Origin of the sequence: Yersinia alsatica (assembly GCF_025133195.1) — a bacterium.
In the GTDB taxonomy this organism is placed as follows: Bacteria; Pseudomonadota; Gammaproteobacteria; order Enterobacterales; family Enterobacteriaceae; genus Yersinia; species Yersinia alsatica.
Genome location: NZ_CP104006.1, coordinates 2479871 through 2537541, shown reverse-complemented (window position 1 = coordinate 2537541; position 57671 = coordinate 2479871). Strand labels below are relative to the sequence as shown.

Sequence of the window (57671 nt, the reverse complement as noted above, 5' to 3'; positions counted from 1 at the left end):
ATTATTTATAAGCTAGTGAATTATCCGGAATATCCATACCAAAACTGTGACATTTGCTGTGCTTTAGGAATACGTGGAGCTATTAGCTAAAACCCCGTATGATTGCGCGTTTTTAGTACCGCCAAAAAGTGAAGACAATGACTCAAACCTTTATTCCCGGCAAAGACGCCGCGCTGGAAGACTCCATCTCCCGCTTTCAGCAAAAACTGAGCGACCTCGGTTTTAATATTGAAGAAGCCTCCTGGCTGAACCCAGTTCCTCACGTTTGGTCGGTACATATCCGCGATCGTGACTGCCCGCTGTGCTTTACCAATGGCAAAGGTGCCAGCAAGAAAGCAGCACTGGCTTCGGCCTTGGGTGAATATTTCGAGCGCTTATCCACCAACTATTTCTTTGCTGATTTCTATCTGGGTAAAGGCATTGCCGAGGGCGATTTCGTTCATTATCCGAACGAGAAATGGTTCCCAATTCCTGAGGATAACCTGTTGCCAGAGGGGATTTTGGATCAACGTCTGCTGGCGTTTTACGATCCAGAGCAAGAGTTACTGGCCAGTGATCTGGTGGATTTACAGTCAGGTAATGCCAAGCGGGGTATCTGCTCATTGCCTTTCACCCGCCAGTCAGATTTAGAAACTGTCTATATTCCAATGAATATTATTGGCAATTTGTATGTTTCTAATGGCATGTCTGCGGGGAACACCGCTAACGAAGCCCGCGTGCAAGCATTGTCAGAAGTGTTTGAACGTTCGGTGAAAAATCGCATTATTGCCGAGTCCATCAGCTTGCCAGAAATCCCGGCTGAAGTGCTCAATCGCTATCCGGGTGTGGTAGAGGCTATTGCCAAGCTGGAAGAAGAAGGTTTCCCAATTCTCTCTTACGATGCTTCTTTAGGCGGCGCTTATCCGGTTATTTGTGTGGTGCTGTTTAACCCATCAAATGGCACCTGTTTTGCTTCGTTCGGCGCGCATCCAGACTTTGGTGTGGCCCTTGAACGTACGGTGACTGAGTTATTGCAAGGCCGCAGCCTGAAAGATCTGGATGTGTTTACTGCACCGACTTTTGATGACGAAGAAGTGGCTGAGCATACCAATCTGGAAACGCACTTTATCGATTCAAGCGGTCTGATCAGTTGGGACATGTTTAAAGAAGATGCCGACTATCCATTTGTCGACTGGAGCTTTAAAGGCACCACAGAAGAAGAGTTCGCAACCTTGATGGCTATCTTCAAGCAAGAAGATGCCGAAGTGTATATTGCTGATTATGAACACTTAGGGGTTTATGCTTGCCGTATTCTGGTGCCAGGAATGTCAGATATCTATCCTGCCGAAGACCTGCTGATGGCCAACAACACCATGGGTGTGCATCTGCGTGACACCATTCTGGCGCTACCAGACACTGAGTGGCAACCAGAGCAATATCTGGAACTCATTCAGAAGTTGGATGACGACGGTCTGGATGATTTTGCCCGTGTGCGCGAGCTGCTCGGTATCGCCTCCGGTAAAGATAACGGCTGGTATACCCTGCGTGTCGGTGAACTGAAATCCATGCTGGCATTAGCCGGTGGTGATCTGGAGCAAGCGCTGATCTGGGTGGAATGGACACAAGATTTCAACTCTTCGGTCTTCACCGCAAAACAGGCAAATTATTACCGTTGCCTGCAAACCTTGCTGCTGCTGACCCAAGAGCCAGATCGCGAACCAATGCAATATCACAGTGCCTTTGTGAAAATGTATGGTCAGGAAGCGGTAGATGCGGCATCTGCAGCATTAGCTGGTGAAGAGCGCTTTAATGGCCTGTTCAGTGTGGATGAAGATTTGAAAGCTCTGCCAGCGCATCAGGCGCTGCTCGGTGCCTACGCCAAGTTACAAGCGGCTAAACGCCGTTATTGGACTAAAGGCGCATAAGCTCCATCAGGTAAAGCGGCAAATGTCGCTTTACCTCTTTTTATGTTTTAGTTTTTACGCCTTGATTCTGCCCTTCTATTTATTACTGCAATTATTCCTGACGAAAATAAATACAAATCACCAGAGACAATAATTGTTTTTGTCATAAAAAAACGTTATTTTCTGACGCCACTTCGGGTAAAAAACAGCACCTTTAAACAAACATTATTTGTTCACCAGATAAAATAGACAAAGAGGTGAATAAATAGTTAATTTTTAATGACGGTAAATAATAAAAATAGCTACAAACACTCTTTTTACTTAACGTTCTCAACGGCTTTAAAACAGGTCGCTCAAAATTTTTTGTAAATCTTAAAATATTTTTTCATATTAAAAATCAAATAGTTAACCTCATTAAGCACACATTTTGTGGTGTTTTAGAGCCAACTAAACTCGCGCAATATGATCCACATCAATTTTCACGCTATACTGCTTTGCTAGTATCTCGTTGTGCTTTATTAACCCTTAAGAGAGAGTTAGTGTGAAAGCTGACAACCCCTTCGATGCATTATTACCTGCGGCAATGGCTAAAGTAGCCGAAGATGCCGGTGTCTATAAAGCCACCAAGCATCCGCTAAAAACCTTTTATTTAGCGATTACTGCTGGTGTGTTTATTTCAATTGCGTTTGTTTTTTATATTACAGCGACTACCGGAACTGCAGGCGTGCCTTTCGGCTTTGCCAAGTTAGTAGGTGGTATTTGTTTCTCCCTGGGGCTAATGTTAGTGGTGGTATGTGGCGGTGACCTTTTCACTTCTACCGTGCTCACAACTGTCGCCAAAGCCAGTGGCCGTATTACTTGGCGTCAACTGGGTTGTAACTGGGTTAATGTCTATGTTGGGAACCTGGTCGGTGCGCTATTCTTTGTGTGCCTTATTTGGTTCGCAGGCCAATATACTGTGGCAAATGGTCAATGGGGTTTGAATGTTTTACAAACCGCCGACCACAAATTGCACCATACTTTTATTGAAGCAGTATGTTTGGGTATTTTGGCTAACTTAATGGTCTGCCTGGCGGTTTGGATGAGTTACTCCGGCCGTACCATAATGGACAAGATGTTCGCGATGATTTTACCGGTGGGAATGTTTGTTGCCAGCGGCTTTGAGCATAGCATCGCAAATATGTTTATGATCCCTATGGGTATTGTGATTAAAAACTTCGCTTCGCCTGAGTTTTGGCAATCCATAGGAGCAGCACCTGAGCAATTTGCTCACTTAACCGTAAGTAACTTTATTATTGATAACCTGATCCCAGTCACTATCGGTAACATCATTGGTGGCGGATTATTGGTAGGTTTGACTTACTGGGTAATTTATCTGCGCGGTGACCAGCAGCACTAAGTGTGGCCGCACACGGTTTTCGAAGAAATTCACATTAAAAGGTAGATGCATTATGACCGAACTTAATGAAAAATTGGCCAAAGCATGGCAAGGTTTTACCAAAGGTGATTGGCAGAACGAAGTAAACGTTCGTGACTTCATCCAGAAAAACTACACTCCTTATGAAGGCGATGAGTCCTTCCTTGCCAGCTCTACCGAAGCGACCGACAAGCTGTGGGCGCAAGTTATGGAAGGTATCAAACTGGAAAACCGCACCCATGCGCCAGTTGATTTCGATACCGACGTAGCAGCGACCATCACCTCCCATGATGCTGGCTACATCAACAAAGATCTGGAAACCATCGTTGGTTTGCAGACTGAAAAACCATTGAAACGTGCCCTGATCCCATTCGGCGGCATCAAAATGGTAGAAGGCTCTTGCAAAGTTTACGGCCGTGAACTTGACCCGCAACTGAAAAAAGTCTTCACCGACTACCGTAAAACACACAACCAAGGTGTGTTCGACGTTTATACCAAAGATATCCTGAACTGCCGTAAATCTGGGGTACTGACTGGTTTGCCAGATGCTTATGGCCGTGGCCGTATCATCGGTGACTATCGTCGCGTAGCCGTTTACGGTATCGACTACCTGATGAAAGACAAACTGGCTCAGTTCAACTCTCTGCAGGATGATCTGGAAAACGGTAAAGACCTGGAAATGACTATCCAGCTGCGCGAAGAAATTGCTGAACAGCATCGTGCTCTGGGTCAGATCAAAGAAATGGCAGCCAAATATGGTTGTGATATCTCCGGTCCTGCGACTAATGCCCGTGAAGCTGTACAGTGGACTTACTTCGGCTATCTGGCTGCGGTTAAATCCCAGAACGGCGCTGCAATGTCCTTCGGTCGTGTTTCTACCTTCCTTGACGTTTACATCGAACGTGACATGAAAGAAGGTAAACTGACTGAAATCGAAGCTCAGGAACTGATTGACCATTTGGTTATGAAACTGCGTATGGTTCGCTTCCTGCGTACTCCTGAATACGATGAGCTGTTCTCTGGTGACCCAATCTGGGCAACTGAGTCCCTGGCTGGTATGGGCGTTGATGGTCGTACTCTGGTCACTAAAACCAGCTTCCGCTTCCTGAACACCCTGTACACCATGGGGCCGTCTCCAGAGCCGAACATGACTATTCTGTGGTCAGAAAAACTGCCACTGAACTTCAAAAAATATGCAGCTAAAGTGTCTATCGATACTTCATCTGTACAGTACGAAAACGATGATCTGATGCGCCCTGACTTCAACAACGATGACTATGCCATCGCTTGTTGTGTTAGCCCGATGATTGTTGGTAAACAAATGCAGTTCTTCGGTGCCCGTGCCAACTTGGCGAAAACCATGTTGTATGCAATCAACGGCGGCGTTGACGAAAAACTGAAAATTCAGGTTGGCCCGAAAGAAGCGCCAATGATGGATGACGTGCTGGACTATGACAAAGTCATGGAACGCATGGACCACTTTATGGATTGGCTGGCTAAACAATACGTTACTGCGCTGAACATCATTCACTACATGCATGACAAGTACAGCTATGAAGCTGCGCTGATGGCACTGCATGACCGTGATGTTTATCGCACTATGGCGTGTGGTATCGCTGGTCTGTCTGTTGCAGCTGACTCACTGTCTGCTATCAAATATGCCAAAGTAAGCACCATTCGTGATGCTGATGGCCTGGCTGTTGACTTCAACATCGAAGGCGAATATCCACAATTTGGTAACAACGACTCACGCGTCGATGATATCGCTTGTGACCTGGTTGAGCGCTTCATGAAGAAAATTCAGAAGCTGCGTACTTACCGTGGTGCAGTAGCAACTCAGTCTGTACTGACCATTACCTCTAACGTGGTTTATGGTAAGAAAACCGGTAACACTCCAGATGGTCGCCGTGCTGGTGCTCCATTCGGTCCAGGTGCTAACCCAATGCACGGCCGTGACCAGAAAGGTGCTGTTGCCTCTCTGACCTCCGTTGCTAAACTGCCGTTTGCTTATGCGAAAGATGGTATTTCTTATACCTTCTCTATCGTGCCAAACGCGCTGGGTAAAGACGATGAAGTTCGTAAAGCTAACCTGGCAGGTCTGATGGATGGTTACTTCCATCACGAGTCGTCCATCGAAGGTGGTCAACACCTGAACGTGAACGTAATGAACCGTGAAATGCTGTTAGACGCGATGGAAAACCCGGAAAAATATCCGCAGTTGACTATCCGTGTGTCAGGTTACGCTGTTCGTTTCAACTCACTGACTAAAGAACAACAGCAGGATGTGATTACTCGTACCTTTACACAGTCGATATAATTCCCTGCCGCAGTAAAATGGCATAAACTTAAAGGCTCCACTTTAGTGGGGCCTTTATTCATCCAGCATTGGAGAAATCCTGCTATGTCAGTACTTGGTCGTATTCACTCATTCGAATCCTGTGGCACCGTTGACGGCCCAGGCATCCGATTTATCGTATTCTTCCAGGGCTGCTTGATGCGTTGCCTGTATTGCCATAACCGTGATACCTGGGATACCCACGGCGGTAAAGAAGTTACCGTTGAAGAATTAGTCAAAGAAGCCATCACCTATCGCCACTTTATGAATGCATCTGGCGGCGGCGTGACTGCCTCTGGTGGCGAAGCTATCTTGCAGGCCGAGTTTGTACGCGATTGGTTCCGCGCCTGTCATGAAGAAGGCATTCATACTTGCCTGGATACCAATGGCTTTGTGCGTCGTTATGATCCAGTGATTGATGAATTATTGGATGCCACAGATTTAGTGATGCTGGATTTAAAACAGATGGATGACAGCGTGCATCAGAATTTGGTCGGCGTATCCAATCACCGGACGCTGGAATTTGCTCGCTATCTGGCAAAACGTAACCAGAAAACCTGGGTTCGCTATGTGGTGGTACCGGGCTGGTCAGATGATGACAAATCAGCTCATATGTTGGGTGAGTTTACCCAGAACATGACCAATATAGAAAAAATCGAGTTGCTGCCTTACCACGAATTAGGTAAGCACAAATGGATTGCCATGGGCGAAGAATACAAGCTGGATGGCGTTAAACCACCATCCAAGGAAATTATGGATCGTGTAAAAGGCATTTTAGAAAGCTACGGTCACAAAGTTATCTACTAACTCAGTGACCGAGTAATTAATAGCGCCCCACTGATGCTCAAACTGTGCCGCCCTGCCGGATTACTCCGCTGGCGGCATTTTTTTGTCCACTACACTGCAGCGTAAGGCGTGTGCTGCTGGTCAGGTTTGCGCAATAACATCATTAAATAGACTAAAGCCACGCCAGCAATCATCACGAACAATAAATTATCCGAATAATGCTGCATTAACAGTGAAGTCATCGTCGGCCCAGCCAAGCTGCCGATGGTGTAACTCATCAATAATGCCTGATTCATCGCCACCAACTCATCAGCACTGGCTTTCTCACACGCCCACGCCATGGCTACCGGATAGAGGGTAAAACCAGCACACCCCAGAATAAACAGAGCCGGAGCCAAGGCATAGTTACCCAGAATAGCCACGCTACCAAGGATAACGACGAATACCTGAATGCGCAGCACCAGTAGCCGGCCATAGCGGTCTGCCATTTTACCTATCGGCCACTGCCCCACAATTCCCGAACTGACCAGCAGTGCCATCCACCACCCGACGCTCGCATCACTCATTCCTTGATGGGACAAATACAGCGGTAACAACCCATAGAGCGAACCTAATAACACACCTGAGATAATGCAGCCATTAATCCCCAGACGCGCGCTACGACGCTTCAGCATCGGCCAAACGGCAACATGTGATGATTCACTATCACCTTGATGCGAGAAATGGGCAAATAGCAGTGGCAACATCGCCGTAATCACCAACGCACTGACCCAAGGGATAACGTTAAGTAATTGTGTGGAGACGATGCCCAAGAGGAGTTGCCCGGTGACGGTCCCGAGATAGTAAACCATCATGTAAGCCGCCAGCAGTTGTCCGCGATTGATTAATGTGCCACTGCGCAGTAATGCGCTCTCGACAATAACCCAAATCAGCGCGCAGGCCACCCCGGCAAAAAAACGCCACCCCAGCCAGCTCCAAAAGTCGACCGACAGCATCAGCCCACAAGTCGCTAGCGCAAATAAAATACAGGAGTAATGGTAGCTACGATTAAAGCCAAGGCGCTGAATAAATCGCCCGGCAATTAATGTCCCGACAAGATTCCCGGTAAAATATGATGAGCTCACCATCCCCACTTGCCAGGTTGGCAGCTGTTGATGGGATAACCATAAGGGAACTAATGTATTTAAAACCGCGATAGAAATCGTAAACAGCAAAAGCCCACAGAGCAGAAGCAGCACTGGGCGAGAATATGCGGACATAATAAGACTGAAGCCATCGGGACAATGAAAGTGAGCGCATCATGCCACTGGCGATAAAAAAGTCAATTACCTCGCGGGAGGGGATAGCACAATATGTTGCTTAGCAGCATCTACAGCACTAAATCAAAACGCTGGCGGTCATTATAAAAAGAAAAAGCGCCCGCAGGCGCTTTTAGATTAATAACAAGTTTCAGGCAACTAATTCACCTGGTTTATTAACCGATAAATTCTAATCCACCCATATATGGGCGTAAGACTTCTGGCACTTGGATTCGGCCATCAGCCTGCTGGTAGTTTTCCAGCACTGCAACCAAGGTACGCCCAACAGCCAAACCAGAACCATTCAGGGTATGAACCAAACGGGTTTTTCTGTCAGTCTTGTTGCGGCAACGAGCTTGCATACGGCGCGCCTGGAAATCCCACATGTTAGAACATGAAGAAATTTCGCGGTAAGTGTTCTGCGCTGGCAGCCATACTTCCAAATCGTAAGTCTTGCTGGAACCAAAGCCCATATCACCAGTACACAGCAGCACTTTACGGTAAGGCAATTCCAGTAATTGCAGAACTTTCTCTGCATGACCGGTTAGCTCTTCCAGCGCCGCCATTGAATCTTCCGGGCGAGTTATCTGCACCATTTCAACTTTGTCGAACTGATGCATACGGATCAAGCCACGAGTATCACGACCATAAGAACCCGCTTCAGAACGGAAGCAAGGTGTATGAGCGGTCATTTTCAATGGCAAGGATTCTTCTTCCAGAATCTCGTCACGCACCAAGTTAGTCACCGGGACTTCGGCAGTTGGAATCAGCGCATAGTTGCTGCTGTCTGACTCTTCTTCCAGTGGCTTGGTGTGGAACAAATCACCACCAAACTTAGGCAATTGGCCGGTTCCGTACAATGTTGCATGGTTTACCAGATAAGGGACGTAAGTTTCCAGATAGCCGTGTTTCTCAGTGTGCAGATCCAGCATGAATTGCGCTAACGCGCGGTGCATACGGGCAATTTGCCCTTTCATCACCACAAAGCGCGCGCCAGTCAGTTTCACTGCTGCTGCGAAATCAAGGCCACCGGCCATTTCGCCCAGAGAAACATGGTCTCTTACTTCAAAGTCATACTTGCGAGGCTCGCCCCAACGACTGACTTCAACGTTATCGTTTTCATCTCTGCCCACGGGAACAGAATCATCAGGCAAGTTAGGAATAGACAATGCCAGATCACGGATTTCGTTTTGCAACTTGTCCAGCTCGGCCTTAGCGGCATCCAGCTTTTCACCCAGCACATTCACTTCCAGACGTAATGGTTCGATATCTTCGCCACGCGCCTTGGCCGCGCCAATCATTTTCGATCGGGAGTTACGTTCTGCCTGCAGACTTTCTGTTTCAACCTGTAAAACTTTGCGGCGCTCTTCTTGTTGGCGCAACATTTCAACATCAAGTTTAAAACCTCTGCGAGCCAGTTTTTCGGCAACTGCGTCTAGCTCATTGCGCAGCATATTGGGATCGAGCATGCTAGTCCTGTGCTTGTAGTTATTGATAAATAGTTGTGAAAGGAGAAATTAACGACGTAAGTGGTGTAAACAGCCACTTACAAAGTATTTATAGCGCTAACCTTACCGCAACAGCAAGGCTAGCGGTAGCGTTTTATCGGGCTATTTTGATCCTGCTCAGCCAACCATGCCAGCTTTTCACCGATTTTCCCCTCCAGACCTCGAGATGACGGAGAATAGTAGCGAGTAGCAGCCATTTCTGGTGGAAAATAGTTCTCACCAGCGGCATAAGCATGCTGTTCATCATGAGCATAGCGGTACTCAGCACCCAGCCCCATCTCTTTCATGAGTTTGGTCGGGGCATTACGCAGATGTTCCGGTACATCAAAATCTGGCTTCTCACGCGCGTCCTGCATTGCCGCTTTAAACGCGGTATAAACAGCATTACTTTTCGGTGCACAGGCCAAATAAACAATCGCCTGAGCAATCGCTCGCTCACCTTCCGCCGGGCCAACACGGGTAAAACAGTCCCAAGCAGATATCGCCACTTGCATGGCTCGCGGATCGGCATTGCCGATATCTTCGGAGGCAATAGCCAATAAGCGCCGGGCGACATAGAGTGGATCGCCACCCGCAGTGATAATGCGCGCATACCAATATAAAGCCGCATCAGGCGCAGAACCGCGGATAGACTTATGCACAGCCGAAATAAGATCGTAATAACGATCGCCTTTGTTATCGAAGCGGGCGCTGCGCTCACCTGAAACTTCTTTTAGCAAATCCGGGGTCAGTACTCGTACCCCATTGGCATCTATTTCCGCCATATCTGCCATCATTTCAAGGCTATTCAACGCGCGGCGGGCATCTCCACCCACTAATTCAGACATCATACGGCGAGTTTCATCGGGCAGCTTTATATTCTGCCCGCCATAACCACGGCTGCTGTCGGACATCGCCTGATCGATAACTTTTTCGATATCTGCAGCAGTTAATGCCTTCAGTAAATAAACTCGCGCTCTGGAGAGCAAAGCCGAATTCAGTTCAAACGATGGGTTTTCCGTGGTGGCACCAATAAAAGTGATAGTGCCATCTTCAATATGCGGTAAAAATGCATCTTGCTGACTTTTATTGAAGCGATGAACTTCATCGACAAACAAAATAGTTCGCCGGCCAGCATCGCGGTTTTGCCTTGCTCGCTCAATCGCTTCACGAATTTCTTTAATACCGGAGGTCACCGCGGAAATGCGCTCAACATCGGCCTGGCCATAGCGACCAATAATTTCTGCCAATGTCGTTTTGCCCGTTCCTGGCGGCCCCCAGAGGATCATCGAGTGTAATTGCCCGGCAACGATTGCCCGCGGTAACGGTTTACCCGGGGCCAGCAAATGTTGCTGACCAATATATTGTTCTAGCGTCAAAGGCCGCATACGCGCGGCCAATGGCTGAAACTCATTCTGGGAGAAATCGAGGGACATATTACTCACGCAAACCTCACTGCCGCTGGTCGTCCAGCGTCACACCTTTTGGTAGGGTAAATTTAAATTTGCTTGCATCGGCTGAGCTGTTTTGCTGACCTTTCAGCACATACGCGCTGCGCTGCCCATCTTGCTCAACTGCTGTAAAGCTTTTGATGGTGCCGGTTGGCGTCACCGTAATCGCAAATTGCTTCAGATTGCCGCTAGCACTTTTCGGCGTCAGCTCAAAATCGTCACCCTTCTGCTTCACATTGTACTGTTTCCAGTCATCTGGGTTATTGCGGGTGATCAGCATGAAAGGCGTATTGCCGGTAGCATTTTTCAGCCAAGTCGCCGTTGCCTGCTCAACAAATGGGTTATAGAACCATAAGGTTTCGCCATCAGAAATCAACACACTTTCATCCGGGGTCGTCATATGCCAGTTAAACAGATTTGGCCGTTTCACCCATAACTCACCTTCACCTTCTTGTACGGCTGCGCCATCTGAACTGGTAACTTTTTGCGAGAAGTTAGCATGGAAACTGTTCACTTTGCTCAGGCGACCTTGCAAGTCTGTACTGGCATCGGCCAGAACTGAACCCGAAATTAAACCTGACAACAGACAGCAAGCAATAAGCAGTTTTTTCATTACTCTAAATACCTTATAAGATTCATTGCACCCTAACCGGGCTGCCACAAAGGCGGATTCAGTAAGCGAATATATTGTCACTCTAAGCGCGATTTAAGTCCATGACCGGCAAACTGAATGCAGACTACAAACCTATTTTCGACCAACCCATGCACTTTAGCTGAAGCATTGCCTTTGCGTTAGCATATTAATCTGATAAATACCGGTTTTACGCTTCTTTGCATAAGGGCCGCAAAGCGGCCCCATTTATGTTAACGACGTCAAAGCAAGAAATTACTCGTGTGGCGGCGGAGCCAAAACTTCACGATTACCATTATGGCCCGGCGTACTCACAATCTGTTGAGCTTCCATCTGCTCAATGATACGCGCAGCGCGGTTATAACCGATACGGAATTGGCGCTGAACCCCGGAGATTGACGCACGACGTTTCTCCAGGACAAAGTTCACCGCTTGATCAAATAGCGGGTCCAGCTCTTCGTCGCTATCCAATCCAAGACTGCCGCCCTCACCGTCGTCACTCCCACTGAGAATGCTCTCAATATATTGTGGACGACCACGAGCTTTCCAATCATTAACCACGGCGTGTACTTCTTGGTCACGGACAAAAGCACCATGCACACGTACTGGAATTGAAGAGTTAGGTGCCATATACAGCATGTCACCCATTCCCAGTAGTGATTCGGCACCTCCCTGATCAAGGATAGTTCGCGAGTCAATTTTACTGGAGACGGTAAACGCGATGCGGGTTGGAATATTTGCCTTAATCAAACCGGTAATCACATCTACTGACGGACGCTGAGTTGCAAGAACCAAATGAATACCGGCGGCACGCGCCTTCTGTGCCAAACGGGCAATCAGCTCTTCAACCTTCTTGCCTACCGTCATCATCAGATCAGCAAATTCATCCACCATGACCACGATATAAGGCAATTTCACCAACATTGGCGGTGAAATGTCCATGCTATCGGATGGTTTCCAGAATGGATCTGGAATTGGCCGCCCCATAGCTTCGGCTTGAGCAACTCGTTCGTTGTACCCGGCAAGGTTACGGACACCCAAAGCCGACATCAGTTTATAGCGCCGTTCCATTTCACCGACACACCAGCGCAATGCATTCGCCGCATCCTTCATATCTGTCACGACTTCAGTTAACAGATGAGGAATGCCTTCATACACGGACAATTCCAGCATTTTCGGGTCAATCATGATAAAGCGCACATCGTCTGGCGTGGCTTTATATAAGATGCTGAGGATCATCGCGTTCACCCCAACCGATTTACCCGAGCCAGTGGTACCCGCTACCAACAAGTGCGGCATTTTGGCCAGATCGGCCACCACCGGTTGCCCGGCAATATCTTTACCCAGCACGATAGCCAGTGGTGAAGGATTATCACGGAATTTGGCGCAATCCAGCACTTCGCGCAAATATACAGTCTGGCGGTGTTTGTTTGGCAGCTCCAGACCGACATAAGGTTTACCTGGAATCACTTCAACCACACGCACCGCAATGGCAGACAGAGAACGTGCCAAATCGCGCGAAAGATTGGAAATGCGTGAAGCTTTAACACCCGGAGCTAAATCTAGCTCAAAGCGCGTAATCACTGGCCCCGGAGAAATACCCACCACTTCAGCTTTTACCCGGTAATCCCCTAACCGCGCCTCGACCAAACGAGCAGTTTGCTCCAACGCGAACATATCGACCGGCTCTTCTTCCGCTGGCGGAGAAGAGAGCAGATCAAGAGTCGGTAATGGCGTTGTCGGTTTAATAAGCGGCTGGTCATTACGCATCAGGAACGGATGAATCAAACTGTCCATTGCTGGCGTTGGTTGTACCGGTGCAACCGGTTGAACTGGCGCTGCGGGCTGAACAGGTGTTGCTTGCCCTGAATAAGCTTGCTGTGGCGCAGATGGCTGATAGGCCGAGGCCTGTTCAGGATAATCTGGTGCCAGCGTGCGGTGATCAACTACTGGCTGAGCAACCTCTTCAGTATACGGAGAAAGCGTAAACAACGGCTCACGCGGGCTCTCGTCGACGAGGTCTGCAACTGGCGAGAAGGTAAAAGCACTGCGCGTATTTACCGGCTGCATCTCTTCAGCACTCGTATTTTCAACAACATTAGTTGCGTGATTTTCAGTATGAACCTCACCATAACGATGCTGCTGTTGTGCTGCAAAGGCCTTCCGTAAAGCCGCCTCTTGCAAAGCCTGCTCGTCTTCAGGTTCAGGTGCCGAGAAAGCATTAATCCCTGTTTCTGATGCTTGCCCATACCGCTCTGATTGCTGTTCAGCAAAGGCTTTGCGCAAAATGGCCTGCTGCAATGCATCATCATCTTCCGATGCAGCCCCTGCATCAAACGGAGTCTCTGTTACTGACGGATTTTGGACACCCTCTTCATGCTGCTCGCGTTGCTCTTGTTCTGCCATACGCTGAGACGGCAATTTAATGCCATAGGATGCCAACTCACGCCGTGTTGGAATACGCACCGGGTTAGGCCGTGGCAACTCAGGGCCGATACCTTGTTTAATCTGAGAACTGCTATCGCTGGTCGCCGTAAATGCTGGCATAAACGTAGCAGCAGCTGCACTTGCCGCCACTATTCCAGAGGTAGATACCGGGCGATTTGTTGCTCCCATTGCGGCCAAACTATCACTATCAGTGCTCAGCCCAGGATTCATATAAGGAGTACTTTCCACCTGATCGCTATGACGTTGTGCCGCCGAGAAATCAAATGGCGAATGGCTTGCAGACGCTGCTGGCTTATCCCATGCCCCCAATTGAGGCTCTGGCCGCTCTGCGGGCGGCGCAACGTAGGTCGGCGCAGGAGATATCGCTTCTGGTGGAATTTCAAAAGAATAGAGTGGCGGTGTTACCATCACACTATCAGTTACAGGGATAGTACCGTGACTATGACCAATAACCGGTTCAATCGAATCCTCTGAGGAGATAGCAGATAATGGAGACAAGCCGCTATCATCGGTCGCACGTAATGTACTTAATAATGGGTCGTCGCTATTATTGATTCCTGCCGATAGCCCATCAGTTCGCGAAGCATTATCATGATTCTGTAGAGGATTAACTGGCGCGTCAGTCACTGACGGCGCAGAGAACAACACATCATCATCATCGGCATGAGCAGAGTTTGCCGCTAAGGCGGTTGCGGCAACCACACTCGCTGTAACAGCTTTATTCGGCTCTTGCTCGGCGGCGTTCACATCATCAATCTGATAATCGTCATCTTCGTCGTCATAACGCTCTTCACGACGTGAGCGATTCGTCATGAATGTCAATGATCCTAAGACTACTCCACCAATTTTCTCCGCGATGACTAACCATGACCAGCCAGTAAAGAGCGTCAGACCAACAGCCCAGATGCAAAGCAACGTCAGGGTCGCACCCACACCATTAAACCATGGCAACATTGCATTACTGAATAGACTGCCAATCACCCCGCCAGAGGCAAAGTAATAGAGGTCGTCAATATTTAATGCCGCTAGCCCACATGACGTTAAAATCAGGGCTAATGTGCCAATCAGGCGTAACGAAAGCGCAAAGTAATCAACATGTTCACTGGCATCACGCTGGCGGAATGCCGCCCAGCACAACATCACCATAATGGCGGGAATGGCATAAGCCAGCACACCGAAAGTGAAGAACAGCGTATCGGCCATCCAGGCACCAACACTTCCACCAAGATTATGGATAGGCTCGTGCCATGAGGTTTGGGACCAACTCGGGTCCGAAGGATTGAAACTAAGCAGCGCTGCCATCAGGTAGGCTGCCAATATCGTTACTATAATCAAAACAGCCTCAAGCAAACGACGCCCACTGCTGAGTTTTTTCAGAGTAACTTCTTTATCTTCTGTATATTCCTGGCTCAAGAAAGGCTCTCCAGGTTCCTGTTAATTGGTATGAGTAACAACGCCGAGAACCCTCCCGGCGTTGAAACTGTATGAATAAACAGGAGTGTAACCAAATTACTCAGGTTTTGCACCTGCCTGTTTACCGCGTTTTAATCACTAGGCGGTTACTCTGCTTCACTTCTTCCATGACCACATAGGTACGGGTGTCGTTCACGCCCGGCAGGCGAAGCAAGGTCTCACCGAGTAAAGTACGGTAAGCTGACATATCAGGTACACGGGTTTTCAACAAATAGTCGAAATCGCCGGAAACCAGGTGACACTCTTGAATTTCCTCAAGATTTTTTACAGCGGCATTAAATTGCTCAAATACATCCGGAGCGCCACGATTCAGAGTAATCTCAACGATAACCAGCAATGATGCATCCAAATACTGTGGATTAAGCAGTGCGGTATAACCATGAATGAAGCCCTGACGCTCTAAGCGGCGAACCCGTTCCAGACATGGTGTTGGTGACAACCCTACTCGTTTTGAAAGCTCGACGTTAGAGATGCGCCCATCCTTTTGCAATTCATTCAGGATGTTACGATCTATACGATCAAGCTCTTTCCCCGGGCGTTTTTTATTATCTATCATCTTATAGTCTCTCTTAATTTCCTTGAGTCTGCGACAGGCTCCAATCGTTAATCGATTTAGAACCTGCTGCAAACAACGACCCGCAGCCTGTTTTATGCAAATATATCAATACGTTGTTATCTCACACCCTGTCTGTCCAACTGTATGCGAGGTACTCGATGATTATTAGCGTTAAGGAAGAGATAGCGCATCACAAACAACCGCAAAAATTCCCCCCTGCAGTTGTTCGAGAACATACTCCACATGCCATCCAGTATTAATCGAAAACATTCCAGGGTTTTCGCTTGGTATCACTGACACCAAATCTGAAATTATGGCGCGCAGATAATTTCTTCTTCCTATGATGTTTTCGCAAATGCACAGCCGATTGTCAAAGTAAAAGAAGTTAAATCAGTGGAACGTGCCAGAATTAAAATCTCAACCCCCTGCGCTTACCTATTTTTTCACCGTTTATTTGCTATAAAATGGTGCAAATAGGCATATGAAAGATACGGGTGTTTTTTGATACAATCGGCTTGCAAGCCACATTTTTTATGGGGTTAAAGATTTTTAGCGCCATTTTGTTCATAACGTAAAAATCAATTTTGGTCTAATTTGCAATCCGCTTAAATTCTTTTACTGCCTAACTGTCGATTCTTAATACATTTAGTTTATTAAATAGGCATTACCTATCAAACAAATCGCTAACAACATTTTTGCCTGCTTTTTTTAATGATCGATTTTCCCTACAATCGCTAACATTGTCCGCCATTGTGGGAAAGAGGTATTCATGAGCACGGCTAAACATAGCAAATTGATTATTTTAGGTTCTGGCCCTGCGGGTTACACCGCGGCAGTTTATGCAGCACGCGCCAACCTGAAACCTGTATTGATTACCGGCATGGAAAAAGGCGGTCAGTTGACCACCACCACCGACGTAGAAAACTGGCCTGGCGACCCAGAGGGTCTGACTGGTCCTGCACTAATGGAGCGGATGCATGCCCATGCAGAAAAATTCGATACAGAAATCGTGTTCGACCATATCAACAAAGTTGATTTACAAAATCGCCCATTCCGCCTGTTTGGTGATGGCGCGGAATACACCTGTGATGCGCTGATTATCGCAACTGGCGCGTCTGCCCGCTATTTAGGGATGGAATCCGAAGAAGCCTTCAAAGGCAAAGGGGTTTCAGCCTGCGCAACTTGTGATGGCTTTTTCTATCGCAACCAGAAAGTCGCTGTAGTTGGTGGGGGTAATACCGCCGTTGAAGAAGCGCTGTATCTGGCAAATATCGCCGCCGAAGTTCATCTAATTCACCGCCGTGATAGTTTCCGTTCAGAGAAAATCCTCATCAGCCGCCTGATGGAAAAAGTGAAAAACAGCAACATCGTTTTGCACACTGACCGCACATTGGATGAAGTACTCGGTGATGACATGGGTGTAACCGGCGTGCGTCTGAAATCAACCAAAGGCAACGAGACCGAAGAGTTAGCGGTAGCGGGTATTTTCATTGCTATCGGCCATAGCCCTAACACCGCCATATTTGGCGACCAGTTAGCATTGGAAAATGGTTATATCAAAGTGCAGTCTGGTATTCAGGGTAATGCAACACAGACCTCGATTCCGGGTGTCTTCGCTGCGGGCGATGTGATGGACCATATCTATCGCCAAGCCATTACCTCAGCCGGTACTGGTTGTATGGCAGCACTGGATGCAGAGCGCTATTTGGATGGCTTAGTTAACGACAAATAACGCCATTGATAGTGGCATTGGACCTCGTACCAACGGGCAGCTGACACATAGGTGAGCTGCCCGTTTTTAATTTCTATTTTGCCCTTTATTTTTGTACCTCGTCATGTCAATGAAAAACAGCAAATTATTGATATCCACTAATGCGGCAACTATCACAAGCATTATGGTTTCACCTCATGGCATGACGAGGTAATATTGCCCCTCGCTGGTGTGCCACCTCTCATGGTGACAAACACTTTTTGATATTTTCCAGTACTCTGCGCAGACAAATTGCCCGATGAATAAAACACGACAGTATGAGTTGATTCGTTGGCTGAAAAAACAAAGCGCCCCCGCGCAACGTTGGCTCCGCCTGTCCATGTTACTTGGCCTCCTCAGTGGGTTATTAATTATCGCTCAGGCATGGTTATTGGCCACCTTGCTGCAATCGCTGATCATTGACAAAGTGCCCCGTGCGGCATTGCTCACTGACTTTTGGTTGCTGGCAGGAACCTTTGCCTTACGTGCAGTGATCAGTTGGTTACGCGAGCGAGTGGGGTTTATTTGTGGCATGAAGGTGCGGCAGCAAATCCGCAAAATGGTGCTGGACCGACTAGAACAACTGGGCCCTGCCTGGGTGAAAGGCAAACCTGCCGGAAGTTGGGCGACTATCATTCTGGAACAGATTGAAGATATGCAAGATTACTATTCTCGCTATCTGCCACAGATGTATTTAGCGGTCTTTATTCCAGTCCTGATTCTCATTGCTGTTTTCCCCATCAACTGGGTAGCAGGTTTAATTTTATTTGTTACAGCCCCGCTGATCCCTCTGTTTATGGCTTTGGTCGGCATGGGTGCTGCTGATGCCAATCGGCGCAATTTTGTGGCACTGGCTCGCTTAAGTGGTAACTTCCTCGACCGCTTACGTGGCTTGGACACTTTGCGGTTATTTAACCGCGCCAAAGCAGAAACTGATCAAATTCGTGACTCTTCAGAAGATTTCCGCCGTCGCACCATGGAAGTGCTGCGGATGGCCTTCCTTTCTTCGGCGGTATTAGAGTTTTTCGCGGCGATATCCATTGCAGTGGTTGCCGTTTATTTTGGTTTTTCCTACCTGGGAGAGCTGAATTTTGGTAGTTACGGTTTAGGTGTAACACTGTTTGCAGGTTTTCTGGTGCTAATTTTGGCACCTGAATTCTTCCAACCTTTGCGGGATTTGGGCACTTTCTATCATGCCAAAGCGCAAGCCGTCGGTGCCGCAGAGTCGTTAGTAACGTTTTTGAGTAGTGAAAGTGAGGCTATCGGCCAAGGTGATAAAGCTCTTAGTGGCATTGATGCCATTACTTTGGAGGCTAACGAGCTAGAAATTCTGGCTCCCAGCGGTACCCGCTTGGCTGGGCCACTCACCTTCTCCCTACCTGCCGGAAAACGAGTTGCCATTGTAGGCCTGAGTGGTGCGGGTAAAAGCTCATTACTTAACTTGCTACTAGGCTTTTTGCCCTATCGCGGCTCGTTAAAAGTCAACGGCGTAGAATTGCGTGAACTGGACCCACAAGCCTGGCGTGCTCAGTTAAGTTGGGTTGGCCAAAACCCACACTTGCCGGAACAAACGCTTGTCGCCAATATTTTGTTGGGGCAGCCTGACGCTGATGATAACCAACTGCAACTGGCTGTTGAACGCGCCTATATCAACGAGTTCCTTAACGACTTGCCACAAGGGCTAAATACCGAAGTCGGTGACCATTCAGCGCGGCTTTCTGTTGGGCAGGCTCAGCGAGTTGCTGTTGCCAGAGCACTACTGAATCCATGCCGTCTATTGCTACTGGATGAGCCTACCGCCAGCCTGGATGCCCATAGTGAGCAGTTGGTGATGAAGGCGCTAGAAGAAGCCTCCCGCCAGCAGACAACCCTGTTGGTCACCCATCAACTGGAAGATACCTTGGGATATGATCAAATTTGGGTAATGGATAACGGCCTTTTGATTCAACAAGGTGATTATTCAAGCTTAAGTCAATCCGCTGGCTCATTTGCCAATCTGCTGTCCCACCGCAGTGAGGAACTTTAATTATGCGCGTACTTCTCCCTTTTCTGGCGCTGTATCGCCGTCATTGGTTCCTGATTTGTCTGGGTATTGTACTGGCAATTATTACGCTGCTGGCCAGTATTGGCTTGCTCACGTTATCCGGTTGGTTCTTGGCAGGCACGGCCATTGCTGGTCCCGCAGGGTTATATACGTTTAACTATCTGTTACCGGCGGCGGGTGTGCGAGGGGCTGCAATTACCCGGACCGCAGGCCGCTATGCTGAGCGAGTGGTCAGTCATGACGCAACATTCCGTGTACTGGCGCATCTGCGGGTATTTGCATTCCAAAAGATCCTGCCGCTGTCCCCTGCGGGTATTGCTCGTTTTCGTCAAAGTGAGCTGTTAAACCGCCTAGTTGCCGATGTCGACACACTGGATCATCTCTATCTTCGGGTCATATCGCCGTTGGTGGCGGCCATTGTCATTATTGCTGCGGTGACTTTTGGCCTGAGCTATCTGGATGTCAATTTAGCCCTAACGTTGGGGGCCATTCTGCTTGGGTTGTTATTACTCGTACCCTTGATTTTCTACCGTGCTGGTCAGCCTATTGGCCGTGATTTGACCGACTTACGCGGCCTTTACCGGTCACAATTGACTTCTTGGCTACAAGGCCAGGCTGAATTGCTGGTGTTCGGTGCATTACATCGCTTCCGCGTCTCTTTGGAGAGTATTGAACAGCACTGGATGAGCCGCCAAAAACAGCAAGCCTCTTTGGCTGGGTTAGCGCAGGCCCTAATGATTCTGGCTTCCGGTCTGACTGTAACATTGATTTTATGGCTCGCCGCCGCAGGGATTGGTGGGGATAGTCAGCCTGGCGCATTACTGGCGCTGTTTGTTTTCACCTCTTTAGCGGCATTTGAAGCCCTATTGCCAGTAGCCGGTGCTTTCCAACACTTGGGGCAAGTGATTGCCTCTGCAACCCGTGTTGGTCAGCTAATGGAACAAAAGCCTGAAGTGACATTCCCGACCAGTGGTCCAGCACCAACCTCACAGGTGGCGCTAGAAGTGACAGGGTTGAGTTTTACCTACCCACAGCAACCCTTACCTGTTTTGCAGAATATATCGCTGTCACTGACCGCAGGAGAGCATATTGCGCTATTGGGTCGCACCGGTTGTGGTAAATCCACACTGTTGCAGTTATTAACCCGAGCCTGGGATGCCAATCAGGGCGTTATCACCCTCAATGGGAAATCATTAGCCAGCTATGATGAAGCCACATTGCGCCAAATGATGACAGTCGTCAGCCAGCGGGTGCATATTTTCAGCAGCACCTTGCGCGAGAACCTGCTACTAGCCTGCCCTGATGCATCAGATGCGCAGCTAAAAAATGTGCTGCAACAAGTGGGGTTAGCCAACTTGCTGGATAACAACGAAGGGCTAAATGCCTGGATGGGAGATGGCGGGCGGCCATTATCCGGTGGTGAGCAACGGCGTTTAGGTATTGCTCGTGCCCTACTGCATCCGGCCCCGCTTTTGCTGCTTGATGAACCTACCGAAGGTTTGGATGCTGAAACCGAACAACAAATTCTGACGCTATTGCGCCAACATTGTCAGCAGAAAAGCCTGATTATTGTCACTCATCGCTTGTATGGGCTGGAATATATGGATCGAATCTGTGTAATGGATGGCGGGCAGATAGTCGAGCAAGGTGATCATCAAAGTTTGCTACAGAACAAAGGCCGTTATTACCAATTCCATCAACGGCATTAAGACAAATTCATCAGCGGTATTAATGCAAAGGTGACCAGTGTGAGCGCCAATTGAATACAGGCAGATAATCGGCAAATTTGCAGCTAATATTAAGTAAAGCTGCTGAAACCAAAGCAGTATTATTTGTTATTGATGATTATACCCAGAGTGATAGTAGTTGCAGGTAGGTTGCTAGTGAACACTCCTGCAACATCGAACATGAAGGATATGGGCCTGTAAACGTCACCAAGGGGATTTATGCGCATCACACAGCTCTCATCTCAATCATTCGCGTTCCCCTCACCTGAGCTGGCTCTGCGCGAACCAAACGGGTTGCTGGCTCTCGGGGGGGATCTATCCGCACCTCGTTTACTGGCAGCTTACCAGCGAGGGATTTTTCCCTGGTTCAGTCCCGGAGAGATGATTTTATGGTGGTCTCCTGATCCTCGAGCCGTATTATTTCCAGAAGATTTGCATATCAGCCGGAGTATGCGGCGTTTTCTGCGTCGTTGCCCTTACCATTTTACCCTTAATCATGCTTTTGAAGATGTCGTCCGCGCCTGTGCCTCGCAACGTGATGAGGGAACCTGGATTGGTGACGATGTGCAACAAGCTTATTGCCAGCTACATGCTTTGGGTCATGCTCACTCGGTAGAAGTTTGGTTGGAAAATGAACTGGTTGGTGGTTTATATGGAATTGCAGTGGGCTCACTGTTTTGTGGTGAATCCATGTTTAGCCGGGCTGACAATGCTTCAAAAAGCGCATTAATGGTTTTTTGTCATCATTTTACCCATCATGGTGGAGAACTGATTGACTGTCAGGTCCTCAACGCTCACACTGCGTCGCTGGGTGCAATTGAGATCCCACGCAACTTTTTTTTGCAGCAGTTGAGTCAACTCCAGTTTAGTCCACTACCGGCTGAATGCTGGTTACCGCAATCGTTGAATTTTTCATCCGCGATGCAGTAAAGCTCAACCGTTGAAAAGAACCCCACATTAGGCTTTATCCCCTCTTACCGGCAGACTAATTTTGCTGAAATGGTGCGATGACCGCCAACACTTCTTTACATAATGTGGGTTTTTCGGCATTATCTTGCCGGTTAAAAACTAAGGTAGTTACACCTAGAGGATTCGATGGCCAAAGAAGACAATATTGAAATGCAGGGCACCGTTCTTGATACGCTGCCGAACACCATGTTCCGCGTTGAATTGGAAAACGGGCACGTGGTAACCGCTCATATCTCCGGTAAAATGCGTAAAAACTATATCCGCATCCTGACGGGTGACAAAGTCACTGTAGAGCTGACCCCGTACGACCTGAGCAAAGGCCGCATTGTCTTCCGTAGCCGTTAATCGGCTAAACTGTCGCAAGTCAACGACCTGCGAGCTCTGAGGATGTAGTCCCCCTCCGGCGCCCTTCCTATTATGGTAAGGGCGTTTTGCGTTTTCTTTTATTTGTCGGCTTAGTATTTGTCGATTGAGTGCAGTTGGCTCATCGCATAAATTATTTATCGAACAAACAAAAGTAAAATGTGCAAAAAAATAAAAAGGGCGATAGCTAAATTAGCTTATCGCCCTTTATTTTTCTTAACATCAAACTATCGCAGTATTAGCTGCTCACTGACTTAATGAACCGCACCTTCAGTTTTGCGTTTTTGCGCACTCTGAAACTCATAAGCCAGTTGTTGTTTTTCTTTATCCAGCCCAACAGTGACTGAGCCACCATCAACCAGAGAACCGAACAGCAGCTCGTTAGCTAGTGGTTTCTTCAGATTTTCCTGAATCACTCGCGCCATTGGTCGTGCGCCCATCGCCTTGTCATAGCCTTTATCAGACAGCCAATTACGTGCTTCTTCACTGACTTCCAGTGACACACCTTTAGCATCTAATTGCGCCTGCAATTCAACGATAAACTTATCGACCACTTGCTGGATAACGGCAGGTGACAAGTGGTTGAACCAAATGATGTTATCCAGCCGGTTACGGAACTCCGGTGTAAACACTTTTTTGATCTCTTCCAGCGCGTCAGTGCTGTTGTCCTGCTGTTTAAAGCCAATAGAAGTACGCTGAGTTTCCCGCACACCGGCATTGGTGGTCATCACCAGAATGACGTTACGGAAATCAGCTTTACGCCCATTGTTATCCGTCAGAGTCCCATTATCCATGACCTGCAATAACAGGTTAAACACATCCGGGTGGGCTTTCTCAATTTCATCCAGCAGCAGAACGGCATGCGGATGCTTGATAACCGCGTCGGTCAGCAGACCGCCTTGGTCGTAGCCAACATAGCCCGGAGGTGCACCAATCAGCCGGCTAACGGTGTGGCGCTCCATATATTCGGACATATCAAAGCGCAGCAGTTCGATATCCAGCGCTTTAGCCAATTGCACGGTCACTTCTGTCTTACCCACCCCTGTAGGGCCAGCAAACAGGAAGGAGCCAACCGGCTTATGCTCATGGCCCAAGCCCGCACGACTCATCTTGATGGCCTCAGACAGCGCCTCGATGGCCTTATCCTGGCCGAACACCAACATATTCAGGCGGTCGCTCAAGTTTTTCAGCACATCACGGTCACTGGCCGATACTGTTTTTTCCGGAATACGGGCAATACGCGCCACCACGGATTCAATATCCGACACATTGACGGTTTTTTTACGTTTGTTAACTGGCATCAAACGACTACGTGCGCCAGCTTCATCAATCACATCAATGGCTTTATCTGGCAGGTGACGGTCATTAATATACTTAACCGACAACTCCACTGCCGCACGTATCGCTTTCGCGGTATAACGTACGTCATGATGCGCTTCATATTTCGGCTTCAAGCCGTTGATAATCTGCACAGTTTCTTCTGGTGTTGGCTCAGTAATATCAATTTTCTGGAAGCGTCGTGCCAGAGCACGATCTTTTTCGAAGATATTGCTGAACTCCTGGTAAGTCGTGGAGCCAATAACCCGAATCTTGCCACTGGAAAGCAGTGGTTTGATTAAGTTAGCGGCATCGACCTGCCCACCAGACGCGGCCCCTGCCCCGATGATAGTGTGAATTTCATCGATAAACAGAATGCTGTCTTTGTCATTTTCCAACTGTTTCAGCAGCGCCTTGAAGCGTTTTTCAAAATCGCCACGATATTTGGTGCCAGCCAGCAGTGAACCTATATCCAATGAATATAATGTGCATTCTGACATCACTTCAGGGACATCGCCCTGCACGATCCGCCAAGCCAGACCTTCCGCGATAGCGGTTTTACCGACACCGGACTCCCCCACCAGCAGCGGGTTATTTTTACGACGACGGCACAATACCTGAATGGTTCGTTCCAGCTCTTTCTCGCGACCAATAAGCGGGTCAATGCCGCCAACGCGGGCCAGTTGATTCAGATTGGTGGTGAAGTTTTCCATACGGTCTTCCCCTCCTGCCTGCTCTTCATTCACCGGATTTTCTGCATTCGGTGCCTGACCCGGCTCGTCCTTACGGGCGCCGTGGGAAATAAAGTTCACTACATCCAGACGGCTGACATCATGCTTACGCAGCAGGTAGGCCGCCTGGGATTCTTGTTCACTGAAGATGGCGACCAACACGTTGGCACCAGAAACTTCATTGCGCCCTGATGATTGGACATGGAAGACCGCACGTTGTAACACGCGCTGGAAACTGAGCGTCGGCTGGGTGTCGCGCTCTTCTTCACTCGCAGGTAATGTTGGTGTGGTTTGTTCGATAAACGCTTCCAGTTCCTGGCGTAATGCCACCAGGTCAACCGTACACGCCTCCAGCGCTTCCCGCGCGGCTGGATTGCTTAGCAATGCCAGCAATAGGTGCTCCACGGTCATAAACTCGTGTCTGTGCTCACGCGCTCTGGCGAAAGCCATGTTGAGACTGAGTTCAAGTTCTTGATTGAGCATAGGCACCTCCCAATAATTGCCTTAATCAGGCTTTTTCCAGCGTACAAAGCAACGGATGCTCGTTCTCCCTGGCGTATTGATTTACATGTGCGACTTTGGTCTCTGCAACTTCGGCAGTAAAAACACCACAAATCGCCTTTCCTTGATAATGCACATTGAGCATCAGTTGTGTTGCACGTTCAATATCATAAGAAAAGAACTTTTGCAGAACGTCAATCACAAATTCCATCGGTGTGTAATCGTCGTTGTTAAGTATAACTTTATACATAGACGGCGGTTTGAGCGCCTCGATTTGTTTATCTTTGACTAAATGTTCAAAATTCAGCCAGTCGTTGTTCTTGCCCATTGCCTGCCCATCGTTTTACTGAACCACACAGGAGCAACATCTCACTCCGGTTATAAGACCATTTCATGCAGATATCTATTATTATTTTATCATCACTTATGTCATAACGCCGCTCGAGAAAAAAGTAAGGGTATTGACGTTAAGAACGATTAAATTGTACCCAAATAAATACAATAGCGTTAGCTACATCAAACTTTGAAGAACTGCCCGGCTCTGACAAAAGCCGTCCCCTTGACGTTAAGGCCATTTCCACTAGAGTGTATTTTCGTGAGCTGTTGGAGTTTTAACCAATTCGCGCTCACTTTAACCAGTGATTACCTCATCTCGAACTAAAATAGCCTTGCGAGGAACGTAGAAGTATGGAGACGGGTACTGTTAAATGGTTCAACAATGCCAAAGGTTTTGGCTTTATTTGCCCTGAGGGCGGCGGCGAAGATATCTTCGCTCACTATTCAACTATACAGATGGATGGCTACCGAACGTTAAAAGCGGGTCAGATGGTTAACTTTGATGTCCATCAGGGACCAAAGGGCAATCACGCCAGCCTAATTGTTCCACTCGGGTTAGATGTGGTATTGCAAGAAGCCATACCGCAGGAACTGGCTGCATTAGCCTGACACCACGCACTTCTCTGCCTGCTTATCTCGGCATACCATCACCTAAAACATTCTGGTGCCAAAGGTATTTCCAAGGCGGGTTGTTGCAGCCCTACATCGGTGACAATTCAAAACATCTGTTCAAAATGCCAGCCCAGTTGCGACTGGCATTTTTCTTTGTTGTCTTCCTATTATGCGGCCAAAGTCGTCAATATCAACCCTTGACTCAGTGCCAATTATTCACGCGCCAATGCATCAATAGGATTTAACCGGGCAGCACTGCGGGCCGGTAGATAGCCAAACACCACCCCTATCACCGTTGAGCACAGGAATGCGCTGAATAGTGCCATTGGTGGGAAAGCAATTTGCCAGTTAGGTAAAAACATTTCCACAATCAAACCAATAGCAAAGGATAGCGAAATACCGAGCGCGCCACCGACCAGACAAACCAGTATCGCCTCAATTAAAAATTGCTGCATAACATCACTGGAACGCGCGCCCACGGCCATGCGGATACCGATTTCTCGCGTACGTTCGGTCACCGACACCAGCATAATATTCATCACACCAATCCCACCGACCACCAGCGAAATTACCGCCACCAATGTCAGGAACAGTTGCATGGTTCGGGTGGTTTTCTCTGCCGTTTGCAGCAAGCTATCCATGTTGTAGGTGAATATGTCTTTCTTGCCATGACGCATGGTCAATAACCGGACCAACTGCTGTTCAGCCTCCTTACTGCTATAACCCTCTTTGATGCGGATAGTGATCGAGTCAAAATAGGAGCGCCCCATCAGGCGGCTCGCCATGGTGCTGTAAGGGACCCATACCCGCAGCGCTTTGCTGCTACCGAACATCGATTGCTTTTCCTCCACCACACCCACAACCGTTGCGGGCATGTTGCCAATCAATATCACCTGCCCAACAACCTCTTTGAGGTGAGGAAACAGGCGGCGCTGAGTATTACGGTCAATAACCACCACTTGCGACTGGCGCTCAACCTGTTCGCTGGTGATAGGGGTTCCTTGTTCGAGTTTCATGCCATACACCCGAAAATATTGCTCACTCACCCCAGACACACTGGCGGCGACATCAATATTGCCATAACGCAGCCGCATACTGCCGGCGATTGTCGGGGATACCGCACTGACGTAAGACTGCGCTTTCAGCGCCACCATATCGTCATAAACCAATGCTTGCCGAGTGCTGGGGTCATCATCGCCAAAATCTTTGCCCGGATAGACATCAATGGTATTGGTGCCAATTGCTCGAATATCCGCCAGCACCAGCTGTTTAGCGGCGTCCCCGACCACCAATATCGAAACCACCGAAGCAATACCAATAATGATGCCCAACATGGTCAGCGCGGTACGCATTTTATTGGCCGACATCGCACGCCAGGCCATCAATAGTGCCTCACGGAAACGGCCGACTAACTGCTGCCATGATGGTGCCGGTGGCGTCAGACTAATAGCCGCTGAAGCCGCGGCAGTTGCCACTGTTTTTGAGCCAGAGTCAGCCATGATGCGGCCATCTTTGATCTCAATAATTCGCTCGGCCTGAGCCGCAACAGTCGGGTCATGGGTCACAATAATCACGGTGTGCCCCTGCTGTTGTAGCTGTTTCAAGATGGCCATCACTTCAACACTGGAATGGCTATCCAGTGCGCCAGTTGGTTCATCGGCAAGAATCACCTGCCCGCCATTCATTAAAGCACGAGCAATACTGACGCGCTGTTGCTGCCCACCAGACAGTTGATTGGGCTGATAACTGACACGCTCACCCAGCCCTAGCCGGGTTAATAGCATGTTCGCCCGCTCACGGCGCTCATTTTTGCCGACACCAGCATAGACCGCCGGGACTTCCACATTGTGGGCGGCGCTAAGATGAGGCAACAGGTGATAGCGCTGGAAAATAAAGCCAAAATGCTCACGGCGCAGTGCTGCCAGCGCATCGTTATCTAATACGGCAACATCTTGACCTGCGACACGGTAAACACCGGCACTCGGCTTATCCAGACAGCCAAGAATGTTCATCAGCGTGGATTTACCTGAGCCGGAAGCCCCAATAATGGCCACCAGTTCGCCGGCATTTATCGTGAGTGAGACATCCTGCAATACATCAACCGTTTCTTCGCCGGACTGATAGCTGCGACGGATGCCTTTTAATTCAAGCAATGCCGTCATTATGCTTCCTCCGCGCCGCCGCGGCTCACGATGACTTCCTCACCCACGTTTAACCCCGAAATCACCTGCGCATCAACGTTATTACGGATGCCAATCGTCACTTCGCGTTTCTCTTCTTTACCCTCTTTCAGTACCGCAATCTGGTAACGATTAATTCCCAATTCATCACCTAATGCCGATAATGGGATAACCATAGCCTGCGGAACATTCGCGAGCTGGATTGACACTTGCGCAGTCATTTGCAGCCGTAATAGCCGATCCGGGTTCGGCACTTCAAAACGCGCCGAATAGAAAATCGCGTCATTCACTTTTTCGGGCGTGGGTTGGATATCTTTTAACACTCCATCAAAGTGCTTGCCGGGATCACCCAACACGGTGAATGAAGCTTTCATGCCGGGTTTAAGGTGAATAACGTCGGCTTCAGAAACCTGCGCGTTAACCAGCATGGTGCTCATATCTGCCAACGTCAGAATATTCGGTGCTTGCTGCGCGGCGATCACGGTCTGGCCTTGCAAGGTGGTGATTTGCACCACATCGCCATCCATTGGAGCCGAAATCTTGGTGTAATCCAGATTGATGTTGGCCGTATCCAGGCTGGCTTTGGTCTTATTGATTTGCGCTTTAATGGTCTCAACTTGCGCTTTTTTCACGGCCAATGTAGTGCTGGCTTGATCCAGATCCTGGCGTGAAACGGCCTGCAATTTTGCCAGCTCCTGCTGGCGACGCAGGGTCACCTCAGCCAATTGTTGCTCAGCCTTTGCCTGCCCTAGTTGGGCGTTCAGATCCTGTAATGTGGCTTCAACTTCTTTAATTTGGTTCTGAGCCTGTTGCGGGTCAATCATCGCCAGCAGTTGCCCTTGCTTAACTTGGTCGCCAATTTCCACATACAGTTTTTCCAACTGACCACTCACCTGAGCACCCACATCAACTTTGCGGACAGCATCGAGTTTGCCGGTTGCCAGCACATTTTGTTGCAGGTCACGATGGGCCACTTTCACGGTTTGAAATTGCACCGGTGCAGGTGCCATTAGGTGCCGAATAATGAAAAAGCCACCGATAACTAACGCAGCAATTGCGGCAAACCATCGGCGCTGACTTCTACTTAACTGCATCAAAGCAATTACCTTCCTTAATTGTAAATGACCAACTCGTTGAAAATAACATCAGAAATTCTCATTTAACTAAACCAAATATCAATGCCTACCGGGCAACAGGCGGAATCTAAGATGTATTGAGACTCTGTTTAGTTCCCATTTGTTTCAATAGCGCCAGAAATACATTGATATAACGGATTTAATCATGCAAAACATAAAGAATACCGTATTAATCCCTAATAATATTAACCGCTGGGGGTTAATTGCATTGCTATTCAAAGGTCATCAAGCACTCGGTGGTTCATGGAAAGAATTACAGTTTCGGCTTAAATTTATTGCCCGGGCCTTAATCTGCCCAAAGCTGACCTTTAACTTACTCGGCGTGCTGGTGAAGCAGCCGCTACTCAACAGCATACTTCGCGCTCAACCTGATTTACCCTGTAAATTGCATCGCCCTTATCTGGCGAACACACTCAATAATCGCCAGAAACTGGGGGTATTACAGGACCATTTCAAGCTGATCAATCAATGTATGCCTGAATCATTACGCCGCAACTTTTTACATCATTCGCCTTATAAACTGACTGAGCTAATTGGCAAAAATGATGAAAAGTATTCTCTTTATTTGGGTAGTTTTCCAAAACTCAATAAAGAGGGCGAAATTACGCTGATGCTGGCTAATGAGCAACAACAAACACTGGCACTGCTGACTTTCAGCCTATTTTATTATCAAAACCAAAAAACCTTGTTTATTGGTGGCTTACAAGGTGCAGATAATGAAACTCCGCACCACGAAATTCACAGCAGCACCAAAGCCTGCCATGGGTTGTTTCCCAAACGTCTGGTTTTGGAGGCCACTTGCTGCCTGGCAGAGCTGATGGAAATAACACATATTATTGCCGTAGGTAATGCCACCCATGTTTATCAAAACTGGCGCTATCGGGCGAAGAAAAAAGATAAATTACACGCAGATTATGACAACTTCTGGATATCGCTAGGCGGGGTACAGTGCGCAGAAGGCCATTTCCGTTTACCGGCCAAGATTGCTCGTAAATCGATTGAAGATATTGCCAGTAAAAAACGTGCCGAATATCGCCGCCGTTATCAATTACTTGATCAACTCGAAAACGGCTTAGGCACGCATTTCACCTAAAGTTAATGATGTTAATACATTAATATATACCCAATAGCTTTCGAGTTGCAGGTAGGCGGCAACTGAATGAATCCAAGGAGTTGAGACAACTCAATGACTTGGGTGAGTGATGGCAGCCAACAACCCTGCATCTTGAAAGATGACGGGTATACCTGATGTTAATCAGCTCGCCCACGCGCTAGCCATACCACACGAGAAAACATTTTTTTCAGTAATGGGGGGACAGATTCTACCCCCCAATCTCTGGCCTGGCTGGCAACCTCGATAGCTAAATCCGGTTTTGACGTGCGATGAATCGCTTTTTCAATCACCCGACGCGGCTGCATTTTAGCATTGGCAGGAATAGCCGATATCCGGTGATATACCTCGTCAAAACCTTCACGATACAAAAAGTGCTCCATATCTGGTGCCGGTAAAATGGTCAAACGATCGCGTTCATGATCACGCCCGTCATCCGCCATAGTACGCACTGTCGCCGCGTACTTCTTCCCTGCATCATCACCGTCGGTCAGAACATGCCACTGTATCCCCATCCGGTTTGCAAATTTCAGTAATGGGCGCAAGCCACTCTGAGCAAACTCAATCACTTTTACCCCTTCGGCTTCAAAGTGATAGCCGCATTGGCGCGCCAGTTCGTTGAGTAACCAGATTTCTGTTTCACCTTCGACTAACAACCAGCAGCGGGCGAAAAATGCCGAGGGCCGGTTGAAACGAATATGAAACGCGATGCGGCGACTGTCTTCAGAACTCATGCCGCGTGGCCCAATACGGTAAGTTGCAACTTTAGAAGACTCACGAACCAGTCGACAAATGCTCTCAATTGGCACTAATGAAACCAGCTCACCTGAGTTGGTGGTGGTAATGCGCTGCAGAGGAAGTTGGCTGAGTAGCCCCCAGGCAACAGACAGCATGATGGGGTGCAAACGGGTTTCCGGGTCTTCTACCAACAGCAGTGGGCGAGCATGTGGGTCAAGACTCAATGGCCCTTTGGCTTGCAGCAATGTTGAAAACATTCCCAGAAGAATCAATCTCATGCTGCGGCTGTTAGGCTCTGCAACCATGCGGTTAATGCTATCGAGAGCAAGCCATGCCTCGCGCTCCGGTTGTGGGCGGTAATGGTGATTACGCAAGTTGGCTGATTGTGACCCTTGCTCGGCAAAGTAGTGCTCCAGCAGTTGGCGCATCGCCTCCAACCCTTGGCGTAGCTCGGAGTTAGTTAGCTTCTGCGGGTTACGCACCAGTTCACGGCTTAATTGATCCAATTGTTGATTCAGTGCCGCTTTATCGGGTTGGCGGTTATTTTCGGCGGTGCTACTGCGTAGCCGGCGTATAAAACGCGCATCCCGCAACCGTAATACCGGATGAATACGAATAACACCACGCGCCAGCTTTTCAATATCGTGCAATGCCAATGGCAACCCCTCTAAATCGAGGAAACTGCGCCAGGTACACACGGTATCATCGTCACCTAACTCACCTTCAATCCGATAATAAATACGATGTAAGCCATCGTCATTTTTTATCCATAACGGTGTTAATTGGCGATAACGGGGTGCGCGCCAGTGGCCAATGTCTTTTTCGCAAAACGTGAAGATAACTTGCAAGTGGCGTTCTTTAGCACTTTCATCCCCTGCCGGGTGATAAAAATCCTGCGAGGTGAAATGGTAAAGTTGCGGTTCGGGGGATAAAAGTAACGTGAGGGCATCTAATAAGCTGGATTTACCCCAAGCATTCTCACCAATAAGCACCGTATTATCATCAAGATTCAATGAAATACGATTAATACCGCGAAAACCGACAATATCGACACGTTCAAGATACATACTACGCCTCCGGTGCGAATGTATTCATATTGATACTATCAGATTACTGGCTTAATCCATTACCTGATTATCTGAAGCAAAAAAACCTTATAGCTCAAGTACCACGGTAGCCGGTGCTCTTTACTCTCTCCCTGATTTTAGATAGCTTATTGCGCCACAGCCCATTATTCATCTACTCATAATACCCAAAGTCATTGGCATTACAGCAAGGCGCAAACGAATGACAAATTGGTGATAAACCGATTTAAATAGTGTTGGTGCTACCCCCTCTGATGAGACTCATAATCGCAATGAGCTTAGATAGCGGGTAATTTCGTGCTGCTAACATCGCAGTAACGTCAATGAAAAAGGTATAGGACGGTATAACTCGTGTACTCAGGATTGCTGATCATTCTTTTGCCGTTAATTATTGGTTATCTGATCCCACTTAGCCGCAAATCATTAATTCAATTGATCAACCGCTTATTAAGTTGGATGGTCTACGTTATTTTATTCTTTATGGGCATCAGCCTGGCATTTCTGGAAAATCTCAGCGCTAATCTGCTGCTGATATTCCAATACACCGGCATCTTTTTTCTGTGTATTTTTTGCGCCAATTTGCTGGCACTATTTTTACTCGAACGCAAAACTCCGTGGAAAAATACGCATCGTCAGGAAGCACTGCCATCGCGCCTACATATGGCACTGGAATCATTAAAACTCTGTGGCGTGGTTATTGTCGGTTTTCTGCTGGGATTGACCCAATGGGAATGGCTGCAATTTGCGGCGAAAGGCAGTGAGCTAGCGCTGATTTTCTTGCTATTTTTAGTTGGTATTCAATTACGTAACAGTGGCATGACACTGCGCCAGATTGTGTTAAATCGCCGCGGCACTATAGTGGCATTTGTGGTGGCAATCAGTGCATTGGCAGGCGGCGCTATTGCCGCCATGTTGATTGGATTGCCCGTTAAAACCGGGCTGGCGATGGCTTCCGGTTTTGGTTGGTATTCACTATCAGGTATTTTATTGACCGATACATTCGGCCCAGTAATTGGGAGTGCCGCATTCTTTAATGATCTGGCCCGCGAACTGGTGGCGATCATGCTAATTCCCACACTGGTGCGCAGCAGCCGCTCCACGGCACTGGGCTTATGTGGGGCAACCTCAATGGACTTCACCTTACCGGTATTACAGCGCAGTGGCGGGTTGGAAATGGTTCCAGCGGCTATCGTGCATGGTTTCTTATTGAGCTTGCTGGCACCCATCTTGATTGCTTTCTTCTCTTCATAATCTTGCTATTGCGCAGTGAATCTCTCGGTTTACTGCGCAGTATCCCTGCCTAATATTGAATAAATTCTCATTCGCAGCAAAAGTTGCGCTAAATCAAAACAAGTTAAAGTTGCATTAAAAAAGCCTTTTTAAACCCTCGTAGCATCTCTATGCTTTTAAACACGCATTACAAATGCAACTTTAAAAGGAAAAATAATTATGTTCTGTGTGCAATGTGAACAAACCATCCGAACACCCGCGGGTAACGGCTGCTCTTACGCGCAGGGAATGTGCGGGAAAACCGCCGAAACTTCTGATTTACAAGACTTATTGGTTGCCGTATTACAAGGACTTTCGGCTTGGGCATTGACCGCCCGCGAACTTGGCATTGTTGATCATCAAATTGATAGCTTTGCACCCAGAGCCTTCTTCTCAACGCTAACCAATGTGAACTTCGATTCCGATCGCATCGTCGGCTATGCCAAAGAGGCCATTCTGTTACGCCAATCACTGGCTATTCGCTGCCGCCTGATTGACAACACCATCACGGTTGATCACCCGCTAGCCGAGCTGCAACTGCTGTCAGACGATATCTCTGCCCTGCAACAACAATCGCAACAGTTCGCATTAAATAGCGACAAAGCTGAGGTCGGTGACGACATTCATGGTTTGCGGATGTTGTGTTTGTATGGCCTGAAGGGGGCGGCGGCCTATATGGAACACGCCCACGTATTAGGCCAGTTTGATGAGCAGATTTATGCCGAATATCATGCCTACATGGCGTGGTTGGGCACGCAACCACGTGATGTCGATACCTTGCTCAATAACGCCATGGGCATTGGCAAAATGAACTTCAATGTCATGGCTATTTTAGACCGTGGTGAAACCCAAGCTTACGGCGATCCACAGCCAACGTCGGTTAACGTGCGCCCGGTCGCCGGTAAAGCCATTCTGATTTCCGGCCATGATCTCAAAGATTTACAGATGCTGCTGGAACAGACTCAGGGCAGCGGCGTGAATATTTATACCCACGGCGAAATGCTGCCCGCCCACGGCTATCCGGAGTTAAAACGTTACCCACATCTAGTCGGTAACTATGGCAGTGGCTGGCAGAATCAGCAGACAGAGTTTGCCAAATTCCCCGGCCCTATTTTGATGACATCCAACTGTATTATTGATCCAAATGTGGGCAATTACGGCGACCGCATCTGGACGCGCAGTATTGTTGGCTGGCCGGGGGTGAATCATCTGGAAGGTGAGGATTTTGCGCCAGTTATTGAACAAGCACAGGGCATGGCCGGTTTCCCATACAATGAGCTGGAACAGCTGATTACCGTCGGTTTTGGTCGCCAGACCTTACTGAATGCCGCAGACACTGTTATTGATTTGGTTGCCAGCAAAAAACTGCGCCATGTTTTCCTGGTGGGGGGATGTGATGGTAGCCGCACAGAACGCAGCTATTTCACCGACTTTGCCCGCAGTGTGCCGCAAGATTGCATCATCATGACACTGGCCTGTGGCAAATATCGCTTCAATAAACTGGATTTTGGCACCTTGGAAGGTTTACCGCGCCTACTGGATGTCGGCCAATGCAATGATGCTTATTCAGCCATTATGCTGGCCGTTAAGTTGTCGGAAAAACTGGGCTGTACCGTCAATGATCTGCCACTCAGTCTGGTGCTGTCTTGGTTTGAACAAAAAGCCATTGTTATCCTGCTGACTTTACTGTCATTAGGTGTGAAAAATATTTATACCGGGCCGACTGCTCCGGGATTCCTGACTGACAACCTCATGGCCATTCTCTATGAGAAATTTGGTATGCGACCAATTACGACCGTAGAGCAAGATATGAACGCGATTTTGGGTAACTAAGCCGATAACAGCCAGCCCGGTTAAGGCACTTTTCGCCTCTGACCGGGCTTTTATTCATGGTCTTTTACTACTTTTTTGCTAATTATCTGATTCGTTGTGAGGCCCCGATGACCGATTTTATTCCCAGTGATTGCCCAACGCCCCTCTGTCCTAACCGCATGCAAGTCCACTCTATGGTGCAAGAAACCCCTGATGTCTGGAGCCTGCGTTTAATCAATCACGATTTTTACCCCTATTTACCGGGGCAATATGCTTTAGTCAGTATTCGTAACAGTGATGAAACCCTACGAGCTTATACGCTGTCCTCCACACCCGGGTTAAGCCCTTTTATCCAACTGACGGTACGCTGTCTGGCTGATGGCGAAGGCTCAAAGTGGCTGACTCAACAGGTCAGCGCGGGGGATTATCTGTGGTTATCTGATGCTCAAGGTGAGTTTACTTGTGCCCATGTTGATGATGACCACTACCTGATGCTGGCGGCTGGCTGCGGTGTCACCCCAATAATGTCGATGTGCCGTGATGTGCTGGCCCGCCGCACGCAAGTCGATATCCGCGTCATTTTCAATGTCCGCACCCCGGCAGATGTCATTTTTGCTGATGAGTGGCAAAAGCTATTGCAACGCTACCCACAACAATTACAGCTCACACTGATGGCGGAGTCTGAAGCAACAGCCGGATTTATTGCTGGGCGAATTAATGCTCAAGTGATGCAGCAAGTAGCTCCGGACATTGCCCGCCGTCGGGTCATGACCTGTGGGCCTGCACCTTATATGGATTGGGTCGAGCAATATTGTCGCGAGCAGTCGGTGCCCATGGATCATTTCCAGAAAGAGCAATTCCGCACCACCGATGATGCTATTGATACCAGCAATGAACTTACGATGACCATCAGCCACCCACTGCGCCAAGTGAAAGTTCCGGTCGGTACTTCACTGTTATTTGCACTAGAGCAACATCAAGTTCCGGTGATGGCTGCTTGCCGTGCGGGAGTCTGTGGTTCATGTAAGACCCGCATTCTGCATGGCGAATACACCACCACCAGCACTATGACGCTGACACCAGAAGAAATTGCCCAAGGTTATGTGCTGGCATGCAGCTGTCAGCTACAAGGTGACATTCAACTGGCCTAAACCCACCTTTAGCCGCCCCATACTTGTGTAGAACTACCTTTAATGGGGCAATTATTGCCAAACACGCCATACTTTGACCTCATAGAATAATGACTCGCCATTAATCCTTGAGGGGACAACTATGAAGCAAACCGTGGCAACACTGGTCGCAAAAACGTTGGAACAAGCTGGTGTTAAGCGAATCTGGGGTGTAACCGGGGACTCACTCAACGGCCTGAGTGATAGCCTGCACCGTATGGGAACTATCGAATGGATGGGGACTCGCCATGAAGAGGTTGCCGCTTTCGCCGCTGGAGCCGAGGCGCAGCTAACCGGGCAGTTAGCGGTATGTGCGGGCTCCTGTGGCCCAGGAAACCTACATCTGATTAATGGTTTATTTGATTGTCATCGCAACCATGTTCCGGTGCTCGCCATCGCCGCGCATATTCCTTCCAGCGAAATTGGCAGCGGCTATTTCCAGGAAACCCACCCACAAGAACTGTTCCGTGAATGCAGCCACTACTGTGAATTGGTCTCCAATCCAGAGCAGTTGCCGCGCGTGCTGGAAATTGCCATGCGCAAAGCCATTCTTAACCGCGGTGTTTCAGTGATTGTGCTACCGGGTGATGTTGCGCTGCAAGCCGCACCTGAAGATGCCGCCATCGTGTGGCAAACCCCTAAACTGCCGTTGGTTCAGCCACTGATGAGTGAGTTGAATATTTTGGCGCAGACCCTGAACCAGGCAAAAAATATCACACTGATGTGCGGCAGTGGCTGTGCCGATGCCCATGATGAAGTAGTGAAATTAGCTGAAATGCTTCAGGCTCCAGTGGTGCATGCCCTGCGCGGGAAAGAGCATATTGAATGGGATAATCCTTATAGCGTAGGCATGACCGGGCTGATCGGTTTCTCCTCCGGCTATCATGCGATGATCAACGCTGATACTTTGGTGCTATTGGGAACACAATTCCCCTACCGCGCCTTTTATCCAACCAATGCCAATATCATTCAAATTGATATCAATCCAGGCAGTATCGGTGCCCACTGCCCGGTCAATATGGCGCTGGTCGGTGACATCAAAACCACCCTTACAGCCCTGTTACCGCAGCTCGAAGCCAAAAGTGACAAGGCATTTTTGACTAAGGCGCTGGAACACTATCGTACCACCCGCAAAGATCTTGATGGGCTGGCAACCGCCAATGACAGCCAACCTATTCATCCACAGTATCTGGCGCAGCAAATTAGCCGCCATGCTACTGATGACGCCATCTTTACTTGCGATGTTGGCACGCCAACCGTCTGGGCCGCGCGCTATCTGGCAATGAACGGTAAGCGGCGGTTGTTAGGTTCGTTTAACCATGGCTCGATGGCGAATGCCATGCCGCAAGCTATTGGTGCGCAAGCCACTGATATGAATAGGCAAGTTGTCGCCTTATGCGGCGATGGCGGTTTCACCATGCTAATGGGGGATTTCCTCACGCTGGCGCAGCTAAAATTACCGGTGAAAATTGTGGTGTTTAATAACAGCGTGCTGGGCTTTGTCGCCATGGAGATGAAAGCTGGGGGTTATCTAACTGACGGCACCGACTTGCATAATCCAGACTTTGCCGCCATTGCCAATGCCGCGGGAATCAAAGGGATTCGAGTAGAAAAAGCCTCTGAGCTGGATGCTGCACTGGAGAGTGCTTTCGCGCATCCGGGGCCAGTATTGGTGGATGTTGTCACCGCCAAGCAAGAGCTTTCGATGCCACCGCAAATCAAGTTTGAGCAAGCCAAAGGATTCAGTTTGTATATGCTCAGGGCGATTATTAATGGCCGTGGTGATGAAGTCGTCGAATTGGCAAAAACTAACTGGCTACGTTAATAAGCAGCGTTTCAATCAATAAAAATCTTCCTCGTTTTCCCCGCCAATGATACCGGTGTTCCATCGGTGCCATTGGCACATAATTCTGGTGTTTTCTCCAGCCAGTTAACAGTTTTTACATCATATCCAGACAAAAATTATGCAGGCACATGAGGCTGTTTTATTTAAATCCTCATTCATAATGTGTGCCGTAAAATCATAACAAAATCGAATCTATATTGAGGATAAATCAAATGGCAAAAAGCACTATGTCAGATTTCTCACCCTCTGCTGAGTTAGTCTGCATACTCAGGGCAAAATCCTACAGTGAAAAAAGGGAGGGATACAAAACAGAGGATTATATCTCGCTATTAATTTCACACTCATTAACCTCTTTTTTTTCAATGACCCAAAAATCATTTTTGATGCCGGGTAATATTCTCTCACCACAAATACCTGCGGGCAGCTATGAATTTTTAATTAGCCGGACAAAGTATCTAGATGAGTTTTTCCAATTACATGCTAGTGAGTTTGCTAATATTTTCATTCTTGGCGCCGGTTTTGATTCCAGAGCCATTAGGTTTCAGAATTTACTACAGCAAAGCCTGATTTATGAGTTAGACCATCCGGTGTCGCAAAAAAATAAAATAGCCAAACTACAAGAGCTAAGCATCTCTACCCCGCAAAACTTGCGCTATATCCCTATCGATTTTAACCAAAACAATTTGGTTAACATATTGCAGGAGTTGCCGAGAAAAAAAGGCGAAAAAAACCTATTTATATTGGAGGGGCTGATTATGTATTTGCTCCCTGACACAGTAGAGAATATTTTCTCCGCGATTGGCACTTATGCCTCCCCCGCCAGCGAAATCATTTTCGATTATGTTTATTCCGATGTCTTAACCGGGGAGAACACTTCATATGGTTCTATCGAGGTTTTTGAAGGGCTAAAAAATATTGGCGAGCATATGCTTTTTGGCATAGAAAAAGGGCATCTGGATACTTTTTTAAATCAACACCATCTGAAACTGCTTGATGAGATGGATGCCAATATTCTTGAACAGCGCTTTTTTGCCAATTCACAAGGAAAGGTGCTGGGCAAACTGAATACCGCGCTGGCTATTGCCCATGCTATTAAATAAAAATCAAAATAAAATCAGCCAATAAGCTTCTGGCTCGGGCCTATTATGCTATTTAAAACAAATAACGCCGCAGTGGGCTTTTTTGTTTCAATATTCTCGCTATGATGAAACAACGCTTTTCTTTCCCAGCCGCGAGAAAATTATGTTTATCGATTTACGCAGTGACACAGTAACACAACCTAGCGCTGCGATGCGCAGTGCTATGGCCAATGCCGAAGTTGGCGATGATGTGTATGGCGATGACCCAACGGTAAATGCTCTAGAAGCTGAAGCCGCCCGGTTATCAGGTAAAGAAGCCGCGCTATTCTTACCAACCGGCACCCAGGCAAATCTGGTGGCGTTGTTAACTCACTGTCAGCGTGGTGAAGAGTACATTGTCGGCCAGAAGGCGCATAACTACCTGTATGAAGCGGGCGGTGCCGCAGTTCTCGGTAGTATCCAACCCCAACCTATTGATGCCAATGATGACGGTACGCTGCCTTTAGATAAAGTTTTGGCAGCCATCAAACCTGATGATATTCATTTTGCCCAAACGCGACTGCTAAGTTTGGAAAATACTCATAGCGGCAAAGTGTTGCCGCTGAGCTATTTACAGCAAGCCAGAGCATTGACCGACGAACATAAACTTGCACTGCATATTGATGGCGCACGTATATTTAATGCCGCAGTGGCACTGAATGTGCCATTAAGCGAAATCAGCCAATATTGCGACACTTTGACTATTTGCCTTTCCAAAGGCTTGGGAACCCCGGTAGGTTCTCTGCTGTGTGGCAGTGCTGAATATATTCACCGCGCCCGCCGCTGGCGGAAAATGACCGGCGGTGGCATGCGCCAGGCTGGGATACTTGCGGCAGCCGGGCTATATGCCTTAGAGCATAATGTCGCCCGTCTAAAAGACGACCACGACAATGCCGTGTGGCTGGAACAACAACTGCGCTCATTGGATATCGACATTGTGGCTCCCGGCGCACAAACCAACGTGCTGTATATTAAGCAATCGGCTGAATATGCTGCCAAACTTGGCCCTTGGATGCGCGAGCGTGGGGTATTAATCAGTGCTGGCCCCATCACCCGAATGATTACTCATATAAATATCAGCCGCCCAGATCTGGAAAAAGTGGTCGCATTGTGGCGTGAATTTTTGACAGAACAGCGCTCATGACACCACAACGGATATTGGTGCTAGGCGCCAGTGGCTACATCGGTCAGCACCTGATTCCAAAGCTTAGCCAACAGGGGCACCAGGTCATTGCCGCCGCCCGCCGTATCGAATGGTTAAAAGAGCAACAGTGGCCGGGGGTCGATTGCCGCTTTGTTGACCTTTATCAACCCGCAACCTTACATGCTGTTTTGCCAGATATTGATGTTGTTTACTATCTGGTGCATGGCATGGGGGACGGGCAGGATTTGATTGAGCAAGAACGTATTGCGGCCAACAATATGAAGGCCGCGTTACAGCATGTTGCCAGCACCTCCTCCTCGCCGGTCAAGCAGGTTATTTATCTGGGAGCTTCACAGCCCGGTGATAGCAACTCCACGCACTTGGTTGCCCGCAAACTGACCGGTGATCTGCTGCGCCAGAGTGGCATTCCAGTGACAGAGCTGCGCGCCAGTATCATCATCGGCCCCGGCTCTGCGGCCTTTGAAGTGATGCGCGACATGGTCTATAACCTGCCCATCCTAACGCCCCCACTGTGGGTGCGGTCAAAATCCTCCCCGGTGGCATTGGAAAATCTGCTGGTTTATTTGACCGAATTGCTCAATCACCCGGCCACTGAAAACCGCGTTTTCGATGTCGCCGGGCCGGAATATATAAGCTATCAGACCATGTTCGAGCGCTTTATTGCCATCAGTGGCAAGCGGCGCTGGCTGGTGCCAATTCCCCTCCCCACCCGTTTTATCTCAGTCTATTTCATCAATATGATCACCTCAGTACCCACATCAATTGCCAGTGCATTGATTGAAGGGCTGAATCACGACCTACCTGCCGACGGCCAAGCTTTGCAGGCGCTGATTCCTCAGCAACTCATCAGTTTTGATGATGCTGTTAAAGAGACGTTGCGTCGTGAAGATGAAGTGGTGGACTCAGCAGATTGGGGCTATGACCCAGAGGCGCGCGCCCGTTGGCGGCCGGGTTACGGTTTTTATCCCAAACAAGCTGGCTGCCAACTGTATACCACCGCCTCCAGTGAGGCGCTGTGGCACGTGGTACAACAAATTGGCGGCAAAGAGGGCTATTTCTATGGCAATCTGCTGTGGAAAACCCGCGCCTGGATGGATGACCTTGCCGGTGGCGGTGTCGTTTATGGCCGCCCGGAGAGGGAAACACTGGAGTTGGGTGACCTGATTGATGGCTGGAAAGTTATCACTCTCAAGCCAATGCGCCAACTCGCCATGATGTTCGGTATGAAAGCGCCGGGGCTCGGGCGGCTGACTTTTACTATCAAAGACTTGGGTGGACGTCGGAGTTTTGATGTTCGAGCATGGTGGCATCCGGCTGGTTTTAACGGATTACTGTACTGGTTTGTTATGATGCCGGCACACCTGTTTATTTTCCGTGGAATGGCCCAGCGAATTACAACTTTAGCCGAGCAATATGACCGCGAGCATCAAAGTAGTGGCCCACAGAGTGCTTCATCAACAAATAAGCCAGACATCAAAACCGTGGATACATCAGCTCAATGAACCAAAAGGCCGATAAATAACGGTTATTTGTCGGCCAAGTGAGACATTTGTAATATTTACTCAGCCCTTTCTGATTGCATAGCGCATCATTTCACGGAAGAATGGCATCTTATTTGCTGGGCGAATAATTCAAAGCTCTAGCATTCTGATTATTGGTGGGAACCGAATTCGCTATGAAGGTATTGGTTACCGGTGCAACCTGCGGGTTAGGCCGAAATGCCGTTGAATATCTCCGTCGTCAGGGCATCAAAGTCATCGCCACCGGCAACAACCCGGCGATGGGCGCATTATTGACAAAATTAGGCGCTGAATTTATTCATGCTGATCTGACCAATCTGGTTTCCTCGCAGGCAAAAGCCATGCTGGCGGATGTTGATACCTTGTGGCATTGCTCCAGTTTCACTTCGCCGTGGGGGACTGAGCAGGCCTTTGAATTAGCCAATGTCCGCGCCACACGCCGCTTGGGTGAATGGGCCGCCGCTTATGGCGTAGAGAATTTTATTCATATCTCCTCACCTGCCATTTATTTCGATTATCACCACCACCGTAATATTCAGGAAGATTTCCGCCCAGTACGTTTCGCCAACGAGTTTGCCCGCAGTAAGGCCGCCGGAGAAGAGGTTATCCAGCAATTGGCGTTGTCTAACCCACAGACCCACTTCACTATTTTGCGCCCACAAGGTTTATTCGGCCCGCATGACACGGTGATGCTCCCGCGCCTGCTACAGATGATTAAGTATTATGGCACTTTGCTACTGCCGCGGGGCGGTGATGCATTGGTGGACATGACCTATCTGGAAAATGCGGTTCATGCCATGTGGCAGGCGACCCAAAGCCAAAATACCTTATCGGGCCGAGCTTACAATATTACCAATCAGCAGCCTCGTCCGCTGCGCACTATCGCGCTACATCTGCTGGAAGAGTTGGGGATGACATGCCGCATTCGCTCCGTGCCCTACCCAATGATGGATATTATGGCCAGAGCCATGGAAAAGTTGGGCAATAAAGCAGAGAAAGAGCCGGTACTGACGCATTATGGCGTCGCTAAACTCAATTTTGACCTGACACTGGATACCCAGCGTGCCGAGTTAGAGTTAGGTTATCGCCCAATAGTGTCGCTGGACGAAGGTATTATTCGTACCGCCCGCTGGTTAAAAGAGCATGGTAAATTACGCGGCTGATAAGGTAGGTTAGCTGCAGGTTTGTCATTCACTTTGCCTTGCTGCAACTCCACATTCTTTGGGTATATACTACAATCACTTTCATAATAGATTCTTTCACTTAAGGTCATCATATGAAAAAGAAAAATATTGCCCTGATTCTCCCACTCGCCATCCTGCTCAGTGCTTGTACCACTTCAGTTTCTCCAGCATTCAAGGATGTTAGCAGCCGCACGGCACCTTGTGTTGACGGGGGACCGGACCAAGTCGCGCAGCAATTCTATGACTTACGGATTCAGCAAATTGGTAATAAGAACGGCTTGCCTGACGATAATTTGTCAGCTCAATTTCGCCCTTATCTGAGTCAGGCACTGTATGAAACTATCCAAACAGCCAGAAAACAAGCCGGTAACCGCGCCACTACTCAGGTAAATACCACACAAACTATTAATGGCGATATTTTTACCAGCCTCCGTGAAGGCAGCACCAGTGCCGACGTCGCTAGCGCCTCAACTATCCCTAATACCGATGCGCGGAATATTCCGTTACGTGTCAATTTGACGCACCAAACAGCCGACGGGAAATCTGTGGCATGGCAGGATGAAGTGTTAATGATCCGCGAAGGAACCTGCTGGGTTGTCGATGATATTCGCTTTATGGGAGTCTCTGCCCCAGCGAGCAGCCTGCGTCAACTGCTGGGCGATCGTTAATTCCGTTAGCTAATCTTCCAGTAAACAACCATGATGTTTACTGGAAGTACCTGATGTAAAACTCTTGCCTTTCAACCACCGAATAAATAAGCCTCAACAAGGAAGTCGTGACTATGCACCCATTCATCCGGTTTATCGCTGTTAGCTGCTTTTTTATCTCCGCGACGGCTCAAGCGCAAAATTGTGGGCAAACCGCCCAACTGCTCAACGAACGTTTAAGTTATATGAAGGATGTCGCGGGCTATAAAGCCGCCAATCATTTGCCGATAGAAGACCTCATCCAAGAAGATAAAGTAATGGATAAAAGTCTGGCTGAAGCCGAGTCGCTGGGGTTAAGTGGCGCATCTATCAAGCCGTTCATGGTGGCACAAATCAATGCCGCAAAAGCCATCCAATATCGTTACCGCGCCGATTGGCTATCACAGCCAGAAACACATTGGCAGCCAAAGCCACTGGATGAAGTGCGAACCCACATTAGTGAGTTAAGCAGCACAATTTTGCGGCAGATAGCGCAAGAGCTGAAAAGCTGCCAACCCGCAGAGATGGGCGATAAAGCGCTATTTATCAAAACCATCCGCCAGCATAATTTAAAAGAAGCTGATGTTGAGATCATCTTCACCACATTCAATCAGATAAAATTGAAATAGCCATATTGGGTGTACCGGTTTTATTCCAGTAAACCGGTACCCTTTGATTTGCAAGTACAAACCTATTTCGCTTGTTTTTTAACCCACACTGCGGATGCTCTGTCAGATTTATTCATCGCATGACAAATTCCCTCTGATAGCATTCAAATCCAAATGTTATGCTGTTATTTAGCCGTAACACTGGTTATTAATAAATTTTAACGCACAAAGATTGCATAAGTATGCCGCGGAAGTTACCATTCACCGCATCATTGGCTATTCAGATTTGGCGCATGAGTATTCAACTTAACGGAATTAACTGTTACTACGGCGTACACCAGGCGCTGTTCGACATTACATTAGATTGTCCTGCGGGCGAAACCTTGGTGCTATTGGGGCCAAGTGGTGCCGGTAAAAGCTCATTGCTGCGCGTACTTAATCTGCTGGAAATGCCTCGTTCAGGGACCTTGCAGATCGCCGGTAATCACTTCGACTTTACTCAGGCTCCGGGCGCAAAAGCTATCCGCGAATTACGCCAGAATGTGGGTATGGTCTTCCAGCAATATAATCTTTGGCCGCACTTATCAGTGGTACAAAATCTGATTGAAGCCCCTTGCCGTGTGCTGGGTCTGTCAAAAGATGAAGCCATGGCGCGGGCACAAAAATTACTAACACGTCTGCGTTTGACTGATTTTGCTGATCGCTATCCGCTGCACCTTTCTGGTGGTCAACAACAGCGTGTGGCGATTGCGCGTGCATTAATGATGGAGCCACAGGTGTTGCTGTTTGACGAACCAACCGCGGCACTTGATCCAGAAATTACGGCACAAATTGTCAGTATTATCCGTGAATTGGCCGGCACCGGTATCACTCAGGTGATTGTTACCCATGAGGTTGAAGTGGCCCGCAAAACGGCCAGCCGTGTGGTTTACATGGAAAACGGTCACGTAGTGGAACAAGGCGATGCCAGCCACTTTACACAGCCAACAACTGAAGCTTTTGCCAGCTATCTGTCACATTGATATCTATTTGGGAATTTGCGATGAAAAAATTAATAATTGCTGCAGTCCTCGCCAGTATCAGTTTGTCTGCCTCTGCCGCTGAAACTATTCGTTTCGCTGCTGAAGCAACTTACCCGCCATTTGAATTTATTGATGCCAATAATAAAATGCAGGGCTTTGATATTGATCTGGCCAATGCGCTGTGCAAAGAGATGCAAGCCGATTGTACCTTTACCAATCAGGCTTTCGACAGTTTGATCCCAAGCCTGAAATTCAAACGTTTTGATGCAGTTATCTCTGGGATGGACATCACCCCTGAGCGCCAGAAGCAAGTAGCTTTCACCCAGCCTTACTATGACAACTCTGCCCTGTTTATTGCAGAGAAAGGCAAAATTGCTGATTTGGCGGCACTGAAAGGTAAACGTGTTGGTATGCAAAATGGGTCTACCCATCAGAAATTCCTGATGGAAAAACACCCTGAAATTACTGCCGTTCCTTATGACAGCTATCAGAATGCCATTCTTGATCTGAAAAATGGTCGTCTGGATGCCGTATTTGGTGACACAGCCGTGGTCAATGAGTGGCTGAAGCAGAACAACCAACTGGTGGCGGTCGGTGATAAAGTGACTGATGCCAACTATTTCGGCACCGGTTTAGGTATTGCGGTTCGTCAAAACAATACCGAACTACAGGGTAAGTTAGATGCTGCGCTGGCGAAAGTTAAAGCAGATGGCACCTATCAGACAATCTATAAAAAATGGTTCCAGCAGTAATTTAAACACCCATGAATGAATTTCAACCTTTAGCAAGCGCCGCCGGCATGACCGTCGGCCTTGCCGTTTGTGCCTTGGTCCTCGGCCTGGTTCTGGCGATGCTGTTTGCCGTCGGTGAATCATCGCGTTGGAAAGTGGTCAGTTACCTGACCACCGGCTGGGTCACTATTTTACGCGGGCTACCCGAGATACTGGTGGTCCTGTTTATCTATTTTGGCTCTTCTCAGCTACTGATGATGCTGTCGGACGGCTTTACTCTAAATCTCTATCTGTTTGAGCTGCCCATTAAGCTCAATATTGATGATTTCGAGGTCAGCCCATTCTTGTGTGGTGTTATCGCCCTGGCCCTGCTCTATTCCGCTTATGCTTCGCAAACCTTACGCGGTGCACTGAAAGCGGTGCCTGTCGGGCAATGGGAGTCAGGTCAGGCGCTGGGCTTAAGTCAGGCGGCTATCTTCTTCCGTCTGATTATGCCGCAGATGTGGCGTCATGCCTTACCCGGCTTAGGTAACCAATGGCTGGTGCTGCTGAAAGATACTGCGTTAGTGTCGCTGATCAGTGTCAATGACTTGATGCTGCAAACCAAAAGCATTGCCACTCGAACACAGGAACCCTTCACTTGGTATATGATTGCCGCGGCAATCTATCTGGTGGTTACCCTGCTGAGTCAGTATGTACTCAAATGGATTGAACTCCGTACCACCCGTTTTGAGCGGAGCCCATCCTGATGTTGGAATACTTACCCGAGATTCTTAAAGGGCTGCATACCAGCCTGACATTGACCATCGCCTCTCTGTTGGTTGCTTTGGTGCTGTCACTGCTGTTTACCATTGTGTTGACACTGAAAACCCCGATAGCGAGCCAGGTGGTAAAGATTTACATCACTCTGTTTACCGGTACTCCGCTGTTGGTGCAGATTTTCCTGATTTATTATGGCCCCGGCCAGTTCCCAGCGATTCGCGAATTTCCGTGGTTGTGGCATGTGCTATCGCAACCTTGGTTGTGTGCCATGATAGCCCTCGCGCTGAACAGCGCGGCTTATACCACCTTGCTGTTCCACGGTGCTGTCCGCGCGATTCCGGCCGGTCAGTGGCAATCCTGCGAAGCACTGGGGATGTCCAAAGCACAATCCTTACGCATTCTGCTGCCTTATGCTTTCAAACGCGCGCTATCCTCCTATTCCAACGAAGTGGTATTGGTGTTCAAAAGTACCTCACTGGCTTACACCATCACATTGATGGAAGTTATGGGTTATAGCCAATTGATGTATGGCCGTACCTATGACGTGATGGTATTCGGTGCGGCGGGGATAGTTTACCTGTGTGTCAATGGTTTGCTGACCCTGTTAATGCGGTTGGTGGAGCGCAGAGCATTAGCGTTTGAGCGGCGTAATTAGGGGGAAGCTTTTCCTAATGGTTTTGCTTGAACTAGGTGCTCAGCTCGGTTGTTAAAGCTTCACTGCTCACTTAATCTCGGATGAACCAACCGCCAAAGGGTGTGAGCGCACACCCTTGTGGAATCCCGCGCTTGCGCGAAATATTGCCCTGCGGGTAAACCTCCTGCGTCTTCCGGGCTTAACGAGCCAGCGCGACGGGCATCCTTGCCCGAGCGCGCTTTTCGCGGGCGTCCATGCCCGCTCACTCTACCCTCCATCCTTGTCGGCAATATTCCTGATTGCGCTTAACATCAAAGTCCAAAAACCAATGTTTTGACCTTAATATTTAAAAGCACATTTGAGCAGCCGAGTGAAGAGAGTAGGCAAGGAAAATGGGCAGGACGCCCGTTTTAGGCGTCGCGCGGAGGGACCCGCGTAAAGCCGTCCGCCAGCCGAAACGATGAGTGAGGGACACCCACGAAGTGGGCTAGCGATACGTGCGTAGGCGCGGGATTGTCAAGGGTGTGCGCCAACACACCCTTGACCGGTTGAGGCCACGGAGATTAAGTGAGCAGTGAAGCTTTAACAACCGAACCGAACACCTAAATGAATATCAACCGAAATCTGATTCGATATCGATTAATCAAAATATCCCCCCTTCTTTTATCACAAAAATAAAAACTAAATTTTTAATCACATTACTTGCATATAAATTCATAAAATGGCAATGTAAACATCATCATTCATCCGAATAAATCGCGATGAAGCATCACCAGCAATAATAAAATCAATAACTAACAACGTATTCTATTAAAAAAATTCAGACAGGAGTTTAAGCATGAAAAAGTTACTATTGGCAACAATCTTAAGTGGTATGGTTTTCAGTGCGACTGCCGCAGAAACTATCCGGTTTGCCGCTTCTGCAACTTACCCGCCTTTTGAATCTATTGGTGCCAATAACGAAATTGTCGGCTTTGATATGGATTTGGCAAAAGCATTATGCAAGCAGATGGAAGCCAACTGTACTTTTACCAATCAGGCCTTTGATAGCTTGATCCCCGCGCTTAAATTCAAACGTTATGATGCAGTCATTTCCGGTATGGACATTACTCCTGAACGTAGCAAGCAAGTGGCATTTACCCAGCCGTACTATGCTAACTCAGCCATTGTCATCGCCCCGAAAGGTAAATTCAGTTCTTTCGCTGACTTGAAAGGCAAGAAAATCGGCATGGAAAATGGTACCACCCACCAAAAATATCTACAGGATAAGCACCCTGAAATTCAAACCGTGGCTTATGACAGCTACCAAAATGCCATTATCGACCTGAAAAATGGCCGTATTGATGGGGTGTTCGGTGACACTGCGGTCGTTAATGAGTGGCTGAAAACCAACCCGAATCTGGCGTCAGTTGGCCAGCATGTGACTGATCCGCAATATTTCGGTACTGGGCTGGGGATTGCCGTGCGCCCAGAGAACAGTGCGCTGTTGGAAAAACTGAATAAAGCGATTGATGCAGTAAAAGCTGATGGCACATACAAAGCCATTAATGATAAGTGGTTTCCTAACTGATCCACACGTTAATCAGTCCTCAAAGCCATTGGAGTTGCAGCTCGGCGGCCAGCAAACACATCCCGATGAGCTTACTCAGGTAAGTGATTCGGGTGCGCACGCGCAGCTAACACCCTGCGGCTTCAAGGACGAAGGGTAAGTAATGTCAGCACTTCATAATGGCTAGTATGTGGAAACATATCGAACAACTGAACCCGCTCAATGCGGTAATCCGCTAACTGGCCAATATCTTTTGCCATCGTCTCTGCATTGCAGCTTGAATAGAGAATAAATTTAGGTGCCATCTGGCTGAGATAGCGGCACAGTTCGCTGCCAATTCCACGGCGCGGCGGATTGACCAAAACCAACTGCGGCACTTGTGCTTCGGCGCTAGCGAATCGGGTTGAATCGAGCGCGGCAAAATTGACGTTTTTTAGCCCTAACTGATCCGCAGACTGTCGCGCGCAAGCAATCGCTTCAGCGCTGATTTCAATCCCGGTAAGCTGAGTATCGGTATCGGCACAATGCAAACCAAACCCGCCCACCCCACAGAACAAATCCCACATGCTATCAATATTCAGTTCACGCACCCATTGGCGGGCCGTGGCATACAGCGAGGCCGCTACCTGTGGATTAGTCTGGAAAAAGCTTTGTGGCCGGATAAACAGCGGAACCTGATTGAATAACTCGGGTAGCGCCTGCTGCTCAGTTAACGCTATCTCCTGCTCCCCTTCCAAAATCGCCATATGCACCGGCTGAATATTGGCCGAGATAACCGCCAGTTGCGGCAATTGTTGCTGAAGCCACGGCAACGCTGCCCGCAGTTGCGCCAGTTTAGCTTCAGAGCGCAGTACAAAACGCAGCATAAGCTCGCCGCTATAGGTGCTCTCAGTCAACAACAGAAATTTCAACTCACCCCGTTTACGGGCCACGTTATAGGGCGTCAAACCCGCACGGGCAATAAAGATTTTAAGCACCGCAAAAATGGCGGCAAAACTGGCCGGATAAAGGGGACAATCACACAAATCTACCGCAGTGCCATCACGATGCAACATCCCTAACAGCGGGCGTTCAACACTGCCACTGACCACCATTTTCGCTTTATTACGAAAAGCACTTTCACGCCCGAACACCGGATCGAGCCATTGAGCTACGGCATGGCCGGATAACAGACTTTCTAAATGATGTTGTTTGTCAGTTAGTTGCTGGGGATAAGGTTTATCCAGCCACTGACAAGAACGGCAACTACCTGCCGTATATTGTGCGCAATGCATTAATAATTGACCGTTATAATCTGAGACATTAAATAATTTGCAGCCGAGGCTGTTGATGGGAACGGATTGTAGCACTGTGTCACGCTAAACACTCATTTTGGCGCGCGGAAGTCGTGGTGCCAGGGGAAAAACAACAAACCGATAATCACCACATCCGGGATCTTCTGTAACAGCAGGCTATGCAGGATTTCTGCGCCAGTATCCCCTTCGACGCGGAAAACATCCACATCAAGAGATAGCCAATCCAGCGATACCATCAATAAATAAACAATGACGAGTAACTGACACACCAAATAGGTCCAGCGCGCCCAATTTTGCCGTAGGCAGACTGCGACACCACACAGGATCTCCAGTAGCAGCAGCAAAATACTGACAGTAAAGACCAAGCCGGAACCCCAGGTTTGCAGACTTTCATAAATAAAACTGCCGGTACCGCTCCAGCCCAGTTCCGCCACCAACAGTAATACCCCGATAAAACGGGTCGCAATGATGGCCGTTCCGGCAATTAACACCGGCACCGGCGTAGTCGCCGCAGATGAAAACGCTGAGGATGAAAATAACGATCTCATATTGCCCTGTTGGTCTCCCTGCTCAGGTTTTGCAACCTGATGTTATCCTTGACAATAACGCCGCTTAAGCGCGGCGTTATAAGATGATGAAAGCCTAACAGTTTTAATGCTAATCAGCTACGGGCAGCTTTACGTAATTCGCGCAATCGCTGTTTTTCCGCGCGGGACATAAACCACCACGCGATTAAGCCGATAATCCCGACCACCAGCAAGATAAGCGTCGCTAAGGCATTTATCTCTGGATTAACCCCCATGCGCACACTGGAGAACACCAACATCGGTAACGTGGTTGCGCCCGGCCCGGCAACAAAGCTGGCAATCACCAAGTCATCCAGCGATAAGGTAAAGGCCAACAACCAACCGGAGATGAGCGCCGGTGCAATCATCGGTACGGTAATCACGAAAAAGACTTTTAATGGCGTCGCCCCCAAATCCATCGCCGCTTCTTCGATTGACCGATCCAACTCGCGCAAACGCGAACTGATCACCACCGTCACATAGGCGGTACAGAACGTCACATGGGCCAGCCAGATGGTAAACATACCGCGCTCCGCCGGCCAGCCAATGGCGTGGCCCATGGCCACGAACAGCAACAACAGTGACAAACCCGTGATGACATCGGGCATCACCAACGGCGCGGTCAGCATAAAAGCGAAGCCGGTAGAGCCGCGAAAACGCCCGAAGCGCACCATGACCACTGCGGCTATCGTCCCCAGCACCACCGCCATTGTGGCAGAAGCTGCCGCGATAGTTAGACTCAAGCCAACAGCAGATATCATCGCCGAGTCATTAAAAAGCTCAGTATACCAACGGGTTGACCACCCTGCCCACACGGTGACCAATTTTGAACTGTTAAATGAATAGATAACCAACATCAGCATCGGCGCATACAAGAATGTATAGCCGACAATCAGGATCACCCGGCGCCAGACCGAACGCACTTCCGGTAGGTTATTCATACCGAGCCTCCTGGCTCTTTATTCTGGTGTTTGTGGAACCAGAGTATCGGCACAATCAGCAACACCAACATCACCGTCGCTACCGCTGAGGCCACCGGCCAGTCACGGTTATTGAAGAACTCCTGCCACAAAATACGGCCAATCATGATGCTATCCGGCCCACCGAGCAGTTCAGGGATAACAAACTCACCGACCGCAGGAATAAAGACCAGCATGGAGCCCGCAACAATTCCCCCTTTGGTCAAGGGTACAATGACACTGACAAAAGTCTTAAATGGCTTCGCCCCCAAGTCCAGCGCGGCTTCAACCAACGAATAATCCAGCCGGGTCAGCGCGGTATAGATAGGCAGCACCATAAAAGGTAGATAGGAATACACCACGCCAATGTATACCGCTAGATTGGTGTGCAGAATAATCAGCGGCTGATCAATAATCCCGGTCCACATTAGGAAGTTATTCAGAATACCGTTATTTTTTAGTATCCCCATCCAGGCATAAACGCGAATCAGGAATGAGGTCCATGACGGCAAAATCACCAGCAGCAATAGGATATTGCGCGTGGATGATTTACTGTGGGCGATCGCCCACGCCAATGGATAGCCGATAATCAGGCAACAAAATGTCGATACCGCCGCCACTTGCAGTGATTGCAGGTAAGCATCGATATACAGTGGATCATCAAGCAGTTGCAGATAGTTGCCAAGATTGAGCGAGATATCCAACTTACCGTCCAACCAGGTCACCAGGTCGGTATAAGGGGGAACGGCACGCGCCATCTCTGCCAGACTGATTTTAAACACAATCAGGAATGGCAGCATAAACAGCAGGAATAGCCACAAATAGGGCATCGCAATGACCAATTTGCGGCCATGCGACATCTGGAAGCGCTGTATCAGCGCCTTAACTGGCCCGATAGCGCGGGTCGGTGGCTCTGCTGCCCCACGGGTAGATTCTGGTATCACAATATTAAGCTCCCAACACCACACAGCTATCCGCGTCCCAGCAGAGTTGCACTTCATCACCCCAGGTTGGCATCCCTTTACGATAGCGATGGCCATTCTGTAGCTGCGCACTCAGCATCTGCCCACTGTGTAATTTAACGTGATAGATAGACAAATCGCCCAGATAGGCAATGTGCACCACTTCACCCACCGCAAAGTTACAACCGTCTTCCGGCACCTGCTCGCACAGCATCACTTTCTCTGGACGCAGGGCAACAAAAACGGGCACACCATCAACCACCGAAGCATCAGAATCAACTTTCAACGGATGGCGTAAGCCGGGGCTATCAATAATTAGTGCATCATCCAAACGCTCTTTTAGCACCCCTTCAAACACATTCACCGAACCGATAAACTCTGCGCTGAATCTACTGTTAGGATGCTCATAGATCTCTTCTGGCTCGCCAATTTGCACAAATTTGCCACGGTTCATAATGGCAATGCGCCCGGCCATGGTCATCGCTTCTTCCTGATCATGGGTCACCATGACGCAAGTGGCTCCCACCCGCTCTAAAATATCCACTACTTCCAGTTGCATGCGGTCGCGCAGCTTTTTATCTAATGCGCCCATGGGCTCATCCAGCAGCAGCAGTTTGGGCCGTTTCGCCAAACTGCGCGCCAGTGCCACTCGCTGGCGCTGACCGCCAGAGAGCTGGTGCGGCTTACGTTTGGCAAACTCTTGCATATGCACCAATGTCAGCATCTCTGCCACTCGGCTTTTGATTTCATCCGTTGGGAGTTTGTCTTGCTTCAAACCAAAGGCGATATTTTGCTCGACAGTCATATGTGGGAATAATGCATACGACTGGAACATCATATTGATTGGGCGCTGATAAGGCGGCACATGCGACAAATCCTGCCCATCAAGCACTATTTGCCCCTGAGTCGGTTGTTCAAAACCGGCCAGCATACGCAACAGGGTGGATTTGCCACAGCCTGAAGCCCCTAACAGCGCAAAAATCTCACCTTTATAGATGGTCAAATTGACATCATCTACCGCGGCCTGACCATCAAATGATTTGGTTAAATTGCGAATCTCCAGCAAGGGGGTAAACACCTTCTGGGATTTTGGCTGCGGACGGGGAATTACATCATTCACTCAGCGTGCTCTCCGTGAAAGCAGAACAGGCCGCATTCAAGGTGCGGCACAATAAAAAAACAGGAACAGGAAGATACACTCCCTGTCCCTACCATGGTCTATTTTACTTTTTCATCAATGGGTTAACAGTCTTCAATGAGTAACTGCGTCACGCCAATGGTTTATTTACCGCTTTTCACTTTGGTCCAGGCCCGCGTGATCACGCGATCAATTTTCGGATCTTGTACTTTCAGAGTGAACATTTTGGCGCGCACATCAGCTGGCGGGTAAATGCCCGGATTATCACGAATTTCTGCATTCACCAGCGGGGTTGCCGCTTTGTTGGCATTCGCATAGAACACGTGATTACTGATATTCGCAATCACATCAGGGCGCATCAGGTAATTCAGGAACTGATAAGCTTCATCCTGATTTTTGGCATCAGATGGCATCGCAAACACATCAAAGAAAGCTAGTGCCCCTTCCTTTGGAATGCTGTAAGCCACATTCACACCATTTTTAGCTTCTTTGGCACGATTAGAAGCCTGCATAACATCACCAGCCCAACCTACCGCAACGCAGATATCGCCGTTGGCCAAATCATTAATATATTGTGATGAGTGGAAATAGCGGATATTCGGTCGTAATTTCAACAGTAAATCAGTGGCCGGGCCGGTGTAATCACTGGCCTGAATACTGTTCGGATCTTTGCCCAGATAATTGAGCACGGTGGCAAAAATCTCACTTGGCGCATCGAGGAAAGAGACGCCACAACTTTTCAGCTTCTCAAGATTTTCGGGTTTTAATACTAAATCCCAGCTGTTGACGGGGGCATCAGTCCCCAGTGCTGCTTTAACTTTTTCTACGTTATAGCCGATACCCGTAGTCGCCCACAGATAAGGGATTGCGTGTTTATTCTCGGGATCGTGTTTGCTGACCAAGGCCAACAATTCGGGATCAAGATTTTTGTAATTCGGTAATTTGCTTTTATCCAGCGGCTTAAATACGCCAGCAGACAATTGACGTTCGAGGAAACTGGCAGATGGCACCACCAAGTCAAACCCGGTACTCCCCGCCATCAATTTACCTTCCAACACCTCGTTGGAGTCAAACACATCATAGACAACTTTAATGCCGGTCTCTTTCTGGAAATTTGCCAGCGTATCCGGCGCGATATAATCGGACCAGTTGTAAACGTGCAGTGTTTTTTCCTCAGCAGATGCTGAGACGGACGCGGCCATTAACAGGCCAGCAGCAACACCCGATAACCACTTTTTACGTTGGGTGAACATCCGTTAACTCCTCCAAAATAGGGGGTGAGGTCGTACGCAAATTTGTATCCGAGGGGATACAACACCTTTGGCCTGCCGAGCGTGATTGCCACAAACACCAGATGCATGACTATGCACGGCGTGTGATTATTAACCTAACAAGGATAATCACTGATATTGCGGGGGAATATTATGCCCGTTGCAGAAACAGCAGCATAACCGCAGTTCGCAATTCACACCAGACTCTAGGGTAAAAAACGCCTTTTATCGATTTTTTATGCATATTCTATCTATGTAATGCGCCACTTACGGTATAAACGGCGACAAATATCTGGCAAAGGCGGGTAAAAAGCAGAATATCTTATGGTTTATAAGGGGGATAGCAGTGTGCCACTGATGATCAGCAGCACTCTGATAATTGATGTGAGGTGTCGATTAATGAATAACAGGATAAGCCGTGGCAGTTTGCGGCAACTCATCGTCGTCACTGTTGCCAATGAAGAGCAAATCATTAGCACGTGCTTCCAAAATAATCATGGAGATCTGTTCTTCGCACTGCTGCATAAAGTAGCCAAATTGGGCAAATGTTACCCCAACTTCTATTGTCAGCGACTGGCAAACAATCAGTTTTGGCAGATTATCATCCTGAATATCAATAAAGGCTTTAACCGTCAGTGAACTGGCATTAATTTGGCTAAGATCGGCCACTAATGGGATCAAAGCTGTCGGCCGAACCTCGGCCAGTGCAGAGAACAGAATGACGTTATCAACCAAATCAACTTTGGCATCAAACACACCCTCAAAATTTTGCATATGCGGCAAATGCAGTGCCTGGCAGGAATCGCATTCAAAAAATGAGATACCGAGCTGATCCAGCCAACGCCGTAATAAGGCTAAATCCGGGACGATGAGTGAATCCATAACTACCTACCTCACGATTCTCATAATACGAAAAGTGGCATAGCTTACGGAATATTGGCCGACAGTGCCACTTCAATCCCGACTAATTTAATGCCCTAAAGAAGACTTGGTCATGACCTTACTCAGATTTATTCTCCTTTTTTATTCGCTCTTCATCTAACTCTTTCTTGGATTGCGGTTTGGATATTCTATCTGCACTGCCTAATAATGGCCCAAAACCGCTGGCCACGCGCCAAACAATATAGGCGGCAGCCGGGAGCATCAGGCCAATTCCGACAAAAATCATAATAATCGCAACAGTGGCGGTTCCCATCGAACCAGGTAATGACACAAAGTCATTAATACTAAGATAGGCAACAACCAGTAATACCATCCCCAACACTTCTGAAATAATCACAATGCGGGGCATATCTCCTAACGAGCGCATCTTTGCCTCCGATAAGCTCAAGAACGACTTTGACTCAGTGTATTGAATCCCCACTGTTTGTAACAGTATCGATAAGCAAATAGGTAAGATTAATCAGACTAACAGGTAATTCCTGCTTTTTTTTCACTACGCCAAAGGGCATAGTAGACCCCAGTGAGAGTGAGTAATGCGCTAGAAGTCATTTAACAGTTGAATATATCAGTAACTGTTGGCGAAGTGATTATCTCAATTTAATCAAGGAGTTCTACATGTTTGCTGTAATTTTCGGGCGTCCTGGATGTCCTTACTGTGTTCGTGCCAAAGAACTGGCGGAAAAGCTGGAAACTGAACGCGACGATTTTAAATTCCGTTACATCGATATTCATGCGGAAGGTATTACCAAAGCTGACCTGGAAAAAACAGTCGGTAAACCGGTAGAAACCGTGCCACAAATCTTTATCGATGAAAAACATATTGGTGGTTGCACCGATTTTGAAGCTTACGCGAAACAAAATCTAAGCCTGTTCCAGTAATCCGGTTAGCAACCAACTGAAGTTTTCTATACCAATAGGGTTTTTCTGTCAATTTTGGTTGGTTTTATCCGATAAAGGGTGTTTAACACCCTTTTTTATTGCCTGTCATTTATCTCACCGCAGTAAAAATATCGCCCCAAAGCGGTTCACCCTCGATTATTAGTAGCATATAAGCCCACATTTTATTACTAACCAAGCATATCTATCTGGCTATGCCAA

General features: G+C 48.4%; 46 protein-coding genes. 27 read left to right on the top strand and 19 right to left on the bottom strand.

Annotation, left to right across the window (positions count from 1 at the left end; translation table 11 throughout):
• Positions 1-137: 137 nt before the first annotated feature.
• From ycaO to pflA, 4 genes are all read left to right on the top strand, one after another.
• Positions 138-1904 (top strand): 30S ribosomal protein S12 methylthiotransferase accessory factor YcaO, encoded by a 1767-nt coding sequence (gene ycaO, locus N0H69_RS11190; RefSeq protein WP_050120981.1) that lies wholly within the window; start codon positions 138-140, stop codon positions 1902-1904.
• Between the two features lie 520 nt (positions 1905-2424).
• Positions 2425-3282: a formate transporter FocA gene (focA, locus tag N0H69_RS11185; RefSeq protein ID WP_050106302.1), complete on the top strand. Its 858-nt coding sequence runs from the start codon at positions 2425-2427 to the stop codon at positions 3280-3282.
• 52 nt (positions 3283-3334) lie between these two features.
• On the top strand, positions 3335-5617 hold the full coding sequence (pflB, locus tag N0H69_RS11180) for a formate C-acetyltransferase (protein ID WP_050151054.1): 2283 nt from the start codon (positions 3335-3337) through the stop codon (positions 5615-5617).
• An 84-nt stretch (positions 5618-5701) separates the two neighbouring features.
• Positions 5702-6442, top strand: a complete 741-nt coding sequence (pflA, locus tag N0H69_RS11175; protein WP_025378794.1) for a pyruvate formate lyase 1-activating protein — start codon at positions 5702-5704, stop codon at positions 6440-6442.
• An 89-nt stretch (positions 6443-6531) separates the two neighbouring features.
• Here the strand turns inward: pflA and N0H69_RS11170 are convergent, their stop codons facing one another.
• The 6 genes from N0H69_RS11170 to lrp form a co-directional block, all read right to left on the bottom strand.
• Complete coding sequence (locus N0H69_RS11170) at positions 6532-7680, bottom strand: MFS transporter (RefSeq protein WP_050151053.1); 1149 nt, start codon at positions 7678-7680, stop codon at positions 6532-6534.
• Between the two features lie 215 nt (positions 7681-7895).
• Positions 7896-9188 (bottom strand): serine--tRNA ligase, encoded by a 1293-nt coding sequence (serS, locus tag N0H69_RS11165; protein WP_050106300.1) that lies wholly within the window; start codon positions 9186-9188, stop codon positions 7896-7898.
• A 119-nt stretch (positions 9189-9307) separates the two neighbouring features.
• A complete protein-coding gene (locus N0H69_RS11160) occupies positions 9308-10651 on the bottom strand; it encodes a replication-associated recombination protein A (protein ID WP_050151052.1) in 1344 nt (447 codons plus the stop codon).
• 7 nt (positions 10652-10658) lie between these two features.
• Positions 10659-11270, bottom strand: a complete 612-nt coding sequence (gene lolA / locus N0H69_RS11155) for an outer membrane lipoprotein periplasmic chaperone LolA (RefSeq protein WP_050106298.1) — start codon at positions 11268-11270, stop codon at positions 10659-10661.
• A 273-nt stretch (positions 11271-11543) separates the two neighbouring features.
• Positions 11544-15149, bottom strand: a complete 3606-nt coding sequence (locus N0H69_RS11150; RefSeq protein WP_050151051.1) for a DNA translocase FtsK — start codon at positions 15147-15149, stop codon at positions 11544-11546.
• 121 nt (positions 15150-15270) lie between these two features.
• Positions 15271-15765, bottom strand: a complete 495-nt coding sequence (lrp, locus tag N0H69_RS11145) for a leucine-responsive transcriptional regulator Lrp (protein WP_002211340.1) — start codon at positions 15763-15765, stop codon at positions 15271-15273.
• A gap of 769 nt (positions 15766-16534) precedes the next feature.
• Between lrp and trxB the strand changes: the two genes are divergently transcribed.
• The 5 genes from trxB (at position 16535) to infA (ending at position 22600) form a co-directional block, all read left to right on the top strand.
• Positions 16535-17497: a thioredoxin-disulfide reductase gene (gene trxB, locus N0H69_RS11140; protein ID WP_050151050.1), complete on the top strand. Its 963-nt coding sequence runs from the start codon at positions 16535-16537 to the stop codon at positions 17495-17497.
• A 277-nt stretch (positions 17498-17774) separates the two neighbouring features.
• Positions 17775-19541, top strand: coding sequence for a heme ABC transporter permease/ATP-binding protein CydD (gene cydD / locus N0H69_RS11135; protein ID WP_050106295.1), 1767 nt, complete (start codon positions 17775-17777; stop codon positions 19539-19541).
• A gap of 2 nt (positions 19542-19543) precedes the next feature.
• The gene (cydC, locus tag N0H69_RS11130) at positions 19544-21268 is read left to right on the top strand and encodes a heme ABC transporter ATP-binding protein/permease CydC (RefSeq protein WP_050151049.1); all 1725 of its coding nucleotides are present in this window, start codon (positions 19544-19546) and stop codon (positions 21266-21268) included.
• 237 nt (positions 21269-21505) lie between these two features.
• A complete protein-coding gene (gene aat, locus N0H69_RS11125; RefSeq protein WP_050106293.1) occupies positions 21506-22216 on the top strand; it encodes a leucyl/phenylalanyl-tRNA--protein transferase in 711 nt (236 codons plus the stop codon).
• A gap of 165 nt (positions 22217-22381) precedes the next feature.
• On the top strand, positions 22382-22600 hold the full coding sequence (infA, locus tag N0H69_RS11120) for a translation initiation factor IF-1 (protein WP_002211347.1): 219 nt from the start codon (positions 22382-22384) through the stop codon (positions 22598-22600).
• Positions 22601-22872: 272 nt separating this feature from the next.
• On the opposite strand, the gene clpA is transcribed toward infA, so the two are convergent.
• Positions 22873-25149 carry an ATP-dependent Clp protease ATP-binding subunit ClpA gene (gene clpA, locus N0H69_RS11115; RefSeq protein WP_004710698.1) on the bottom strand — a complete coding sequence of 759 codons (2277 nt, stop codon included), beginning with the start codon at positions 25147-25149 and terminating at the stop codon, positions 22873-22875.
• 25 nt (positions 25150-25174) lie between these two features.
• Complete coding sequence (gene clpS / locus N0H69_RS11110) at positions 25175-25495, bottom strand: ATP-dependent Clp protease adapter ClpS (protein ID WP_004389612.1); 321 nt, start codon at positions 25493-25495, stop codon at positions 25175-25177.
• A 359-nt stretch (positions 25496-25854) separates the two neighbouring features.
• Here clpS and cspD point away from each other — a divergent pair, with 359 nt between their 5' ends.
• Entirely contained in the window at positions 25855-26112 is a 258-nt protein-coding gene (gene cspD / locus N0H69_RS11105) for a cold shock-like protein CspD (protein WP_050120971.1), read from the top strand.
• 215 nt (positions 26113-26327) lie between these two features.
• Here the strand turns inward: cspD and macB are convergent, their stop codons facing one another.
• On the bottom strand, positions 26328-28277 hold the full coding sequence (gene macB, locus N0H69_RS11100) for a macrolide ABC transporter ATP-binding protein/permease MacB (RefSeq protein WP_050151048.1): 1950 nt from the start codon (positions 28275-28277) through the stop codon (positions 26328-26330).
• Complete coding sequence (gene macA / locus N0H69_RS11095; RefSeq protein WP_050151047.1) at positions 28277-29389, bottom strand: macrolide transporter subunit MacA; 1113 nt, start codon at positions 29387-29389, stop codon at positions 28277-28279. The genes macB and macA overlap by 1 nt, the downstream gene beginning before the upstream one ends.
• A 187-nt stretch (positions 29390-29576) precedes the next feature.
• On the opposite strand from macA, the gene N0H69_RS11090 reads away from it, so the two are divergent.
• Positions 29577-30524 carry a VirK/YbjX family protein gene (locus tag N0H69_RS11090; RefSeq protein ID WP_050151046.1) on the top strand — a complete coding sequence of 316 codons (948 nt, stop codon included), beginning with the start codon at positions 29577-29579 and terminating at the stop codon, positions 30522-30524.
• A 158-nt stretch (positions 30525-30682) separates the two neighbouring features.
• Here N0H69_RS11090 and N0H69_RS11085 read toward each other — a convergent pair whose 3' ends face one another.
• Entirely contained in the window at positions 30683-32347 is a 1665-nt protein-coding gene (locus N0H69_RS11085; RefSeq protein ID WP_050106288.1) for an ATP-dependent endonuclease, read from the bottom strand.
• 369 nt (positions 32348-32716) lie between these two features.
• Between N0H69_RS11085 and N0H69_RS11080 the strand changes: the two genes are divergently transcribed.
• The 15 genes from N0H69_RS11080 to N0H69_RS11010 all read left to right on the top strand — a co-directional run bounded on the left by N0H69_RS11080 (position 32717) and on the right by N0H69_RS11010 (position 49461).
• A complete protein-coding gene (locus tag N0H69_RS11080; protein WP_050106287.1) occupies positions 32717-33616 on the top strand; it encodes a LysO family transporter in 900 nt (299 codons plus the stop codon).
• A 198-nt stretch (positions 33617-33814) separates the two neighbouring features.
• Positions 33815-35467: a hydroxylamine reductase gene (gene hcp / locus N0H69_RS11075; RefSeq protein ID WP_050133038.1), complete on the top strand. Its 1653-nt coding sequence runs from the start codon at positions 33815-33817 to the stop codon at positions 35465-35467.
• Positions 35468-35574: 107 nt separating this feature from the next.
• On the top strand, positions 35575-36597 hold the full coding sequence (hcr, locus tag N0H69_RS11070; RefSeq protein WP_050151102.1) for an NADH oxidoreductase: 1023 nt from the start codon (positions 35575-35577) through the stop codon (positions 36595-36597).
• 121 nt (positions 36598-36718) lie between these two features.
• Complete coding sequence (gene poxB, locus N0H69_RS11065) at positions 36719-38440, top strand: ubiquinone-dependent pyruvate dehydrogenase (protein ID WP_050120966.1); 1722 nt, start codon at positions 36719-36721, stop codon at positions 38438-38440.
• A gap of 233 nt (positions 38441-38673) precedes the next feature.
• Positions 38674-39561 carry a class I SAM-dependent methyltransferase gene (locus tag N0H69_RS11060; protein ID WP_050151045.1) on the top strand — a complete coding sequence of 296 codons (888 nt, stop codon included), beginning with the start codon at positions 38674-38676 and terminating at the stop codon, positions 39559-39561.
• Positions 39562-39703: 142 nt separating this feature from the next.
• A complete protein-coding gene (gene ltaE / locus N0H69_RS11055; protein ID WP_050106282.1) occupies positions 39704-40723 on the top strand; it encodes a low-specificity L-threonine aldolase in 1020 nt (339 codons plus the stop codon).
• Positions 40720-42246 (top strand): DUF2867 domain-containing protein, encoded by a 1527-nt coding sequence (locus N0H69_RS11050; protein ID WP_253272088.1) that lies wholly within the window; start codon positions 40720-40722, stop codon positions 42244-42246. The genes ltaE and N0H69_RS11050 overlap by 4 nt, the downstream gene beginning before the upstream one ends.
• 173 nt (positions 42247-42419) lie before the next feature.
• The gene (locus N0H69_RS11045; RefSeq protein ID WP_050133034.1) at positions 42420-43427 is read left to right on the top strand and encodes a 3-beta-hydroxysteroid dehydrogenase; all 1008 of its coding nucleotides are present in this window, start codon (positions 42420-42422) and stop codon (positions 43425-43427) included.
• A 113-nt stretch (positions 43428-43540) separates the two neighbouring features.
• Entirely contained in the window at positions 43541-44116 is a 576-nt protein-coding gene (locus tag N0H69_RS11040; protein WP_050106276.1) for a lipoprotein, read from the top strand.
• A 113-nt stretch (positions 44117-44229) separates the two neighbouring features.
• Entirely contained in the window at positions 44230-44763 is a 534-nt protein-coding gene (locus N0H69_RS11035) for a chorismate mutase (RefSeq protein WP_050120961.1), read from the top strand.
• A 272-nt stretch (positions 44764-45035) separates the two neighbouring features.
• On the top strand, positions 45036-45764 hold the full coding sequence (artP, locus tag N0H69_RS11030) for an arginine ABC transporter ATP-binding protein ArtP (RefSeq protein ID WP_050106362.1): 729 nt from the start codon (positions 45036-45038) through the stop codon (positions 45762-45764).
• Positions 45765-45784: 20 nt separating this feature from the next.
• A complete protein-coding gene (artJ, locus tag N0H69_RS11025; RefSeq protein ID WP_050106274.1) occupies positions 45785-46516 on the top strand; it encodes an arginine ABC transporter substrate-binding protein in 732 nt (243 codons plus the stop codon).
• An 11-nt stretch (positions 46517-46527) separates the two neighbouring features.
• Entirely contained in the window at positions 46528-47244 is a 717-nt protein-coding gene (artQ, locus tag N0H69_RS11020; protein ID WP_050106273.1) for an arginine ABC transporter permease ArtQ, read from the top strand.
• The gene (gene artM / locus N0H69_RS11015; RefSeq protein ID WP_050120959.1) at positions 47244-47912 is read left to right on the top strand and encodes an arginine ABC transporter permease ArtM; all 669 of its coding nucleotides are present in this window, start codon (positions 47244-47246) and stop codon (positions 47910-47912) included. The genes artQ and artM overlap by 1 nt, the downstream gene beginning before the upstream one ends.
• Before the next feature lie 817 nt (positions 47913-48729).
• Complete coding sequence (locus N0H69_RS11010; RefSeq protein WP_050120957.1) at positions 48730-49461, top strand: arginine ABC transporter substrate-binding protein; 732 nt, start codon at positions 48730-48732, stop codon at positions 49459-49461.
• A gap of 122 nt (positions 49462-49583) precedes the next feature.
• Here the strand turns inward: N0H69_RS11010 and rlmC are convergent, their stop codons facing one another.
• From rlmC to N0H69_RS10970, 8 genes are all read right to left on the bottom strand, one after another.
• Positions 49584-50714 (bottom strand): 23S rRNA (uracil(747)-C(5))-methyltransferase RlmC, encoded by a 1131-nt coding sequence (gene rlmC, locus N0H69_RS11005; protein WP_050151100.1) that lies wholly within the window; start codon positions 50712-50714, stop codon positions 49584-49586.
• Between the two features lie 92 nt (positions 50715-50806).
• A complete protein-coding gene (locus N0H69_RS11000) occupies positions 50807-51283 on the bottom strand; it encodes a YbjO family protein (protein WP_050106269.1) in 477 nt (158 codons plus the stop codon).
• 113 nt (positions 51284-51396) lie between these two features.
• On the bottom strand, positions 51397-52242 hold the full coding sequence (potI, locus tag N0H69_RS10995) for a putrescine ABC transporter permease PotI (RefSeq protein ID WP_050120955.1): 846 nt from the start codon (positions 52240-52242) through the stop codon (positions 51397-51399).
• Positions 52239-53204: a putrescine ABC transporter permease PotH gene (gene potH, locus N0H69_RS10990; RefSeq protein WP_050151099.1), complete on the bottom strand. Its 966-nt coding sequence runs from the start codon at positions 53202-53204 to the stop codon at positions 52239-52241. The genes potI and potH overlap by 4 nt, the downstream gene beginning before the upstream one ends.
• A gap of 4 nt (positions 53205-53208) precedes the next feature.
• Positions 53209-54342: a putrescine ABC transporter ATP-binding subunit PotG gene (gene potG / locus N0H69_RS10985; protein ID WP_050106264.1), complete on the bottom strand. Its 1134-nt coding sequence runs from the start codon at positions 54340-54342 to the stop codon at positions 53209-53211.
• Between the two features lie 161 nt (positions 54343-54503).
• Positions 54504-55613, bottom strand: a complete 1110-nt coding sequence (potF, locus tag N0H69_RS10980) for a spermidine/putrescine ABC transporter substrate-binding protein PotF (protein ID WP_050106262.1) — start codon at positions 55611-55613, stop codon at positions 54504-54506.
• Positions 55614-56027: 414 nt separating this feature from the next.
• A complete protein-coding gene (locus tag N0H69_RS10975; protein ID WP_050106260.1) occupies positions 56028-56513 on the bottom strand; it encodes a type III secretion system chaperone family protein in 486 nt (161 codons plus the stop codon).
• Positions 56514-56631: 118 nt separating this feature from the next.
• The gene (locus tag N0H69_RS10970) at positions 56632-56940 is read right to left on the bottom strand and encodes a YbjC family protein (RefSeq protein WP_050106259.1); all 309 of its coding nucleotides are present in this window, start codon (positions 56938-56940) and stop codon (positions 56632-56634) included.
• Positions 56941-57188: 248 nt separating this feature from the next.
• Here N0H69_RS10970 and N0H69_RS10965 point away from each other — a divergent pair, with 248 nt between their 5' ends.
• Complete coding sequence (locus N0H69_RS10965; RefSeq protein ID WP_004710767.1) at positions 57189-57452, top strand: GrxA family glutaredoxin; 264 nt, start codon at positions 57189-57191, stop codon at positions 57450-57452.
• Positions 57453-57671 lie beyond the last annotated feature (219 nt).

What these genes read in the sequence shown, in the direction of transcription:
- ycaO (WP_050120981.1), top strand. Translation starts at nt 138, where the DNA reads ATGACTCAAACCTTTATTCCCGGCAAAGACGCCGCGCTGGAAGACTCC.
- pflB (WP_050151054.1), top strand. Translation starts at nt 3,335, where the DNA reads ATGACCGAACTTAATGAAAAATTGGCCAAAGCATGGCAAGGTTTTACC.
- pflA (WP_025378794.1), top strand. Translation starts at nt 5,702, where the DNA reads ATGTCAGTACTTGGTCGTATTCACTCATTCGAATCCTGTGGCACCGTT.
- N0H69_RS11170 (WP_050151053.1), bottom strand. Translation starts at nt 7,680, where the DNA reads ATGTCCGCATATTCTCGCCCAGTGCTGCTTCTGCTCTGTGGGCTTTTG.
- serS (WP_050106300.1), bottom strand. Translation starts at nt 9,188, where the DNA reads ATGCTCGATCCCAATATGCTGCGCAATGAGCTAGACGCAGTTGCCGAA.
- lolA (WP_050106298.1), bottom strand. Translation starts at nt 11,270, where the DNA reads ATGAAAAAACTGCTTATTGCTTGCTGTCTGTTGTCAGGTTTAATTTCG.
- lrp (WP_002211340.1), bottom strand. Translation starts at nt 15,765, where the DNA reads ATGATAGATAATAAAAAACGCCCGGGGAAAGAGCTTGATCGTATAGAT.
- trxB (WP_050151050.1), top strand. Translation starts at nt 16,535, where the DNA reads ATGAGCACGGCTAAACATAGCAAATTGATTATTTTAGGTTCTGGCCCT.
- cydD (WP_050106295.1), top strand. Translation starts at nt 17,775, where the DNA reads ATGAATAAAACACGACAGTATGAGTTGATTCGTTGGCTGAAAAAACAA.
- cydC (WP_050151049.1), top strand. Translation starts at nt 19,544, where the DNA reads ATGCGCGTACTTCTCCCTTTTCTGGCGCTGTATCGCCGTCATTGGTTC.
- aat (WP_050106293.1), top strand. Translation starts at nt 21,506, where the DNA reads ATGCGCATCACACAGCTCTCATCTCAATCATTCGCGTTCCCCTCACCT.
- infA (WP_002211347.1), top strand. Translation starts at nt 22,382, where the DNA reads ATGGCCAAAGAAGACAATATTGAAATGCAGGGCACCGTTCTTGATACG.
- clpA (WP_004710698.1), bottom strand. Translation starts at nt 25,149, where the DNA reads ATGCTCAATCAAGAACTTGAACTCAGTCTCAACATGGCTTTCGCCAGA.
- clpS (WP_004389612.1), bottom strand. Translation starts at nt 25,495, where the DNA reads ATGGGCAAGAACAACGACTGGCTGAATTTTGAACATTTAGTCAAAGAT.
- cspD (WP_050120971.1), top strand. Translation starts at nt 25,855, where the DNA reads ATGGAGACGGGTACTGTTAAATGGTTCAACAATGCCAAAGGTTTTGGC.
- macB (WP_050151048.1), bottom strand. Translation starts at nt 28,277, where the DNA reads ATGACGGCATTGCTTGAATTAAAAGGCATCCGTCGCAGCTATCAGTCC.
- macA (WP_050151047.1), bottom strand. Translation starts at nt 29,389, where the DNA reads ATGCAGTTAAGTAGAAGTCAGCGCCGATGGTTTGCCGCAATTGCTGCG.
- N0H69_RS11090 (WP_050151046.1), top strand. Translation starts at nt 29,577, where the DNA reads ATGCAAAACATAAAGAATACCGTATTAATCCCTAATAATATTAACCGC.
- N0H69_RS11085 (WP_050106288.1), bottom strand. Translation starts at nt 32,347, where the DNA reads ATGTATCTTGAACGTGTCGATATTGTCGGTTTTCGCGGTATTAATCGT.
- hcp (WP_050133038.1), top strand. Translation starts at nt 33,815, where the DNA reads ATGTTCTGTGTGCAATGTGAACAAACCATCCGAACACCCGCGGGTAAC.
- hcr (WP_050151102.1), top strand. Translation starts at nt 35,575, where the DNA reads ATGACCGATTTTATTCCCAGTGATTGCCCAACGCCCCTCTGTCCTAAC.
- poxB (WP_050120966.1), top strand. Translation starts at nt 36,719, where the DNA reads ATGAAGCAAACCGTGGCAACACTGGTCGCAAAAACGTTGGAACAAGCT.
- N0H69_RS11060 (WP_050151045.1), top strand. Translation starts at nt 38,674, where the DNA reads ATGGCAAAAAGCACTATGTCAGATTTCTCACCCTCTGCTGAGTTAGTC.
- ltaE (WP_050106282.1), top strand. Translation starts at nt 39,704, where the DNA reads ATGTTTATCGATTTACGCAGTGACACAGTAACACAACCTAGCGCTGCG.
- N0H69_RS11050 (WP_253272088.1), top strand. Translation starts at nt 40,720, where the DNA reads ATGACACCACAACGGATATTGGTGCTAGGCGCCAGTGGCTACATCGGT.
- N0H69_RS11045 (WP_050133034.1), top strand. Translation starts at nt 42,420, where the DNA reads ATGAAGGTATTGGTTACCGGTGCAACCTGCGGGTTAGGCCGAAATGCC.
- N0H69_RS11040 (WP_050106276.1), top strand. Translation starts at nt 43,541, where the DNA reads ATGAAAAAGAAAAATATTGCCCTGATTCTCCCACTCGCCATCCTGCTC.
- N0H69_RS11035 (WP_050120961.1), top strand. Translation starts at nt 44,230, where the DNA reads ATGCACCCATTCATCCGGTTTATCGCTGTTAGCTGCTTTTTTATCTCC.
- artP (WP_050106362.1), top strand. Translation starts at nt 45,036, where the DNA reads ATGAGTATTCAACTTAACGGAATTAACTGTTACTACGGCGTACACCAG.
- artJ (WP_050106274.1), top strand. Translation starts at nt 45,785, where the DNA reads ATGAAAAAATTAATAATTGCTGCAGTCCTCGCCAGTATCAGTTTGTCT.
- artQ (WP_050106273.1), top strand. Translation starts at nt 46,528, where the DNA reads ATGAATGAATTTCAACCTTTAGCAAGCGCCGCCGGCATGACCGTCGGC.
- artM (WP_050120959.1), top strand. Translation starts at nt 47,244, where the DNA reads ATGTTGGAATACTTACCCGAGATTCTTAAAGGGCTGCATACCAGCCTG.
- N0H69_RS11010 (WP_050120957.1), top strand. Translation starts at nt 48,730, where the DNA reads ATGAAAAAGTTACTATTGGCAACAATCTTAAGTGGTATGGTTTTCAGT.
- rlmC (WP_050151100.1), bottom strand. Translation starts at nt 50,714, where the DNA reads ATGCATTGCGCACAATATACGGCAGGTAGTTGCCGTTCTTGTCAGTGG.
- N0H69_RS11000 (WP_050106269.1), bottom strand. Translation starts at nt 51,283, where the DNA reads ATGAGATCGTTATTTTCATCCTCAGCGTTTTCATCTGCGGCGACTACG.
- potI (WP_050120955.1), bottom strand. Translation starts at nt 52,242, where the DNA reads ATGAATAACCTACCGGAAGTGCGTTCGGTCTGGCGCCGGGTGATCCTG.
- potF (WP_050106262.1), bottom strand. Translation starts at nt 55,613, where the DNA reads ATGTTCACCCAACGTAAAAAGTGGTTATCGGGTGTTGCTGCTGGCCTG.
- N0H69_RS10975 (WP_050106260.1), bottom strand. Translation starts at nt 56,513, where the DNA reads ATGGATTCACTCATCGTCCCGGATTTAGCCTTATTACGGCGTTGGCTG.
- N0H69_RS10970 (WP_050106259.1), bottom strand. Translation starts at nt 56,940, where the DNA reads ATGCGCTCGTTAGGAGATATGCCCCGCATTGTGATTATTTCAGAAGTG.
- N0H69_RS10965 (WP_004710767.1), top strand. Translation starts at nt 57,189, where the DNA reads ATGTTTGCTGTAATTTTCGGGCGTCCTGGATGTCCTTACTGTGTTCGT.